Source organism: Variovorax sp. HJSM1_2, from assembly GCF_049316285.1.
In the GTDB taxonomy this organism is placed as follows: Bacteria; Pseudomonadota; Gammaproteobacteria; order Burkholderiales; family Burkholderiaceae_C; genus Rhodoferax_B.
This window is the reverse complement of sequence record NZ_JBMOXA010000026.1, coordinates 1-57,671: the sequence shown is the minus strand read 5'-3', so window position 1 is coordinate 57,671 and position 57,671 is coordinate 1. Positions and strand designations below refer to the sequence as shown.

At 60.6% G+C, this 57,671-nt stretch carries 43 protein-coding genes, 2 tRNA genes and 2 pseudogenes (1 of these 47 running past the window's edge); 26 read left to right on the top strand and 21 right to left on the bottom strand.

Annotated features, from left to right (window positions below; all coding sequences use genetic code 11):
- From ACFQ95_RS21440 to msbA, 4 genes are all read right to left on the bottom strand, one after another.
- A protein-coding gene (locus tag ACFQ95_RS21440) for an O-antigen ligase family protein (RefSeq protein WP_422834297.1) crosses the window boundary here: on the bottom strand, positions 1 to 1,148 show its 5' portion. Its footprint begins 88 nt before the window's first position; the window shows 1,148 of its 1,236 coding nt (coding positions 1-1,148); the start codon lies at positions 1,146 to 1,148; its stop codon lies beyond the left edge, outside the window.
- A gap of 14 nt (positions 1,149 to 1,162) precedes the next feature.
- Positions 1,163 to 1,912, bottom strand: a complete 750-nt coding sequence (locus ACFQ95_RS21435; protein ID WP_422834296.1) for a glycosyltransferase family 25 protein — start codon at positions 1,910 to 1,912, stop codon at positions 1,163 to 1,165.
- Positions 1,905 to 2,948 carry a glycosyltransferase family 9 protein gene (locus ACFQ95_RS21430; protein WP_422834295.1) on the bottom strand — a complete coding sequence of 348 codons (1,044 nt, stop codon included), beginning with the start codon at positions 2,946 to 2,948 and terminating at the stop codon, positions 1,905 to 1,907. Before ACFQ95_RS21430 ends, ACFQ95_RS21435 begins: the two co-directional genes overlap by 8 nt.
- A gap of 119 nt (positions 2,949 to 3,067) precedes the next feature.
- On the bottom strand, positions 3,068 to 4,801 hold the full coding sequence (gene msbA / locus ACFQ95_RS21425) for a lipid A export permease/ATP-binding protein MsbA (protein ID WP_422834294.1): 1,734 nt from the start codon (positions 4,799 to 4,801) through the stop codon (positions 3,068 to 3,070).
- Between the two features lie 418 nt (positions 4,802 to 5,219).
- On the opposite strand from msbA, the gene ACFQ95_RS21420 reads away from it, so the two are divergent.
- From ACFQ95_RS21420 to ACFQ95_RS21395, 6 genes are all read left to right on the top strand, one after another.
- Entirely contained in the window at positions 5,220 to 6,005 is a 786-nt protein-coding gene (locus ACFQ95_RS21420) for a glycosyltransferase family 2 protein (protein ID WP_422834292.1), read from the top strand.
- Between the two features lie 60 nt (positions 6,006 to 6,065).
- Positions 6,066 to 7,358 (top strand): Tol-Pal system beta propeller repeat protein TolB, encoded by a 1,293-nt coding sequence (gene tolB, locus ACFQ95_RS21415; RefSeq protein ID WP_422834291.1) that lies wholly within the window; start codon positions 6,066 to 6,068, stop codon positions 7,356 to 7,358.
- Positions 7,359 to 7,450: 92 nt separating this feature from the next.
- On the top strand, positions 7,451 to 7,981 hold the full coding sequence (pal, locus tag ACFQ95_RS21410) for a peptidoglycan-associated lipoprotein Pal (RefSeq protein ID WP_422834289.1): 531 nt from the start codon (positions 7,451 to 7,453) through the stop codon (positions 7,979 to 7,981).
- Positions 7,978 to 8,784, top strand: a complete 807-nt coding sequence (gene ybgF / locus ACFQ95_RS21405; protein ID WP_422834288.1) for a tol-pal system protein YbgF — start codon at positions 7,978 to 7,980, stop codon at positions 8,782 to 8,784. Before pal ends, ybgF begins: the two co-directional genes overlap by 4 nt.
- A 106-nt stretch (positions 8,785 to 8,890) precedes the next feature.
- Positions 8,891 to 9,703, top strand: a complete 813-nt coding sequence (locus ACFQ95_RS21400; protein WP_422834286.1) for a tRNA threonylcarbamoyladenosine dehydratase — start codon at positions 8,891 to 8,893, stop codon at positions 9,701 to 9,703.
- A 35-nt stretch (positions 9,704 to 9,738) separates the two neighbouring features.
- Positions 9,739 to 9,814 (top strand) — tRNA-Lys (locus ACFQ95_RS21395).
- Positions 9,815 to 9,927: 113 nt separating this feature from the next.
- On the opposite strand, the gene ACFQ95_RS21390 is transcribed toward ACFQ95_RS21395, so the two are convergent.
- The 3 genes from ACFQ95_RS21390 to ACFQ95_RS21380 are packed head-to-tail and all read right to left on the bottom strand — an operon-like array spanning position 9,928 to position 12,148.
- The gene (locus ACFQ95_RS21390) at positions 9,928 to 10,803 is read right to left on the bottom strand and encodes an EamA family transporter (protein WP_422834285.1); all 876 of its coding nucleotides are present in this window, start codon (positions 10,801 to 10,803) and stop codon (positions 9,928 to 9,930) included.
- 16 nt (positions 10,804 to 10,819) lie between these two features.
- Entirely contained in the window at positions 10,820 to 11,377 is a 558-nt protein-coding gene (locus ACFQ95_RS21385; RefSeq protein ID WP_422834283.1) for a phosphonate degradation HD-domain oxygenase, read from the bottom strand.
- A gap of 6 nt (positions 11,378 to 11,383) precedes the next feature.
- On the bottom strand, positions 11,384 to 12,148 hold the full coding sequence (locus tag ACFQ95_RS21380) for a phosphonate utilization associated transcriptional regulator (RefSeq protein WP_422834281.1): 765 nt from the start codon (positions 12,146 to 12,148) through the stop codon (positions 11,384 to 11,386).
- Between the two features lie 155 nt (positions 12,149 to 12,303).
- Here ACFQ95_RS21380 and ACFQ95_RS21375 point away from each other — a divergent pair, with 155 nt between their 5' ends.
- The 6 genes from ACFQ95_RS21375 (at position 12,304) to phnX (ending at position 18,999) form a co-directional block, all read left to right on the top strand.
- The gene (locus tag ACFQ95_RS21375; RefSeq protein WP_422834279.1) at positions 12,304 to 13,335 is read left to right on the top strand and encodes a putative 2-aminoethylphosphonate ABC transporter substrate-binding protein; all 1,032 of its coding nucleotides are present in this window, start codon (positions 12,304 to 12,306) and stop codon (positions 13,333 to 13,335) included.
- A gap of 116 nt (positions 13,336 to 13,451) precedes the next feature.
- Positions 13,452 to 14,552, top strand: coding sequence for a putative 2-aminoethylphosphonate ABC transporter ATP-binding protein (locus ACFQ95_RS21370; RefSeq protein ID WP_422834278.1), 1,101 nt, complete (start codon positions 13,452 to 13,454; stop codon positions 14,550 to 14,552).
- Between the two features lie 2 nt (positions 14,553 to 14,554).
- The gene (locus ACFQ95_RS21365; protein ID WP_422834277.1) at positions 14,555 to 16,270 is read left to right on the top strand and encodes a putative 2-aminoethylphosphonate ABC transporter permease subunit; all 1,716 of its coding nucleotides are present in this window, start codon (positions 14,555 to 14,557) and stop codon (positions 16,268 to 16,270) included.
- 53 nt (positions 16,271 to 16,323) lie between these two features.
- Positions 16,324 to 17,007 carry an HAD family hydrolase gene (locus ACFQ95_RS21360; protein WP_422834275.1) on the top strand — a complete coding sequence of 228 codons (684 nt, stop codon included), beginning with the start codon at positions 16,324 to 16,326 and terminating at the stop codon, positions 17,005 to 17,007.
- A 21-nt stretch (positions 17,008 to 17,028) separates the two neighbouring features.
- Positions 17,029 to 18,165 carry a TIGR03364 family FAD-dependent oxidoreductase gene (locus ACFQ95_RS21355; RefSeq protein ID WP_422834274.1) on the top strand — a complete coding sequence of 379 codons (1,137 nt, stop codon included), beginning with the start codon at positions 17,029 to 17,031 and terminating at the stop codon, positions 18,163 to 18,165.
- A gap of 15 nt (positions 18,166 to 18,180) precedes the next feature.
- Positions 18,181 to 18,999, top strand: a complete 819-nt coding sequence (gene phnX, locus ACFQ95_RS21350) for a phosphonoacetaldehyde hydrolase (RefSeq protein WP_422834272.1) — start codon at positions 18,181 to 18,183, stop codon at positions 18,997 to 18,999.
- A gap of 73 nt (positions 19,000 to 19,072) precedes the next feature.
- Here phnX and fabI read toward each other — a convergent pair whose 3' ends face one another.
- On the bottom strand, positions 19,073 to 19,870 hold the full coding sequence (gene fabI / locus ACFQ95_RS21345; RefSeq protein ID WP_422834270.1) for an enoyl-ACP reductase FabI: 798 nt from the start codon (positions 19,868 to 19,870) through the stop codon (positions 19,073 to 19,075).
- A gap of 98 nt (positions 19,871 to 19,968) precedes the next feature.
- On the opposite strand from fabI, the gene ACFQ95_RS21340 reads away from it, so the two are divergent.
- The 11 genes and pseudogenes from ACFQ95_RS21340 to typA all read left to right on the top strand — a co-directional run bounded on the left by ACFQ95_RS21340 (position 19,969) and on the right by typA (position 34,159).
- Complete coding sequence (locus ACFQ95_RS21340) at positions 19,969 to 21,846, top strand: extracellular solute-binding protein (protein ID WP_422834268.1); 1,878 nt, start codon at positions 19,969 to 19,971, stop codon at positions 21,844 to 21,846.
- Between the two features lie 4 nt (positions 21,847 to 21,850).
- A complete protein-coding gene (locus ACFQ95_RS21335) occupies positions 21,851 to 22,888 on the top strand; it encodes a microcin C ABC transporter permease YejB (RefSeq protein ID WP_422834266.1) in 1,038 nt (345 codons plus the stop codon).
- Positions 22,885 to 24,003 (top strand): ABC transporter permease, encoded by a 1,119-nt coding sequence (locus ACFQ95_RS21330; RefSeq protein ID WP_422834264.1) that lies wholly within the window; start codon positions 22,885 to 22,887, stop codon positions 24,001 to 24,003. The genes ACFQ95_RS21335 and ACFQ95_RS21330 overlap by 4 nt, the downstream gene beginning before the upstream one ends.
- Positions 24,000 to 25,625, top strand: a complete 1,626-nt coding sequence (locus ACFQ95_RS21325; protein ID WP_422834263.1) for an ABC transporter ATP-binding protein — start codon at positions 24,000 to 24,002, stop codon at positions 25,623 to 25,625. The genes ACFQ95_RS21330 and ACFQ95_RS21325 overlap by 4 nt, the downstream gene beginning before the upstream one ends.
- 239 nt (positions 25,626 to 25,864) lie before the next feature.
- Complete coding sequence (rimP, locus tag ACFQ95_RS21320; protein WP_422834261.1) at positions 25,865 to 26,452, top strand: ribosome maturation factor RimP; 588 nt, start codon at positions 25,865 to 25,867, stop codon at positions 26,450 to 26,452.
- Between the two features lie 69 nt (positions 26,453 to 26,521).
- Positions 26,522 to 28,018: a transcription termination factor NusA gene (gene nusA, locus ACFQ95_RS21315; protein WP_422834259.1), complete on the top strand. Its 1,497-nt coding sequence runs from the start codon at positions 26,522 to 26,524 to the stop codon at positions 28,016 to 28,018.
- A 24-nt stretch (positions 28,019 to 28,042) separates the two neighbouring features.
- A pseudogene (locus tag ACFQ95_RS21310) lies at positions 28,043 to 28,349 on the top strand (translation initiation factor IF-2 associated domain-containing protein); the annotation flags it as partial.
- 323 nt (positions 28,350 to 28,672) lie between these two features.
- Positions 28,673 to 30,937 (top strand): annotated as a pseudogene (gene infB / locus ACFQ95_RS21305) (translation initiation factor IF-2); the annotation flags it as partial.
- A gap of 15 nt (positions 30,938 to 30,952) precedes the next feature.
- Positions 30,953 to 31,324 (top strand): 30S ribosome-binding factor RbfA, encoded by a 372-nt coding sequence (gene rbfA / locus ACFQ95_RS21300; RefSeq protein ID WP_422834257.1) that lies wholly within the window; start codon positions 30,953 to 30,955, stop codon positions 31,322 to 31,324.
- Between the two features lie 2 nt (positions 31,325 to 31,326).
- Positions 31,327 to 32,319, top strand: a complete 993-nt coding sequence (gene truB / locus ACFQ95_RS21295; RefSeq protein ID WP_422834255.1) for a tRNA pseudouridine(55) synthase TruB — start codon at positions 31,327 to 31,329, stop codon at positions 32,317 to 32,319.
- Between the two features lie 10 nt (positions 32,320 to 32,329).
- A complete protein-coding gene (gene typA, locus ACFQ95_RS21290; RefSeq protein WP_422834253.1) occupies positions 32,330 to 34,159 on the top strand; it encodes a translational GTPase TypA in 1,830 nt (609 codons plus the stop codon).
- 419 nt (positions 34,160 to 34,578) lie between these two features.
- On the opposite strand, the gene ACFQ95_RS21285 is transcribed toward typA, so the two are convergent.
- From ACFQ95_RS21285 to ACFQ95_RS21270, 4 genes are all read right to left on the bottom strand, one after another.
- A tRNA-Ser gene (locus tag ACFQ95_RS21285) sits at positions 34,579 to 34,669 on the bottom strand.
- A gap of 20 nt (positions 34,670 to 34,689) precedes the next feature.
- Positions 34,690 to 35,067 (bottom strand): DUF2237 family protein, encoded by a 378-nt coding sequence (locus ACFQ95_RS21280; RefSeq protein WP_422834251.1) that lies wholly within the window; start codon positions 35,065 to 35,067, stop codon positions 34,690 to 34,692.
- Positions 35,068 to 35,137: 70 nt separating this feature from the next.
- Positions 35,138 to 36,052: an SPFH domain-containing protein gene (locus ACFQ95_RS21275; protein ID WP_422834249.1), complete on the bottom strand. Its 915-nt coding sequence runs from the start codon at positions 36,050 to 36,052 to the stop codon at positions 35,138 to 35,140.
- A 54-nt stretch (positions 36,053 to 36,106) separates the two neighbouring features.
- The gene (locus ACFQ95_RS21270) at positions 36,107 to 36,538 is read right to left on the bottom strand and encodes an NfeD family protein (RefSeq protein ID WP_422834247.1); all 432 of its coding nucleotides are present in this window, start codon (positions 36,536 to 36,538) and stop codon (positions 36,107 to 36,109) included.
- 136 nt (positions 36,539 to 36,674) lie between these two features.
- On the opposite strand from ACFQ95_RS21270, the gene ACFQ95_RS21265 reads away from it, so the two are divergent.
- Entirely contained in the window at positions 36,675 to 38,948 is a 2,274-nt protein-coding gene (locus ACFQ95_RS21265; RefSeq protein ID WP_422834245.1) for an Orn/Lys/Arg decarboxylase N-terminal domain-containing protein, read from the top strand.
- 344 nt (positions 38,949 to 39,292) lie between these two features.
- Positions 39,293 to 42,778 (top strand): response regulator, encoded by a 3,486-nt coding sequence (locus ACFQ95_RS21260; protein ID WP_422834244.1) that lies wholly within the window; start codon positions 39,293 to 39,295, stop codon positions 42,776 to 42,778.
- Between the two features lie 51 nt (positions 42,779 to 42,829).
- On the opposite strand, the gene ACFQ95_RS21255 is transcribed toward ACFQ95_RS21260, so the two are convergent.
- A complete protein-coding gene (locus ACFQ95_RS21255) occupies positions 42,830 to 43,513 on the bottom strand; it encodes a response regulator transcription factor (protein WP_422834242.1) in 684 nt (227 codons plus the stop codon).
- Between the two features lie 283 nt (positions 43,514 to 43,796).
- Here ACFQ95_RS21255 and ACFQ95_RS21250 point away from each other — a divergent pair, with 283 nt between their 5' ends.
- Positions 43,797 to 45,677 carry a putative bifunctional diguanylate cyclase/phosphodiesterase gene (locus tag ACFQ95_RS21250; protein ID WP_422834241.1) on the top strand — a complete coding sequence of 627 codons (1,881 nt, stop codon included), beginning with the start codon at positions 43,797 to 43,799 and terminating at the stop codon, positions 45,675 to 45,677.
- Positions 45,678 to 45,752: 75 nt separating this feature from the next.
- Here ACFQ95_RS21250 and ACFQ95_RS21245 read toward each other — a convergent pair whose 3' ends face one another.
- From ACFQ95_RS21245 to ACFQ95_RS21210, 8 genes are all read right to left on the bottom strand, one after another.
- A complete protein-coding gene (locus ACFQ95_RS21245) occupies positions 45,753 to 46,760 on the bottom strand; it encodes a Csu type fimbrial protein (protein ID WP_422834239.1) in 1,008 nt (335 codons plus the stop codon).
- Positions 46,757 to 49,177: a fimbria/pilus outer membrane usher protein gene (locus ACFQ95_RS21240; RefSeq protein WP_422834238.1), complete on the bottom strand. Its 2,421-nt coding sequence runs from the start codon at positions 49,175 to 49,177 to the stop codon at positions 46,757 to 46,759. The genes ACFQ95_RS21245 and ACFQ95_RS21240 overlap by 4 nt, the downstream gene beginning before the upstream one ends.
- A 204-nt stretch (positions 49,178 to 49,381) precedes the next feature.
- Positions 49,382 to 50,074, bottom strand: coding sequence for a fimbrial biogenesis chaperone (locus ACFQ95_RS21235; protein WP_422834236.1), 693 nt, complete (start codon positions 50,072 to 50,074; stop codon positions 49,382 to 49,384).
- A gap of 143 nt (positions 50,075 to 50,217) precedes the next feature.
- Positions 50,218 to 50,763 (bottom strand): Csu type fimbrial protein, encoded by a 546-nt coding sequence (locus ACFQ95_RS21230; protein ID WP_422834235.1) that lies wholly within the window; start codon positions 50,761 to 50,763, stop codon positions 50,218 to 50,220.
- 96 nt (positions 50,764 to 50,859) lie between these two features.
- Complete coding sequence (locus ACFQ95_RS21225; protein WP_422834234.1) at positions 50,860 to 51,444, bottom strand: Csu type fimbrial protein; 585 nt, start codon at positions 51,442 to 51,444, stop codon at positions 50,860 to 50,862.
- Positions 51,445 to 51,916: 472 nt separating this feature from the next.
- On the bottom strand, positions 51,917 to 52,798 hold the full coding sequence (locus ACFQ95_RS21220; protein ID WP_422834305.1) for a DNA ligase: 882 nt from the start codon (positions 52,796 to 52,798) through the stop codon (positions 51,917 to 51,919).
- Between the two features lie 205 nt (positions 52,799 to 53,003).
- The gene (locus tag ACFQ95_RS21215; protein ID WP_422834232.1) at positions 53,004 to 55,937 is read right to left on the bottom strand and encodes a putative bifunctional diguanylate cyclase/phosphodiesterase; all 2,934 of its coding nucleotides are present in this window, start codon (positions 55,935 to 55,937) and stop codon (positions 53,004 to 53,006) included.
- Between the two features lie 204 nt (positions 55,938 to 56,141).
- Positions 56,142 to 56,918, bottom strand: coding sequence for a hypothetical protein (locus ACFQ95_RS21210; RefSeq protein WP_422834230.1), 777 nt, complete (start codon positions 56,916 to 56,918; stop codon positions 56,142 to 56,144).
- Positions 56,919 to 57,671 lie beyond the last annotated feature (753 nt).

Here is a 57,671-nt window from a genome sequence, read left to right as displayed (position 1 = left end):
AAAGTCGTGAAATGGGCATTGCCCATGCTGGTCACGCACCAGGTCAAGAGAACACACAGGCCCAGGTAGGTGAATGGCTCACTGGTACGCTGGCGGGCCACGGCGATCAGCAGTCCGATAAAAATGGCGAGGCCCAGCAAGCCCTGTTCAGCCGCAATCTTCATGAATTGGTTGTGCGGGTCTGGCGTCACAAAGCCGGTTAAATCGGTTCGACCGGCAACCTCGTTGGCATAGGCCAGTGCAAACGCGCCCGTGCCGACGCCGAGTATCGGGTGCTTGGGGATCATTTGCAGCGTGGTGCGCCAATACATCACGCGTACGCCCACCGAGGTCACGACGTTTTTGCTGGCGTTGACGTTGTAGAGCTGGGCTTCTTCGACGGCCTGCGTCAGTTTTTTGTTGGCAAGGGGACTGAAGTACAAAACCCCGGCCACCAGGGCAACCGACAAGGCCGCAATGCTGAGGTTTTTGGCGGATGGCTCGCGCATCATCTTGCGGCTGAAATAGACCCCGAACAGAACCAGCAAGGCAAAGTAGCCGCTGCGTCCGGGCGTGAACAAGGTGATGTTCGCAAACAGCAGAATGCTGAACCCGGCGTAGAAGTATTTCTCTGCGTTGCTGCGAAACCAGCGGTGGTAAAGGGCCGTGATGCCGACGAGCACTGCTACGGCGAAAAACAGGCCTTGTGTGGAGTGGTTGCGCACCACCACACCTCGGTCTTCCACCCAGTAAAACAGGTTGGGCAGCGCATAGGCCACGAACGAGTAGGCTACGAAGACCGCAGCCGCACAAAACAGGCTGTAGGCGGCGCGACGCTTGGCCAGGGGACTGTCGGCAAACAGCGATGCGGCCATGGGCAACAAGAGGATGCGGCGCCAGCTATGAAGGTCGCTCAGGATGACGGACCGTGGCGCGATCCCGTATAGCAGTGCCGAGCCTAGTGCCAGCATGAAGGCCAGCACCCACCAGCCTGCAGGTGTTGAAAAAAACCGGAGCACACGTGTACGCAACGCAGGCGTGAAGACAATGACAAGAAAGGTCAAGGCTTCGAAAAGATTGGTGAGTGGCGGCGAGGCGAGCAGCGAAAGCAGCGCCGCGATCATCAACGACTGGGCTAAAACAAGACGTTCTATTTTCAGAAAAGACATGACGGAATTCAGGTTTAGCGGGGTCGATTCAACAGGCGGACGATGAATCCAGGCAGGGTGCGCCTTTGGAAGATTTTCCATTGGTAGCGCACGTTGTTGAAGAAGTTGGAGTGTTGTTGCCGGCGGTTGTCCAGCGTGCTGGTGAAGGAGCCAAATACGCTGCCTTGTTGCACCAGTGCCGTGGTGGTCCAGTACTGATCGGTCCCGCATTGCGCATCCACATGCTTGAGCAAATGGTCGGCAGGCAAATTGGCCTTGTGCAGGGCAATCCAGTCCAATCGCCGCGCGCATGCCACAGCGTCGGTCACGTAGCCGTCAGCGGTGGCGATAGGGTTCTGGAAGACCGGGCCGCGCTCCAGAAAATACTCTTTGGGTACACGCGTGTCGGCCCCGCCCAGGAACAGCAGATAGCCTTGTTTCGGCAGTTTTGGGGCTTGCAGGGCGCGATTCAGCAGATTGGTGAAGTCGCTATGCAGAAAAACGTCGTCCTCGAACACCAAGACGCGTTCAAAACCATTCTCTACACAGTGGCGCCAGGCTTTGATGTGTTTTAACACCAGCGATTGCTGTGGCAGGTTGATCGCGCATGCAGCGGGAAAATAACGCTCCAGATCCTCTTTGCTGAGATCCGGGATGTCGTGCTCGAAGATAAATTCAAAAGGAATGGCATGGCGCGCCATTTCTTGGCGAATATGCTCGATGCGGTCGGTGAACGAGCGCACGGAAAGAACATAGACGGCGTTAACCAATAAAGCGTTAGTCATGGGAGGAGGGGGCAGGCAATAACTGCTGCACCAGTTGCATCACTTGCTGTGGCTTGATGTCGGGCAGGCAGTCGCTCCTGCTCTGGTTGTGGTTCTCGCAGCCGGCTTTTGTGCAAGGCACACAAGGCAGTGTGCTTTGCACCAAGGTCACGTTGAAGACGCGTTGCAGCGCCTTGCGCTTTTGATAACCGCTGGTGGTTTCTTGTCCGCTGTTGGGTGCAAGCGCCCACGGGCCCCAGCGCGCTGGATTCGTGGGGCCAAATAGCGTGATGACTTTGACACCGCAGGCCGCTGCGAGGTGTGTGACCGAAGTGTCCGGTCCGATGTAGAGCGCGACGCGTTTAAACAGCGTGGTCAACTGGTTCCAGTCGAGTTGGCCACTGGTATCCAGAATCTGTGTTGCCGGGCCCGCATCCAGCAGTTGCTGCACACAGGCCTGGTCGTTTGCACTGGCGCTGCCGGTGAGGACCACCTGGTGTCCCATGGCGGTCAGCGCGCCAATGAGCTCACGAAAATGCGCCACGGGCCATTGTTTGTAGCGCCACATGGAGGGTGCGTGGACCACGATGGCCTCAGGCCTCAGGGCCTGCGCCAAGGCGCTGGGAAGCGCCGTTTCCGAGGGCGGCTGCACATGGTGTTCTGCAGATTTGCCCACATACCACGGCTCAAGCAAGGCGAGCTTTTCCTGTACCACGTGGATGCCGCTGTCGTCCCCGTCGCTTTCGATGACGTGGTCCAGCAGGCGTTTCTTCCACCAGTTGCTGGGGTGGTGCCGCGGCAGCAAGCCGCTACGGTAGTGCCGGGTTGCAGCCCAGCCGATCAGGTGAGCGCGGTCGCTTGGTTGGGTGATCAGTACCAGTTCATACTGATTCCAGATGCTTCTCAGTAGTTGGAGGGCGCCGCGCCAGCCTTGCTTGGGGTCGGAGGCCAACAAGCCACGCACATCGGCATTGCCCTTGAGTATGCCCAAGGTTCCCGGGAAACCGATGACATCAATCTGGGCATCAGGCCACCGCTGGCGGGCAGCGCGAATCATCGGTGTTGTCATCAACACGTCGCCGATCTGGCGAGTGGCCACTACCAGGATGTTTTTGAATTGAATATCTCCATCCGCCCCCAAACGGCGGGGGGAAGTCTGTGACTTCGGTCCGGTCATCAGGCAGTCCCAAACTGTAGCAGGTGCAGCTTGGAGTACAGGCCTCCGCGGTCGAGCAGTTCACGGTGCGTGCCGCTCTCGGCGATGCGCCCGCGATCGAGGACAACCACGCGGTCGGCATGCTCAATGGTGGACAAGCGGTGGGCAATGATCAGTGTGGTGCGGCCGGCCATCAAACGTTGCAGCGCTTGCTGCACCAGGCGTTCCGACACGGTATCCAGGGCCGAGGTCGCTTCGTCCAGAATCAGCACCGGCGAATCTTTGTAAAGCGCACGCGCAATCGCCAGGCGTTGGCGTTGCCCGCCGGACAGCGCCGTGGCGTTGTGGCCGGTGACGGTGTCCAAGCCTTGAGGCAGGCCTTGCACCAGGTCTTGCAAATTGGCTGCTTCCACACATTCCAGCAAGCGGGCTTTGTCGACCGGACCGCCCATGGTGATGTTGTAGGCCAGGGTGTCGTTGAACATCACCACATCCTGGCTCACCAGCGCAAATTGGCGGCGCAGCGCATTCAGATTCCAGGTGCTGACATCATGCCCATCCAGGCTCACGCTGCCGCCGGTGGGGGAGACAAAACGTGGCAACAGGTTGGCCAGCGTTGTTTTACCCGAGCCCGACGGCCCGACCAGAGCCACGATCTGCCCGGGTTGAATGCTCAGGCTCACACCGTCCAGCGCAGGGGCCGCATCGGCTTCATACACCACGCTGACGTTGTCAAAGCTGATTTCACCGCGCGCGCGGCCGGGATCGTGGCTGCCCTGGGTCTCGGCGGGTGTACCTTCGATCAGATCAATGCCGCGCTGTACCGCCGCCAGGCCGCGGGCGATGGGACTGGCTGCTTCCGAGAGTTTCTTGATAGGCGAAATCATCATCAAGAGGGCGGAAATGAAGGCGGCAAATCCGCCCACCGTCAAGGCACCGCTGCTGCGGTTTTCCCATAAGGCAATGCAGATCACGGCAGACAGGGCGCCGGCGGCCAGCATATGTGTGAGCGGTGTGATCGCGGCCGAGGCTGCCGCCGATTTGAGCGACAAGCGGCGCAGCATGCCACTCAGGCCGGTAAAACGCTTCATTTGTTCTGCTTCGGCACCGTGCAGTCGCACCACGCGTACCGCCAGAACGTTTTCTTCCACCACGTAGGCCAGGTCGTTGACGGCCGTCTGGGTGCTGCGTGCCAAGCGGTACAGACGCTTGGACAAGGTGCGCATGATGACGGCCACACCGGGCACGATCACGAACACAATGAGGGTGAGCTTCCAGTTCAGGTAGATCAGGTAGCCCAGCAGCGCCACGGCGGTGAGCGCATCTTTCAGCAGCGCGATCAAGGCGTTGGTCAGCATGGTGGCGCCGTTTTGCACCTCGTACACCACGGTGTTCGACAAGGTGGTCGCGTTTTGCTCTTTAAACAAGCCAAAGCGTGCATCCAGCAAGCGACCAAACATGTCGCGACGCATGGCCAGCAAACCGTCCTGGGTGATGCGCGCCAACGCCAGGTCGGCCAGAAAACCGGCTGTGCCGCGCACACCAAAAAGGATCAGTACCGCCAGCGGAACCGCCCACAGAGGGAAACCCCCGCTGTCGAAACCGTTGTCGAGCAACTGCTTCATCAGCGCGGGCAGCATGGGGTCGGTCAACGAGGAGATGACCGTGGCCAACGCGGCCGCGATCCACAGTCCGCGCGATGCCGCGAAATAGGGCAGCAGCCAGCGCAGTGTCTTGGTATCTATGCTCTTCATGTACCCGCCTGAGATGGATGCAAGCTGCTCCAGCGGTGAGATCGACCGAAATCAGCAGGGCAAGCGTTCGGCGCAGGGGGGAGGCGCATAGTGTGGCGTTTCATCATGACGTTATCCAAAAATTATCCCCGATATCACCGCACGTCCATGAGAGGCGTCGGAATGATGAAACAAAGCACGCTGGACGCCGACTGCCCATGGTCATCTGCAACCCAAGAGTGACACTGGACCCTGTTTTAGGGCATAGGTCGCGATCAGTCGCTACAACACATGGTTTGCAGCTTGCCGAGGCAATCCAACGGCCAGGAAAAGCTCGCATTGTCGGCGTTTTCGAGGCCAATTTGGCTTCACCCGAGGGCGTCTCTGTACTGAAGGCGTCTGCTATGCTCGCCGGTTGATCAACCGTGGTGCCTTTTTTGTGAGTTCAATTTCCGTCTACATCATTGCCTATAACGAGGCTGAAAAAGTGGCCGACGCCATTCGTAGTGTCGCTTGGGCCGATGAAGTTGTGGTGGTGGATTCGAACAGCACGGACGGTACCGCCCAGATCGCGGAGTCTTTGGGCGCGCGCGTGGTGCAAGTCACTTTTACGGGATTTGGCGCCTTGCGCAATGACGCCGTCGCGGCCTGCTCGCACGAATGGGTGTTCAGTCTGGATTCCGATGAACGCTGCACCCCCGAGGTCGCGGACGAGGTTCGGGCCTTGGTGCAGAAGGCCGAGCACGACGTCTATTTTGTGCCGCGCCGTAATTACTTTCTTGGCCGAGAAATCAAACATTCCGGCTGGTATCCCAACTACCGGCAGCCGCAGTTGTTCCGCAAGCAAAACCTGCAATACGACCTCAGCCCAGTGCATGAAAGTTATGAGCTGGCGCCGGGCACACGTGTCGGACACCTCCGGCACGCGATCTGGCAGTTGCCTTTCAAAGACCTGGCCGAGGTGGTGGCGAAAATGAACCGCTATTCGTCGCTGGGGGCAACAAAAAAGCGGCAAGCGGGCTCAAGTTATGGGAAAGCCTTCACCCATGGGGTGTGGGCGTTTCTGCGGCATTACCTTTTCAAGCGTGGTTTTCTGGACGGTTGGGCGGGGTTTGTGATCGCGTTTTCCTATTTCGAGGTGACGTTTTACCGTTACGCCAAGGCCGTGGAATTGGCGCATCAGAAGGAGTGGGCCCAGGGTTGGAAAGACGTATTAAATCGTTGAGTTGGAACTAATCTCGTTTTTCTGGAACCCACGCCGCTAAATACAGTCTCAGCACTACTCATGACAACTCAGTTTTCTTTATTTCGTCGTACCTGGCTGGCGGGGCTTGTCTTGTCGGCCGCTGCAGCGCCGGTGTTGGCGCAGTTCCGAGTCGAAGTCAAAGGCGTTGGCCTGACCCAGCTCCCCATTGCCATCGCCCCCTTCAAGGGCGAGGACCAATCTCCGCAGAAAATCGCTGCCATTGTGCAGGCCGATTTAGAGCGCAGTGGTTTGTTCCGTGCGGTTGATGCTGCGGGCGTGGCGCTTGATGAAGCCTCGCGTCCAGACGTTGCCTTGTGGCGCCAGCGTGGTGCCGACTCGCTGGCCGTTGGCAGTGTGATCCGCTTGGCCGATGGCCGCTTTGACGTGCGTTTCCGCTTGTGGAACGTTGTCGGTGGCCAAGATTTGGGCGGTCAGAGTTATACGGTCACAACCGGTGATCTACGCCTTGCAGCGCACCGCATTGCCGACTTCATTTATGAAAAACTGACGGGTGAACGCGGTGTGTTTTCCACCCGCATCACCTACGTCACCAAGGCGGGTTCACGCTTCACGCTGTGGGTGGCAGATGCCGATGGCGAAAACAGCCAAACCGCCTTGGCCAGCCCCGAGCCCATCATTTCTCCGGCCTGGTCGCCGGATGGCCTGCGTATCGCTTATGTGTCGTTTGAATCACGCAAGCCGGTGATTTACGTGCACGAGGTGGCGAGCGGCCGTCGGCGCCTGATTGCCAACTTCCGCGGCTCCAACAGTGCCCCGGCATGGTCGCCCGATGGGCGTTCACTGGCGGTCACCTTGAGCCGCGACGGCGGCTCTCAGCTCTACACCATCGATGCCAACGGCGGTGAGCCGCGCCGATTGATGCAGTCGTCCGGCATCGACACCGAGCCGGCTTATGCGCCCGATGGCCGGACGATTTACTTCGTCAGCGACCGAGGCGGTGCACCGCAAATCTACAAAGTCTCGAGCAGCGGCGGCAACCCGGAACGGGTTTCCTTCAGCGGTGCTTACAATATTTCGCCTACAGTGAGTCCGGATGGCCGTTGGCTGGCCTACGTGTCGCGCGTCAACGGCGGATCTTTCAAGCTCCAGTTGATGGAGCTGGCCACCGGCAACGTCACAGCGTTGACCGATACCTCTGCTGATGAGAGCCCGAGTTTTGCGCCGAATAGCCGTCTGTTGATGTACTCCACTCAGCAGCAAGGACGCGAGGCGCTCATGACCACAACCTTGGATGGAAAGATCAAGGCCCGCTTGGGTGGCCGTACAGGTGATATCCGTGAACCCGATTGGGGCCCGTTTCTCAAGCCTTGATGGCTACCGCTTCTCGTACTTAGTTTCTTAAACAGATAGCCCGCCAGATTTTTGGCTAGCGACTTATTAGTGTTGACCTCAGGAGGTTTTAAATGAAAAAAATTGTATTGGCTCTGTCTATTGCGGCCGCATTGGCCGGTTGCGCGTCTGACGTCAAGTTGGACGACGCCCCTGTCGTCGACAAGAGCACGTCGTCCGCCACCCAAGGCGCCGGCGGCGCGGGTGCGACGCAAAGCGCCGTGACCTCGGTCGACCTGAACGCGCAAAACCAAGGCACCATGGGCCCACCAGCCGGCACACCGCGCATTGTGTACTTCGACTTTGACAGCTACAGCGTGCGTGGCCAAGACCAGGCCACGGTCGAAGCCAATGCCCGCTACCTCAAGGGCAACAGCGCCCGCAAGGCCGTGGTCGAAGGCCACACCGACGAACGCGGCGGTCGCGAATACAACCTGGCGCTGGGCCAAAAGCGCGCCGAAGCTGTGCGCCGTTCGCTGACCTTGTTGGGCGTGGCGGACAGCCAGCTCGAAGCCGTGAGCTTCGGTAAGGAAAAGCCTGCTGCTGTTGGCTCGGATGAAGAGTCCATGGCGAAGAACCGTCGCGCTGAGATCAGCTACCGATGAAACCGGTGACCAGAACATTGGCTGCGTTTCCGGGCCGTCTGTCAGCCCTGGTGCTGGCTGGTTTCTGGTTGCTGGGCGCGCCCAGCGCCCACGCTGGCCTGTTTGACGACGACGAAGCGCGGCGCGCGATTCTCGACATTCGCCAGCGTATAGACGCTGGCCGTGCGGCTACCGACGCTTTGCAGGCCGAAACCCGTCGTTTGGCGGACGACAATGCCCAATTGCGTCGCAGCATGCTCGATCTGCAAAGCCAGATCGACGTGATGCGTGCGGATCTGGCCAAGGCGCGCGGGCAGGATGAACAACTGGCGCGTGATCTGGCCCAGGTTCAGCAGCGGCAGAAGGACATGGCGCAAGGTGTAGACGATCGTCTGCGTAAATTTGAGCCTGCAGCAGTCAAGCTGGATGGGCAAGAGTTCACCGCCGACCCCGCCGAAACCCGTGACTACGAAGCTTCGCTGGCCTTGTTCCGCAAAGGCGACTTTCCGGGGGCGCAAGCTGGTTTCATCACGTTTGTGAAGAACTACCCCAAGAGTGGTTATGGCCCCTCGGCGTTGTTCTGGCTGGGCAATGCCCAGTACGCCACACGGGCCTACAAGGAAGCCATCGCGAATTTCCGTTCGTTGTTGGCGGCAGCGCCTACGCATCCACGTGCGCCCGAGGCCGCTTTGTCGATCGCCAATTGCCAAATGGAGCTGAAAGACACCCGTGCCGCGACCAAGACGCTGGAAGACCTGATCAAGGTCTATCCTGAGTCGGAAGCCGCCGGGGCCGCGAAAAGCCGTTTAAGCAAGCTGAAGTAGACCGCCCTAAAATCAGCACCCCGCAGATGCCTTTGCACAGCTTTCAGTTGTGTGTGGGCTTTGCGGGGTTGTTTTTTGTAGTGCTTGTTTTTCATCTCTTTTCATCATGACCATGCCCCTTGCGCCTGCTGCGCTCGAACCTGATGCCGATCTTGCGCGCCGCTTTGGCGGGCTGGAGCGCCTCTATGGCGTCAACGGTGCGGCGCAGATTCGTGCCGCGCACGTCATGGTGGTGGGCGTTGGTGGTGTCGGTTCCTGGACGGTGGAGGCCCTGGCGCGCAGCGGCGTCGGGCGCCTGACCCTGGTAGATCTGGATAACGTCTCCGAATCGAATATCAACCGGCAGATCCATGCACTCAGCAGCACCGTGGGCAAGGCCAAGGTTGTGGCCATGCAGCAGCGTATTGCCGAGATCAACCCGAGTTGTGTCGTGCACTGCATTGAGGAGTTTGTCGAGCCGGAGAACTGGCTGCAATTGCTCCCCGCAGATGTGGATGGCGTGGTTGACGCATGTGACCAAGTAAAAGCCAAAACCGCCATGGCCGATTGGGCGCGCCGTCAGCGCGCCTGCTTCATCACCGTTGGTGCCGCCGGTGGCAAGAGGTTGGCCCATCTGGTCGACATCGACGACCTTGCTAAAACCACCCACGATCCGCTTTTGGCGCAGTTGCGTTACCGCCTGCGAAAGTTCCATGGCGCGCCAAAGGACGGCAAGCGCATAGGCGTGAACGCCGTGTTCAGTCGCGAGTCTGTGATGGGCCCCGATGAATCTTGTGCGCTGCAGGGTGATGGCAGCTTGAACTGCCATGGTTATGGGTCGGTCGTCAGCGTGACGGCAACCTTTGGTCAATGCGCCGCCGGATGGATTTTGGATCAATTGTCGCAGCCAAAGCAAAAAACCGATAAAAGCACGCTATAATCTGAGGCTTCGCTGCTGTAGGAAACTATGCAGTCGGGACGTTAGCTCAGTTGGTAGAGCAGCGGACTTTTAATCCGTTTGTCGTGGGTTCGACCCCCGCACGTCCCACCAAGTATTTCAAGAAAAGCCCGCTGTTCAAAAGATAGCGGGCTTTTTCTTTGCCTTTACCTCTGGGAGTGTGCTGCTCGCCCAAGGCCCGGGCGTGGCAGCAACGAGCCGGGTTTTCAACCAAACCGCAGCAGCAAAACCCCTCCCAGAAGCACAAGCGTGCCGGTCGCGCGTTGCCAACCGAATTTCTCACGCAGAAAAAACGTGCCTATCAGCGCAGCGAACAGCACCGAGGTTTCGCGTAATGCGGCCACCACGGCGACCGGTGCGTGTGTCATGGCCCAAAGTGCAATACCGTAGCTGCTGACCGATGCCAGTGTGCCGCCCAGTGCCACGGGCCAGCGCCTGGCCATGTAGCGCAGCGCTTCGCCACGGCGCGGGCCGCGCTGCCATAACACCAGGGCCATGTACGGGATGCCGTCCAGCAAAAATAGGGTGGACACATAGGACAAGGCGTTGTTGGAGGCGCGCACGCCGATGCCATCGACCACCGTGTAAAGCGCGATGATGGCGGCATTGCTGAAGGCATAACGCAAGGCCGTGCCGCGCTGCGCCTCGCGCCCCGGCAATGCGCCGCGTGACAGGCCAATCGCCAGCACCCCCATGCAGATGGCGGCGATACCTCCCCAGGCCTGCAGCGACAAACTCTCGCCAATGAAGCTGTGGCTGCCGAGTGCCACCAGCAGTGGAGCGCAACCCCGCATGATGGGGTAGGTGAGTCCCAGGTCGCCATGTTTGTAGGCGCCTGCAAGCGCGATGTAGTAAGCCAGATGGACAACGGTGGTCAGGGCGATGTAGGGCCAGGCGGCGCGGTCGGGCGGCCCTGCGACCAGCAGCACGGGCAGTGCCACAAACACGCCCAGGCTGTGGATTAACGCGGTGTCTAGCTGTTTGTCTTGGCCCGATTTGATGAGTGCGTTCCATCCTGCGTGCAGTAACGCGCCAAAAAGGACGGCGAGGGCAATCGGGCCGGTCAGTTCCAGGGCTTGCACAGGTGGGGCGCTTGCGTTAGAGAAGGCAGCGTTCGGCGCGTTGCAGGTAATGCTGCAGCGTGGGGGTTGGCAAACCGCCAGTCTTCGCCAGGTCGTCCCACAGTCGCAGCGCGACGGCCTCTTCGGCGCCAGCTTGGCTGATGAAGGTGCTGGCTTGGTCTGCAGAAAAGACGCCGCCCTGCAGCCCAAGGCTGCGCTGCGAGTCCGCCGACAGGCTGGCCAAGTAGTCTGGCCGCGTCGCACAAAGATAACGTTTGGCGTCTACGTGCCAACGTACGGCATTGAGCACTCTTTCGGAGAATACGCCGCGCAGAAAGGGCAGGGCAATGTATTGGTGCAAATCGTCTATGCCATGCAGCGTAGGTGTCTCGGGTGCCGTGCCGTTGTGCGCCGCGAGCAAATGGCCGAGGTCATGCAGCAGTGCGGCGGTGACAAGTTCGTCGTCGGCACCGGCCTGCTCGGCCAGCAGTGCGGTTTGCAAGGCGTGCTCCATCTGGGTGACGGGCTCACCGCTGTACTGGCTGCCTCCGTGCTGCCGAAACAAGGTTTCAATGTCCGCAAGGTTCAGGGGCATGGTGGTTTAAGCGTGTAGCGCTTGGAGCAGGGTTTTGGCTGTGTCAGGCCGCGCGGCGGCTTCTGCCTGGCGGCGCTGGTAGTTTTGCAGCGTGCGCTCGCGGCTGTTCATCACGTGTTGGAACATGAGCTGCCCGGCCGCATCGGGGTCGCGTGCGGCAATCGCTTTGACGATCTGCCTGTGCTCGCGTGAGTAGGCTGCCATGGATTCGTTGGTGAGGTTTTGTCGGCGAAACAGCGACAACTCGTTGACCAGCTTGCGGTAGGTCGCGGTGAACTTGGTGTTGTTCGTCAGCTCCAGCAAACGGTCATGAAAGTGCAGGTTCAGCCGGTGGTAGGTCTGGGCGTCGCCGGCTTTGGTGGCTTGCTCCATCTCGTCAACATAGCCGCGCAGTTCTTTGATCTGCGGCGCCGTGATGGTCTCGGCCAGCTTGCGGCCTACGTATTGGTCCATGGCCGCGCGCAGCTCAAAAATCTCCAGTGCTTCTTCAATTGCCACGTCGCGCACAAACACGCCGCGGTTCTTCTCGGTGCGCACCAGGCCTGATTCTTCAAGCATGCGAAAAGCCTCGCGCACCGGCCCGCGCGATACGCCCAGGCGGTCGGCGAGTATGGATTCTGTGAGCTTGGCGCCAGAGGCCAGTTCGCCGCCCAAAATCATGCGTTCAATTTCAGTCTGCACCAAACTTGCGAGCGAATTGCGCTGAAGCAGTGCAATGGTCGAGGGTTGCGCAGGTGCGGAAACCAGGGGAGTTGAAGGCGTCGTGCTCATGGGTAAATGGTAGTGTGCAGATTGAAGATTGTCTACGATTTACAAAATGTGAAAGACAAAGAGTTTGGTGTGGCACCCATTTTGCTTGGGCTGTGTGTCATCAAGATGAAACACGCAGAAGTCACATTTCATTTCTTTTCACAAGGAGTCTTCCCATGAAGTTTTGGAAACCTGTGCTGGCCGGTGCCCTGGGCCTGCTCTGCGCAACCGGTGCGTTCGCGCAGAAAACGCAGTTGACGGTTTACACCGCGCTTGAAACCGACCAGCTCAAGGCCTACCAAGAAGCCTTCAACAAGGTCAACCCGGATATCGAGATCAAATGGGTGCGCGACTCCACGGGTGTGATCACCGCCAAGCTGCTGGCCGAAAAAGCCAACCCGCAGGCGGACGTGATCTGGGGCGTGGCGGCATCCAGCCTGGCTCTGTTTGATGCCAACGGCATGCTGCAGCCCTATGCGCCGCTGAACCTGGACGCGATCATGCCGCAGTACCGCGACAAGAAGAATCCGCCGGCCTGGTTTGGCATGGACGTGTTTGGCGCCGTGGTGTGTTTCAACACCGTGGAAGCGAAGAAACGCAACATCGCCATCCCCACCAGCTGGAAAGATCTGACCAAGCCCGAATTCAAGGGTCAGGTGGTGATGCCAAACCCCGCATCCTCGGGCACGGGTTACTTCGACGTGGCAGCCTGGCTGCAGCTGTGGGGTGATGACAACGGCAAGGGCGGCGGCTGGAAATACATGGACGCGCTGCACGAAAACATCGGCCAATACACACACTCGGGCTCCAAGCCCTGCAACATGGCGGCTTCGGGTGAATACGTGGCCGGCATTTCGTTCGAGTACCGTGGCTACACCAACAAGGCCAAGGGCGCGCCAATCGAGTTGGTGTTCCCCAAGGAAGGCCTGGGTTGGGATCTGGAAGGCTACGCCATCTACAAGGGCACGAAGAAGCTGGATGCCGCCAAGAAACTGGCCGACTGGGCTTCGAGCAAAGACGCCATGCTGCTGTATGGCAAGAACTTCGCCATCACCGCCCAGCCCGGCGTGGCGCCCAAGCTGCCTGGCATTCCAGACGACTATGAAGCACGTCTGATCAAGATGGACTTCACGACCTCGGCCGTGAACCGCGAGCGCACCTTGACCGAGTGGTCCAAGCGCTACGACGCCAAGAGCGAGAAGAAGTAAACATGTTGACGCCGCGCGCCATGAAAAGGCTTTTCAAGGCACGCGGCTTCCTGGCCCCCACGGGCTTGGGAATGCCGCGCGAGAAGCAGTCCCCGCTGCCAAAGGATGAGCAGACCATGCCTGCTGTTGACCAAGACGCCTATCTGCGCCTGAACAGCATACGCAAAAACTTCGGCGCTTTCCAGGCGTTGGACAACATCGCGCTGTCGATTCCGCGCGGCGAGTTTGTCTGTTTTCTCGGGCCCTCAGGCTGCGGCAAGACCACGCTGCTGCGCATCATTGCCGGGCTGGAGACACAAACCTCGGGCCAGATTTTCCAGGACGGGCGCGACATCTCGGTGTTGCCGCCCGCGCAGCGCGACTATGGCATCGTGTTCCAGTCGTACGCGCTGTTCCCCAATTTGACGATTGCCGACAACGTGGGCTACGGCCTGGTGAATCGGCGCGTGCCACGTGCGCAGATCCAGGCGCGCGTGAATGAACTGCTGGCCCTTGTGGGTCTGCCGGGCAGTGGTGCCAAATACCCGGCGCAAATGTCGGGCGGGCAGCAGCAGCGTGTGGCCTTGGCGCGAGCGCTGGCCATGTCGCCAGGCTTGTTGTTGCTGGACGAGCCGCTTTCCGCGCTCGACGCGATTGTGCGTGTGCACCTGCGCAACGAAATCCGCTCGCTGCAACGCCAACTGGGCGTGACCACCATCATGGTGACACACGACCAGGAAGAGGCCTTGTCGGTGGCTGACCGCATCGTGGTGATGAACCACGGCGTGATCGAGCAAGTGGGCACACCCATGCAGGTTTACCGCGAACCCGCCACACCGTTTGTGGCCGAGTTTGTCGGCAAGGTGAACAAGCTGCGAGCCACGGCCGAAGGTGACCGCTGGTTCCGCTGCGGCCAGTTGCGCCTGCAGTGTGCGCCCGAGTCTGGGGCCGATTTCCGCCCTGGGCGTGAAGTCTGTTTGTACCTGCGCCCCGAAGACCGTGTGCTCGATGGCTTGCAAGACACGCACCCCGGCCAGTGCCACGGCAAGGTGCAGCACATCGAATTCATGGGCAGCAACTGCCTGGCGCGTTTGGCCATCGACGAGATTCCGGACCAAACCGTGCAGTTGCAGTTTTCGCTGAACCAGATGGACGAATACGGCATACGTGAAGGCGCCAGCTTGCGCTTTGCGCTGCGTGTTGACCGCATGCGCGTGTTCCCCACGGCCGAGGTGTGAGCATGGCCGCCGCTGCCGTTGTTTTGTCCGCCCCACCGCAGCGCCAGCGCCTGCACTGGAGCGACCGTCTGGCGCATCTGCTGCTGGGCTTGATCCTGCTGTTCCTGGCGCTGGGCCTGGTGTCGCCATTGCTGGCTATTCTGTCGCAAGCCCTGGGTGGCACGGGCGAAAAAAGTGGCTGGGCCAATTTCACCGCTTACCTGGCTTCTCCCGCGCTGCTGCAAAGCCTGTGGAACAGTGTCTGGGTGTCGGTGCTGGTGACGTTGATTGTCATCCCATTGGCCTTCACTTTTGCCTATGCACTCACGCGCAGTTGCATGCCGTTCAAGGGCTTGCTGCGCACCATCACGCTGCTGCCGCTGTTGGCGCCATCGCTGCTGTCGGCGATTTCGCTGATCTACTGGTTTGGCAACCAGGGCGTGGCCAAGGACTTCTGGCTGGCCTTGGGTTTCAGTGGCATTTACGGCGCCTCGGGCATTGTGCTGGCCGAGTGTTTTGCGGTCTTTCCGCATGTGCTGATGGTGCTGGTGACGGCGCTCACGCTGGCCGATGCGCGGCTGTATGAAGCGGCCGATGCGCTGGGCACCAGCACACTGCGCAAATTTGTCACCATCACGCTGCCGGGCGCCAAATACGGCCTGATCTCGGCGGCTCTGGTCAGCCTCACGCTGGTGATGACGGACTTCGGCATTCCCAAAGTGGTGGGCGGCAACTTCAACGTGCTGGCCACCGATGTGTTCAAGCTGGTGATCGGCCAGCAGGACTTTCAGCGTGGCGCCGTGGTGGCCTTGCTGCTGCTCACACCAGCGGTCTTGACCTTCGTCGTCGACTTCTTTGTGCAGCGCAAACAAACCGCCATGCTCAGCGCACGTGCCGTGGCCTTGGTGCCCACGCCCGCGCGTGGTTTTGATCTGGCGATGACGCTGTTTTGCGCCCTGATCTGCGCGCTGATGCTGGCCATGTTTGGCATGGCGGTTTTCGCCTCGTTTGCCAAGCTCTGGCCCTACAACCTCACGCCTAGTTTGTCGCACTACATCGCCGGCCTGGTCGATGCCGAGCTGGATCAGGCCATGGTCAACAGCCTCAAGCTCGCCTTCGGCACGGCCACCATAGGCCCGGTGCTGGTGTTTGTCGGTGCCTATCTGCTGGAGAAAACGCGCGGCCTGGACTGGGCGCGCCCGGTCATCCGTTTGCTGGCCATGTTGCCCATGGCCGTGCCCGGCCTGGTGCTGGGCCTGGGCTACATCTTCTTCTTCAACGCACCGGCCAACCCGCTGAACTTTTTGTACCAGACCGGCGCGCTGCTGGTGTTGTGCACCATCGTGCACTTCTACACCACGGGTCACCTGACCGTGGTGACGGCGCTGAAGGCGATTGATGCGGAGTTCGAGGCCGTGTCGGGTTCGCTGAAGGTGCCGTTCTACACCACCTTCTGGCGCGTGACGGTGCCGATCTGCCTGCCCACGCTGCTGGATGTGTCGCGTTATTTCTTCATCAACGCCATGACCACCATCTCGGCCGTGGTGTTTTTGTATTCGCCCGACACCAAGCTGGCCTCGGTGGCGATTCTGAACTTGGACGAGGCCGGCGACACTGGCCCGGCCGCCGCCATGGCGGTGTTGATTGCGGGCACTTCGCTCATCGTCACCTTGGTCTACTTGGGTGTTGGCAAACTGGTGGAGCGGCGCACCCAGGCGTGGCGCAACCCGTCACGTTAGTCTGCAGCTTCGGCTTTTTTGTTAAAGAATTTTTGATGCAAGAAAAAAGAGATATGGTTCCCGGCCCCACCTTGGCCGTGTTCGACCTGGACAACACCCTGCTGACCGGCGACTCGGAAGTGCTGTGGGGGGCGTTTTTAATCGAGCATGGTGTGCTCGGCCCCGAGTTTGCCGAACGCAACCAGGCCATGGAGCGGCGCTACAACGCCGGTGAGGCCGTGCCCGGTGAGTTCTGCGCTTTTTTTGCCGCCACCTTGGCCGGCAAAACACCGGCCGAATGGCAGCCCTTGCGCAGCATGTTCATGCGCGACGTGATACTGCCGCGCCTGCCGCCATCGGCTTTTGCGCTGATGCGCCAATACCAGGCGCGTGGCGACCTGCTGGTGTTGAGCACCGCCACCAGCCGCTTCCTGGTGGAAGAAACTGCGCAGGTATTGGGCTTTGAACATTTGCTCGCCACCGAGCTGGAGAGTGATGCAGAAGGGCGCTTCACCGGCAAAACCCAGGATGTGCTGAACATGCGCGAGGGCAAGGTCACGCGCCTCAAGAGCTGGCTGACCGAGCGTGGCTGGGCCGCAGCGCCGACCTTGGCCAAGTCCAGCTTTCACAGCGACTCCATCAACGACTTGCCGCTGTTGCTGGCCGTGGGCCAGCCGGTGGTGGTAGACCCGGACAAGCGGCTCGAAGCCGAGGCCAGCACGCGTGGCTGGCCGGTGCTGCGCTTGCCGCGCAATTGAACTTTTTGACATCCCTAAACCATGCAAGACAATATTCAAGGCAGCAATCAATTTGATGTGATCGTGGTCGGCGCCGGCATCGTCGGCCTGGCCCATGCCTACACCGCCGCGCGCCGTGGCCTGAAGGTGTGTGTGCTGGAGCGCGACGCGGCCTGCGTGGGCGCTTCCATCCGCAACTTCGGCTTCATCACCGTCACCGGCCAGGGCGCTGGCGACACCTGGCGGCGTGCGCGCCGTGCCCGCGAAGTGTGGGGCGAGGTGGCGCCGCAAGCCGGCATACCGGTGCTGCACCAAGGCCTGTGGCTGTCGGCCTTCCGCCCCAAGGCTTTGGACGTGCTGCAGGCCTTTATGCAAACGCCCATGGCCGAGGCTTGTGAACTGGTGGATGCGGCCGAAGCCGTGCGCCGCGCACCGTCGCTGCAGTGGGACGGCGCCGCCGGCGGCCTCTACAGCCCGCATGAAATACGTGTGGAGTCACGCACCGCCATTGGCCAGCTCACGCGTTGGCTGGCCGAGGTCCATGGCGTGGTGTTCCGCTTCAGCGAAGCCGTGCTCGAGGTGTCCGCGCCCAAGGTACGCACCGCACGTGGCAGCTACTTTGCGGAGCGCGTGGCGGTTTGCACCAACACCGATTTAAACGGCCTGTTTGCCGAGCGCATCGCCGCACACAACTTGCAGCTCTGCCAGCTCCATATGCTGCGTGTGCGGCCCGAGGCGGGTTTCAAGCTGCCGTCCGCCGTGATGTCCGACCTGAGCCTGGTGCGTTACCACGGCTACAGCAAGCTGCCCGAGGCCGCTGCGCTGCGTGTGCAACTCGATGCGGAAGAAGCCGAGGCCCTGGCCCACGGCATTCACCTGATCGTGGTGCAAAGCGCCGATGGCTCCTTGGTGGTGGGCGACTCCCATCACTACGGCCCGGTGCTGGAGCCTTTTGCCAACCAGCGTGTGGACGACATCATCCTGCGCCACCTGCATGCCACGCTTCGCCTGAAAGAGGCGACCGTGACAGAACGCTGGGTTGGCACCTACCCCTCATCCGCCAGCACCGACTGCTTGATCGACCGGCCCGACGCGGCCACACGCCTGGTGCTGGTGACCAGCGGCACCGGTGCCAGCACGGCCTTTGGCATTGCCGAAGAAGTTTTCTCCGATTGGTAACCAAGCGCTCCAAAAATGACAAGCAATCAACACAACCAACTCAGCGCCGTCGTCTTCGACTGGGCCGGCACCATACTCGACTTTGGCTCCTGCGCGCCCATGGGCGCCTTTGTGCGCCTGTTCGAGAAGTTCGGCATAGACCTGACGATCGCAGAAGCCCGTGGCCCCATGGGCATGGCCAAGTGGGACCACATCCACGCTCTGGGTCAACTGCCGTGTGTCGCCGCGCAATGGGAAAAGCTGCATGGCAAGGCTTTCAGCAAGGCCGACGTGGACCACCTGTATGAGGTCTTCACGCCCATGAACGCGGCCGTGGTGGCCGACTTTGCGGACTTCATCCCCGGCGCCGTGGACATGGTCAACACGCTGCGCGCGCGCGGCCTGAAGATAGGCTCTACCACCGGCTACAACCGGCCCATCATGGACATCGTGTTGCCCATCGCCGAAAAGGGCGGCTACGTGCCCGACAACCTGGTCTGCGCCGGCGACCTGGCCGCCGGCCGGCCGTCGCCGCTGATGATGTACCGCACTTTTGCCGACCTGGGTGTGTGGCCGCCGCACACTGTGGTGAAGGTGGACGACACCGGCGTGGGCATAGAAGAGGGCTTGCACGCCGGCACCTGGACCGTGGGCCTGGCCATCAGCGGCAATGCAGTCGGTTTGAGCTTGGCCGAATGGCAGGCGCTGGACGCCCCGGCCCAGCAGGCCTTGCGCGAGACCGCTACCGCCCAGCTCAAGGCGGCGGGGGCGCACTACGTGATTGATTCGGTGGCCGACCTGCTGCCGGTGTTGGACGACATTGCGGCCAAGCTGCAGAAAGGACAACGCCCGTAAAAACGGGCGTTTCAAAAAGAATAGCTGTTGACGCTTATCTGGCAAGCGTCAGCGGCCAATTTTCCTTAAAAGATCAAGCCTCGGCCGCAGGCTCGGCAATGCCGCCCACGACGTGGCTGAAGCCGCCGTCCACATAGGTGATCTCGGCGGTGATGCCGCTGGCCAGGTCGGACAGCATGAAGGCGGCGGCGTTGCCCACGTCTTCAATCGTCACGTTGCGTCGTATCGGTGAAGTCTCGGCGACCACGCTCAAAATCTTGCCAAAACCCTTGATGCCGCTGGCCGCTAGCGTTTTGATGGGGCCGGCGCTGATGCCGTTAACACGCATGCCCTTGGGGCCCAGCGACTCGGCCAGGTAACGCACGCTGGCTTCGAGCGAGGCCTTGGCCAGGCCCATGGTGTTGTAGTTGGGCACGTGGCGGATGGCGCCCAGGTAGGTCAGCGTCAGCAGGGCTGACTTGGGGTTGAGGTAGGGCAGGGCCGCCTTGGCCATGGCCGGGAAGCTGTAGGCGCTGATGTCGTGTGCGATCTTGAAGCCTTCGCGGCTCAGGCCGTCGAGAAAGTCACCGGCAATGGCTTCGCGCGGCGCGTAGCCAATGCTGTGCACAAAGCCGTCAAACGTCGGCCAGGTCTGGGCCAGGTCGGCAAACAGCTTGGTGATTTGCGCGTCGTCGCCCACATCGCAATCAAAGATCAGCTTGGAGTCGAAGTCGGCAGCGAATTCCGTGATACGGTCTTTGAAACGCTCACCCACGTAGCTGAACGCCAACTCGGCGCCCTGTGCATGGCAGGCTTTGGCAATGCCATAGGCGATGGAGCGGTTGGACAACACGCCGGTGATCAACAATTTTTTGCCGGTGAGAAAACCCATGGTGAGCAATTTCCTAAAGTGCAAGTGCCAATATCATGGATATGACCGGCAAATGAACGGGTGATAAAACAGGTAACGATCTGGTGCAGAATTGTCGCATGCGTTTTTCATGGATTGCAGGGAGTCTGAGCTTATGGTGCTGCGCAGCCGTTCCGGCCTGGGCGGCGCATGGCTATGCGTTGTGGGACGAGCTGAAATACCCCGCCGGTTTCAGCCACTTTGCCTATGCCGACCCGAATGCCCCCAAGGGTGGTGAGATCCGGCTGGTGAGCAATGTGCGCAGCTCCACCTTCGACAAATACAACCCCTTCACCATCAAGGGCAGTGCACCGGCCTATCTGGGCGACATGTTGTTCGACACGCTGCTCACCGGTTCCATGGACGAAAACGGCTCGGGCTACGGCTTGTTGGCCGAAGATGTGTCGGTGCCCGCCGACCGCCTCAGCGCCACCTTTGTGTTGCGCAAGGAGGCCCGCTTCCATGATGGCCGGCCGGTGACGGCCGCCGATGTGCGCTTCACCTACGAGACGCTTGTGGGTCCATACACCTCGCCGGGTTACAAAACCCTGCTGGAAGACGTGGCCGGCATCGATGTGCTGGATGCGCGCACCGTGCGCTTTCGCTTCAAAAAACCCAACCGCGAACTGCCGCTGACCGTGGGTGGCCTGCCCATCTTCAGCCAGCGCTGGGGCATGGTGAACGGCAAGGCCAAGCGTTTTGACGAGGTGGTGATGGATCCGCCTATCAGCAGCGGCCCTTACCGCATTGGCCCGGTGAATTTCGGCAAAGACATCACCTACGTGCGTGACCCCGACTACTGGGCACGCGACCTGAACGTCAAGCGCGGCATGGACAACTTCGACCGCGTGACGGTCAAGATCTACAAGGACAACACCGCCAAGCTGGAAGCGCTGAAGGCTGGCGAGTTCGACCTGATGCGCTTTTTCTCGGCCGGCGACTGGGCGCGGCGTGTCAACGGGCGCAAGTTCGACAGTGGTGAACTGGTCAAGGGTGAGTTCAAGCACCAGTTGCCCACCGGCTTCCAAAGCTACGTGATCAACACCCGACGCGACAAGTTCAAGGACGCAAGAGTGCGTGAGGCCCTGGGCCTGGCATTTGATTTTGAATGGCTCAGCCGCCAGTTGTTTTATGGCGCCTATGAACGTGTCAACGGCTTGTTCGGCAATACCGATTGCCAGGCCAAGGGAAGCCCTACGGCGGAAGAACTGGCGCTGCTGAATCCATTGCGCAAAAACATTCCCGCTGCCGCCTTTGGCCCCATGACCACACCGCCGCGCACCGACGGAGATTCGTCGCTGCGGGCCAATCTGCGCAAAGCCCAGGCCTTGCTGCGCGAAGCCGGTTGGGAGGTGCGCGACGGCGCCTTGCGCAACGCCAAGGGTGAGGCGCTGGTGATCGACTACCTGGACAGCAACGAAGGCGGAGCCCGCGTGGTGGTGCCCTGGGCGCGCAACCTGGAAAAGCTGGGCATCAAGCTGAACTACCGCGCCGTGGACTTTGCGCTGTACCAGCAGCGGCTGAGCAAGTTCGAGTTCGACATCATGACCATCAACTTCCCCGGCACCAACAGCCCGGGGCAAGAGTTCGCCGACATGTTTGGCAGCAAGGCGGCCACGGTGGAGGATTCGGGCAACTACACCGGTGTCCAGAACCCGGCGGTCGATGCACTCATCAACCGCATGGTCAGCGCCAAAAGCAAGGCCGATCTGCTGCCAGCCTGCCGCGCCTTGGACCGGGTGATTGCCCACAGCCATATCCTGATTCCGCAGTATTCACAAAGCACCCACCGCATGGCCTACAACGCCTGGCGCTTGGCATGGCCACTGGAAGTGCCGCCGTATTCGCCGGGCGAGACCTGGGTGATACACACCTGGTGGTCGCGCCAGACCGAAGCGGGCAAGACGCAGGCGGCTGCCGCCGCCAAGCCCGCAGCATCTTCAGCGGAGGCGAAGTAATCCCATGCTGGCCTATGTCCTCAAGCGCCTCGCACTCATGGTGCCCACCTTGCTGGGGGTGCTGTTGATCACCTTTGCGGTGGTGCAGTTTGTGCCTGGCGGACCGGTGGAGCAGTATTTGGCGGAAGCCCGCGCGGGCGCCGGCCACGGCGCGGCCGAAGGTGCGGGCTTCAGCTACCGCGGCGGCCAGGGTGTGGACCCGAAGCGCATAGAACAAATCAAGGCGCTGTATGGCTTTGACAAGCCGGCGCACGAGCGCTTCTTCCAGATGCTGGGCCAGTTTGCGCGTTTTGATCTGGGGCGCAGCTTCTTCCAGAACAAGCCGGTGTCGCAGCTCATCATGGAGAAGCTGCCGGTGTCCATCAGCCTGGGCTTGTGGACGTTTTTCATCAGCTACCTGGTGGCCGTACCGCTAGGGGTGGCCAAGGCGGTGCGCGCCGGTTCACGCTTTGATCTGGTGACCACGCTGCTGGTGCTGGTGGGTTACGCCATTCCCGGCTTTGTGCTGGGGGTCTTGCTGCTGGTGGTGTTTGGCGGGCAACTGCAGTGGTTTCCGCTGCGTGGGCTGGTGTCCAGCAATTGGGCCGAACTGAGCTGGGGCGCCAAGATCATCGACTATCTGTGGCACATCGCGCTGCCCATTACCTCCATGGTGCTGGGCAGTTTTGCCGTCACCGCCATGTTGACGAAAAACGCCTTCCTCGAAGAAATACGCAAACAGTATGTGGTGACGGCGCGTGCCAAGGGTTTGGCCGAGCGCCAGGTGTTGTGGCGCCATGTGTTGCGCAATGCGCTGATCCCCATCGTCACGGGTTTTCCGGCGGCGTTTGTCGGCGCGTTTTTCACCGGCTCGTTGCTGATTGAAACCCTGTTTTCGCTCGACGGCCTGGGCCTGCTGAGCTACGAGAGTGTGATCCGGCGCGACTACCCGGTGGTGCTGGGCACGCTTTATCTGTTCACGCTGATTGGGCTGCTCACCAAGCTCATCAGCGACCTGTGCTACGTATGGGTCGACCCCCGGGTCAAGTTCGACAGCCTATGACAAACCACGCTGTGCCCACGTCCCCGAAATCAATCTCGCCGGGCCGCCGCGCCTGGAACCGTTTTAAACGCAACCGTCTTGGTTATTGGAGCCTGGTGATTTTTGTTGCCATGGTGCTGCTCAGCCTGACGGCCGAATTGGTGTCTAACGACCGGCCGCTGGTGGTCAGGTTCGAGGGCAAGTTTTATTACCCCATCGTGCAGTCGTACTCGGAGAAAACCTTTGGCGGCGACTTTGATACCGAAACCGATTACCTCGACCCCTTTATTCGTGGGCAACTGCAGAAAGATGGCAACTGGGCGGTTTTTGCGCCCAATCCCTACGGCGCCAAAACACTGAATTATTTTGCCAAGGCGCCCAATCCCTCGGGACCTTCCGCCGAGAACTGGCTGGGCACCGACGACCGCGGGCGCGACCTGCTGGCGCAGCTGATTTATGGCTTCAGGGTCAGCGTGTTGTTTGCGTTGGCGTTGACCTTCACCGGCATTGTGCTGGGTGTGGTGAGCGGCGCCATCCAGGGTTACTTTGGCGGGCGTACCGACCTGGTGTTCCAGCGCTTCATGGAAATCTGGGGTTCCATGCCCGAGCTGTACCTGCTGATCATCTTCAGCGCGGTGTTCGAGCCCAGTGTGGCCTTGTTGCTGGTGCTGTTGAGCCTGTTTGGCTGGCTGGGTTTGTCGGACTATGTGCGCGCCGAGTTTCTGCGCAACCGGCAGCTCGACTACGTGCGCTCGGCGCGCGCGCTGGGCCTGAGCAATTGGCAGATCATCGTGCGCCACGTATTGCCCAACAGCATGACGCCGGTGGTCACGTTTCTGCCGTTTCGCATGAGTGCCGCCATCCTGGCGCTGACCTCGCTAGACTTTCTCGGCCTGGGTGTGCCGCCGGGTACACCGTCTCTTGGCGAATTGCTGTCGCAAGGTAAGAACAACATCGACGCCTGGTGGATTTCGCTCTCCACCTTTGTGCTGCTGGTGAGCACACTGCTGCTGCTGACCTTCATGGGCGACGCGCTGCGTGATGCGCTCGATCCGCGCAAGGTGGACGCGCCCGAGCCGGTGCGGCAAAAAGACAAGCCAGCGGCCGCTGCGCTGGCGGCGGAGGGCCGGCCATGAGCCAGAACATGCTGCCAACCGGCCAGCCGCTGCTGGAGGTGCGCGACCTGCGTGTGGGTTTTGCCGGCCGCGAGGTGGTGCACGGTGTGCATTTCCAGGTGCATGCGGGTGAAAAGCTGGCCTTGGTGGGCGAGTCGGGCTCGGGTAAAACCATCACCGCCATGAGCCTGCTGCGCCTGGTGCAGGACGCCGAGGTGTCGGGCCAGGCGCTGTTCCACAGCCGAGATGGCCTGGTCGACCTGTGTGGGCTGAAGGAAGCCGCCTTGCGCGGCATTCGCGGGCAAGACGTGGCGATGATTTTCCAGGAGCCCATGGTGGCGCTGAACCCGGTGTTCCCGGTAGGTGCGCAAATTGCCGAGGTCCTGGAGGAAAAACTGGGTTATACGCGCACCGATGCTGCGCGAGAAGCTATTAAATTGTTAGCTGATACGGGCATTCCCGAGCCCGCTAGGCGGGCCAAGGCGTATCCGCACCAACTCTCCGGCGGGCAGCGCCAACGCGCCATGATCGCCATGGCCCTGGCCTGCAAACCGCGCCTGCTGCTGGCCGATGAGCCGACCACGGCACTCGACGTGAGCCTGCGCGGGCAAGTCCTGCAACTGCTGAGTGACTTGCAACACAGCAACGGCATGGCGGTGCTGCTGATCACCCACGATTTACACCTGGTGCGCAGGTTTGCCGACCGTGTGGCGGTGATGGAAAACGGCCATATTGTCGAAGTCGGGCCGGTGTCGCAGGTGTTTGCACACCCGCAACACGCCTACACCCGCAAGTTGCTCGACAGCCGGCCCGAGCGCGACGTGGTCAGTGCCGTGCACGACCGCCAGGTGGTGCCGGTGATGTCGGCTGAAAGCCTGCGTGTGAGTTATCCGGTGCCGATTCCCGGTGTCGAGGGCTGGTTCAAGAAGGGCTGCTTCGTCGCCGTGAAAGACGCCAATTTCAGCATCCGCCCAGGCCAAACCCTGGGTGTGGTGGGCGAGTCTGGCTCGGGCAAGTCGACCTTGGCGCTGGCCGCGCTGGGGCTGGTGCCGTTTTCTGGTGCTCTGGAAGTGCAGGGCGCGCATTGGAGCCGCAACGCCGCGCACAACAAGGCTTTGCGTGCGGTGGTGCAGGTTGTGTTCCAGGACCCGTTCTCGTCGCTGTCGCCGCGTATGACGGTGGAGGAAATTGTCTCCGAGGGACTGCGCGTGCACGCGCCGCTGCAGGCGCTGAGCGAGCAGCGCCAGGTGGTGCTGGATACGCTGGCCAGCGTGGGCATGAGCGAGGCCCAGTTCCCGGGCTTGCTGCAGCGTTATCCGCACGAGTTTTCGGGTGGCCAGCGGCAGCGGCTGGCGATTGCGCGCGCGCTGGTGGTCAACCCGCAACTGCTGGTGCTGGACGAGCCCACCAGTGCGCTCGACGTCACCATACAGAAGCAGGTGCTGCAACTGCTGCAGCAACTGCAGCGCCAGCGTGGCCTGAGTTATTTGCTGATCACCCACGACGTGGATGTGATCCGCGCCATGGCACATCAGGTGATGGTGATGAAAGACGGCGAAATCGTCGAATACGGGCCGGTGCAGCAACTGCTGGACACGCCACAACACAGCTACACCCGCATGCTGGTGGCCGCGGCGGCCTGATCGGCGCTGGATCCGCCGGTTTATCGTGCTTGGGCCGTGGTGCACCACTGGCCGAATGTGACTTTTTACGATACAATACCGGCTCACGACCAAACGGGCGGGTAACTACCGCCCGTTTTTTTTGGTCGATTGTTTTTTGATGCCTCTGAAAAACCGTCAAAGAGCCGCGTAACTGTGGGTCTGGCGTGGGTTTCAGGCGCAGATTTACCGTATTTAAACCAGACATTCCATACAGACACGTGGCACTGCAAGACATCGTTGAAAAAACGGTAACCGGCTTGGGTTACGACTTGGTAGAGATTGAGCGCTCTGCCGGTGGTTTGCTGCGCATCACGATTGATCTGCCATGGGAGCCGGGTGTAGAGCAGTTCGTCACGGTCGAGGATTGCGAAAAAGTCACCCGCCAGCTGCAGTTTGTGCTGGAAGTCGAGACCGTCGAATACAAGCGCCTGGAGGTCTCATCCCCAGGCATAGACCGGCCGCTGCGCCACGAGCGCGATTTCGAGCGTTTTGAAGGTTCCGAGATCGACCTCACGCTCAAGGCGCCTATCGGTGAGGCAGCAGCCGGCCAGGTCAGCGCCAACCGTAAAAAATTTCGCGGCACGCTTGAGCGCGTTGCTGCAACCGAGGGCCAAGCCGCTGGCTGGCAAATCGTCTGGAGTGATGCGCCACCGGCCAAGCCCGGTGTGCGAGTGAGCAAGAAGCGCGCACCTGCACCCGTGCAGGTGCTGGGTTTCGTACTGGATGAGTTGCGCGAAGCCAGGCTTGCGCCCATCGTCAGTTTCAAGGGCCGCAACGCCAAAGACAAAGGCGTTGCGGAGGGCTGATATCTGCACCTCGGCTTTGTCCGGCGGCGCGGGTTGATTTGTTGATTGAGTATTCAGGAGGTTCGTGAGATGAATCGCGAAATGTTGATGTTGGTCGACGCTATTTCACGTGAAAAGAACGTGGAGCGGGATGTCGTATTTGGCGCTGTTGAAGCGGCCCTGGCTCAAGCCACCAAAAAGCTCTATCCGGGCGATGTGGACATCCGTGTCGTGGTCGACCGCGACAGCGGCAGCTACGACACCTTCCGCCGCTGGCTGGTGGTGCCGGACTCTGCCGGCCTGCAGAATCCTGATGCCGAAGAGCTGGTCTCCGATGTGCGCGAAGACATCGCCGACATCGAAGAGGGTGACTACATCGAGAAGCCGGTCGAGTCCGTGCCCATAGGCCGTATCGGCGCCATGGCCGCCAAACAAGTCATCCTGCAAAAGATCCGCGACGCCGAGCGCGAAATGTTGCTCAACGATTTCATGTCGCGTGGCGACAAGATCTTCGTCGGCACCGTCAAGCGCATGGACAAGGGCGACATCATTGTGGAGAGCGGCCGCGTTGAAGGCCGTCTGCGCCGCAGCGAAATGATCCCCAAGGAAAACCTGCGCACCGGCGACCGCGTGCGCGCCATGATCATGGAAGTGGACCTGACGCTGCGTGGCGCGCCCATCATTCTGTCGCGTAGCGCGCCGGAGTACATGATTGAGCTGTTCCGCCAGGAAGTGCCGGAAATCGAGCAAGGCCTGCTGGAAATCAAAACCTGCGCCCGTGACCCCGGTTCGCGCGCCAAGATCGCCGTGTTGTCGCACGACAAGCGTGTTGACCCCATCGGCACCTGCGTCGGTGTGCGTGGCACACGTGTCAACGGCGTCACCAACGAGCTGGCTGGCGAACGTGTCGACATCGTGCTGTGGAGCGAAGACCCGGCGCAATTCGTGATTGGTGCGCTGGCCCCGGCCAACGTGTCGTCCATCGTGGTGGACGAAGAGCGTCACGCCATGGACGTGGTGGTGGACGAGGAAAACCTCGCCATCGCGATTGGCCGCGGCGGCCAGAACGTGCGTTTGGCCTCCGAACTCACCGGCTGGAAGATCAACATCATGGACGCCGCCGAATCGGCGCAAAAGCAAGCCACCGAAACCGATTCGAGCCGCAAGCTGTTCATGGAAAAGCTGGATGTGGACGAGGAAATCGCCGACATCCTGATCCAGGAAGGTTTCACCAGCCTGGAAGAAGTGGCCTACGTGCCGCTGCAGGAAATGCTCGACATCGAGAGCTTCGACGAAGAAACGGTCAATGAGTTGCGCGCCCGTGCCAAGGATGTGTTGCTGACCATGGAAATCGCCCGCGAAGAGCGTGCTGACGAGGTTTCGCAGGATCTGCGTGACCTCGAAGGGCTGACGGTGGAGCTGATCGCCAAGCTGAATGAAGCTGGTGTGCATAGCCGCGACGACCTGGCCGATCTGGCCGGGGACGAACTTACTGAAATTACCGGCCTGTCCCCCGACGAGGCCACGACTTTGATCATGAAAGCACGCGCACATTGGTTTGCCGATGACGCCGCTTCTCAAGAGTAACGGTCATGAAAGGTCACAACACACATGTCCAATACCACCGTCGCCGAGTTTGCTGCTGAACTCAAAAAATCTCCAGACGTCCTGCTTGAGCAACTCAAGGGCGCAGGCGTGGCCAAGTCCGCGTCTGCCGATACCTTGACCGATGCCGACAAGCAAAAATTACTCAGCTACCTGCAGGCCAGCCATGGAACGGCTTCAGGCGAGCGCAAGAAGATTACTTTGGTGAAGAAGTCGACCACCGAGATCAAACAGGCCGATTCCACGGGCCGTGCACGCACGATCCAGGTGGAAGTGCGCAAGAAGCGCACCTTCATCAAGCGTGAAGACGGCTCTGATGACGTGGGTGGCGAAGGCGCATCCACTGAAGTGCTGGAAGCCCCAAGCGGCCCCACGCCGGAGGAGCTGGAATTGGCTCGTCGCGAGGAAGAAGCGCGCCGCCAGGCCGAGCTGATCCGCCGCCAGGAAGAAGAGTTGGCTGAAAAGCGCCGTCAGCGCGAAGAACAAGAAGCCCAGGAAGCGCGCGAACGTGCGGCTGCCGAAGCTGCGGCCGCTGCTGCTGAAGCCAAGGCTGCCGCCGAATCTGCTCAGGCCGCCAAAGACAAGGCGCAAGCCGTCGCCGCCCCCGAGCCTGTGGTGGCGGTGGTCAAGGACGCCGCGAAAGACGCAGCCAAAGATGCCGCCGCCGCTTTGTCCAAGGCGCGTGCTGCGGAAGACGCTGCGCGTGCCGCCGATCTGGGTGAACGCCGCCGCAAGGCCGAAGCCGAAGCCGCTGCCATCCGCGAAATGATGGCCACACCGAAGAAGGTGTTGGTGGCCAAGAAGCCCGAAGAACCCAAGCCGGCTGCCAAGGCTGTGGCCGATGCGGCCAAGCCTGGCATGAAGGGCACGCTGCACAAGCCAGCCGCCGCACCTGGCGCGCCGGCCAAGCCTGCAGCCCCTGGAGCAGCACCCGCTGCAGGTGCCGCCGGTGCTGGCAAGGAAGTTAAATCCGCCAAGCTGTCGAGCAGCTGGGCCGATCCGGCCAAGAAGAAGCCGCTGCCTACGCGCGGCGACTCCAGTGGCGGCGTAGGCCGTGGCAGCTGGCGTGGTGGCCCGCGTGGCCGCCGTGGCAACGACCGCGACCAACGTGATGAGATGGTGCAGCAAGCACCGGTGGAAGCGCGTGTGATTGAAGTGCACGTGCCCGAAACCATCACCGTGGCCGAATTGGCGCACAAGATGGCGGTCAAGGCCTCCGAGGTCATCAAGCACCTGATCAAGCTGGGCCAGATGGTCACCATCAACCAGCCGCTGGACCAGGACACCGCGATGATTGTCGTGGAAGAAATGGGCCACAAGGCCGTGGTGGCGGCGCTGGACGATCCAGAAGCCTTCACCGACGAAGAAGTGCAACAACAAGAAGCCGAGGCTTTGCCACGTGCGCCAGTCGTGACCGTGATGGGCCACGTCGACCACGGCAAGACCTCGCTGCTGGACTACATCCGTCGTGCCAAGGTCGCCTCGGGCGAAGCCGGTGGTATCACGCAGCACATTGGTGCATACCACGTGCAAACCGAGCGCGGCATGGTGTCTTTCCTGGACACCCCAGGCCACGAGGCGTTTACCGCCATGCGTGCCCGGGGCGCGCAGGCAACCGACATCGTGATCCTGGTGGTGGCTGCAGACGACGGCGTGATGCCGCAAACCAAGGAAGCCATCAAGCACGCGAAAGCCGCTGGTGTGCCTATCGTGGTCGCCGTCAACAAGATCGACAAGCCCGATTCCAACCCCGACCGCGTCAAGCAAGAGTTGGTGGTGGAAGAGGTGGTGCCGGAAGAATACGGTGGTGAATCGCCATTCGTGAACGTGTCGGCCAAGACCGGCCAAGGCATAGACGAACTGCTGGAGCAGGTGTTGCTGCAGGCCGAAGTGCTGGAACTCAAGGCGCCGGTGGATGCCGCCGCCAAGGGTTTGGTGATCGAAGCCAAGCTCGACAAGGGCCGTGGTCCGGTGGCGACGGTGCTGGTGCAGTCCGGTACGCTGAAGGCGGGCGATGTGGTGTTGGCTGGTTCGACCTATGGCCGCGTGCGCGCCATGCTGGACGAAAACGGCCGTGCCACCAAGTCGGCCGGTCCGTCGATTCCGGTGGAAATCCAGGGTCTGACCGAAGTGCCGCAAGCCGGTGATGAGTTCATGGTGCTGAGCGACGAACGCCGCGCCCGTGAAATTGCCACCTACCGTGCCGGCAAGTTCCGCAATACCAAGCTGGCCAAGCAACAAGCCGCCAAGCTGGAAAACATGTTCTCGGACATGGCCGCGGGCGAGGTCAAGACGCTACCCGTCATCATCAAGGCCGACGTGCAAGGTTCGCAAGAAGCGCTGGCCGCTTCCTTGCTCAAGCTGTCGACCGAAGAGGTGCGCGTGCAGATGGTCTACGCCGGTGTCGGCGGGATCAGCGAATCGGATATCAACCTGGCGATTGCCTCCAAGGCCGTGGTCATTGGCTTCAACGTACGTGCCGATGCCGGCGCGCGCAAGACGGCCGAGTCCAACGGTGTGGACATCCACTACTACAACATCATTTACGACGCAGTTGATGAGTTGAAGGCCGCGATGTCGGGCATGCTGGCTCCAGAACAACGCGAAGAAATCATCGGTACGGCCGAGATTCGCACGGTGTTCGTGGCGTCCAAGATTGGTACGGTTGCCGGTTCGTACATCACCTCTGGCCAGGTCACGCGCAACTGCAAGTTCCGCTTGCTGCGCGAAAACGTGGTCATCTACACGGGTGAAGTCGAGTCCGTCAAACGCCTCAAGGACGATGTGCGCGAAGTCAAGGAAGGCTTCGAGTGCGGTATCAAGCTCAAGAACTACAACGACATCAAGGAACTTGATCAGTTGGAATTCTTCGAGATCAAGGAAATCACGCGGACGCTGTAAAGCGGCGACGACACCATGGTGCGCAAGAAATCCGATACCCCTAACCGTAGCCTGAAGGTGGCCGATCAGATCCAGCGTGATCTGACGGAGCTGATCGCGCGTGAACTCAAAGATCCGCGCGTCGGCATGGTCACCATCCAGGCGGTGGAAGTGACGCCGGATTACGCACACGCCAAGGTGTTCTTCAGCTTGCTGGTCGGTGATGCCGAGCTCACGCTGGAGGCGCTGAACCAGGCCGCAGGTTTTCTGCGCAATGGCCTGTTCAAACGTCTGCACATCCATACCGTGCCCACGCTGCACTTCATCTACGACCGCACGACCGAACATGCGGCCGACATGAACGCCTTGATTGCCAAGGCGGTTTCTTCTCGCGCAAAAGAGGACTGAGCATGAATGCGCCTCGCACTCGGGTGCAGCGGCGCCCCGTGCATGGGGTGCTGTTGCTGGACAAGCCTATAGGCCTGTCGAGTAACGACGCCTTGCAAAAGGTGAAGTGGCTGCTGCGCGCCGAAAAGGCCGGGCATACCGGCACACTGGACCCATTGGCGACCGGGGTCTTGCCCCTGTGTTTTGGTGCCGCCACCAAGTTCAGCCAGTTGCATCTGGATGCCGACAAAACCTACCGCGCGATTGCGTGCCTGGGCCAGCGCACCAGTACCGGCGACGCCGAGGGTGATGTCATCGAAACGCGTGCTGTGCATGTCTCGGCCCAAAGCCTGGCACAGCTGCTGCCGCGGTTCACCGGTGCTATCCAGCAGATACCGCCGATGTACAGCGCGTTGAAGAAGGACGGCAAGCCCTTGTATGAACTGGCGCGGGCCGGCTTGGAAGTGGAGCGGCCGGCGCGCGATGTGCGTATTCATACGCTGAAAGCGGTGTTGGTGCAATCTGCATCAGCGGCACCAGCTATTGAATTCGTAGCGAAGTGCAGCAAAGGCACCTATATCCGCACGCTCGGTGAAGACATCGGTGAAGCGCTGGGTTGTGGTGCCCATTTGACGTTTTTACGCCGCGAGGTCACGGGTGACTTTGACCTATCGCAGTGCGTGACCTTGCCCCAGCTCGAGGCCATGAGTGAAGACGAACGCCTGGCGTGTTTGTTGCCGCCCGAGGCCTTGCTCGCACATCACACACGCGTCACGCTGACGCCGCAAGATGCCGGGTATTTTCTCAGTGGCATGCGCCGTCGTGGTGCGTGGCCCGATGCGGCGCAGGTCGCAGTGTTTGGCGCCGACCCCCAAGCTTTGCTGGGGGTGGCCCATATCCAGAGTGGTGAACTGATTGCCGACCGGCTGCTCAGTCCACTTGAAATCGAACAAGTCCTGGCCCAGACGCAGGCGCAGAACCTGCATCAGCCGATTGCAGAAGGTCAACAGTTTTAGGAGTGAACCCGTGAGCAGCGTTAAACAAATTCGAAACATCGCCATCATCGCCCACGTCGACCATGGCAAAACCACCATGGTTGACCAGTTGCTGCGTCAGTCTGGCACCTTTGCCGAACACGAAAAAGTGGTCGACACGGTGATGGACAACAACGCCATTGAAAAAGAGCGTGGCATTACCATCCTGGCCAAGAACTGCGCCGTGAGCTGGGAAGGCACACACATCAACATCGTCGACACCCCCGGCCACGCGGACTTCGGTGGCGAAGTGGAACGCGCGCTGTCCATGGTCGACGGCGTGGTGCTGTTGATCGATGCGCAAGAAGGCCCTATGCCACAAACGCGCTTCGTGACCAAGAAGGCCCTGGCCTTGGGTCTGAAGCCCATCGTGGTGGTCAACAAGGTTGACAAGCCCGGTGCCAATCCCGACAAGGTGGTCAACGCCGCATTCGACCTGTTCGACAAGCTGGGCGCTACCGACGAACAACTCGACTTCCCCGTGGTCTATGCCTCCGGCATCAACGGCTGGTCGTCGTTGGAAGAGGGTGCTCCAGGTGAGCAGTGGGGCCCCGACATGTCGGCCCTGTTCAACACCGTGTTGAAGCACGTGCCTGCGCAAAAGGGTGACCCAGACGCGCCACTGCAACTGCAAATTTCCGCGCTCGACTTCTCGACCTTCGTCGGCCGTATTGGTGTTGGCCGTATCAGCCAAGGCACGATCAAGCCCATGATGGACGTGGTGGTCATGGAAGGCCCGGACGGCAAAACCGTCAAAGGCCGCGTCAACCAAGTGCTGACCTTCCAAGGTCTGGAACGTGTGCAGGCGACCGAAGCCGGCCCTGGCGAAATCGTGTTGATCAACGGTCTGGGCGACATCGGTATTGGCGTGACCATCACCGACCCGCTCAACCCCGTGGCATTGCCTATGCTGAAGGTCGACGAGCCTACGCTGACCATGAACTTCTGCGTCAACACCAGCCCCTTGGCTGGCCGTGAAGGCAAGTTCGTCACCAGCCGCCAGATCTGGGATCGTCTGCAAAAGGAACTGCAGCACAACGTGGCCCTGCGCGTCAACGAAACCGACGAAGAAGGTATCTTTGAAGTCATGGGTCGCGGCGAATTGCACTTGACGATTCTGCTGGAAAACATGCGCCGCGAAGGTTATGAAATGGCTGTGAGCAAGCCACGCGTGGTGATGAAGATGGTTGACGGCGAAAAGCACGAGCCTATCGAACTGGTCACCGCCGACATCGAAGACGCACACCAAGGCGGCGTGATGCAGGCCCTGGGCGAGCGCAAGGGTGAACTGGTGAACATGGAGCCGGACGGCCGTGGCCGTGTTCGCTTGGAATACCGCATTCCGGCACGTGGTCTGATTGGTTTCACCAACGAGTTCTTGAACCTGACGCGTGGTTCCGGCCTCATCAGCAACATCTTCGACAGCTACGAGCCGCACAAGGGCGACATCGGCGGCCGTAAGAACGGTGTGCTGATTTCCATGGACGACGGTGAAATCTTCACCTACGCCCTGGGCAAGCTGGACGACCGCGGTCGTATGTTTGTGCGCGCCAACGACCCCGTGTACGAAGGCATGATCGTGGGTATCCACAGCCGCGACAACGACCTGGTGGTGAACGCCACGCGTACCAAGCAGCTGACCAACTTCCGCGTGTCCGGCAAGGAAGACGCTGTGAAGATCACGCCGCCTATCGACCTCACGCTGGAATACGGTGTCGAGTTCATCGAGGACGACGAGCTGGTTGAAATCACGCCCAAGTCGGTGCGCCTGCGTAAGCGCCACCTGAAAGAAAGCGACCGTAAGCGCGCCAGCCGCGAGTGAGCGCCTGTCTTGTAGCTTGACCCTGCTCGGGCGGGGTCAGGCCAACAAGAGCCAGCCTTTGGTGAGCCTGCGGCATTCATCTGCCGTATTCGTTTGCCATACTCGTTTGCCGTCTCTGGCCCGAAAAATGCCCCGCAACAGCGGGGCATTTTTTTGGGGCAGCAAGATGAGAACCCGGCTCTGCGGCAACTGCTGCCGCCATGTCCAGGCCTGTATGGAGAAGAGGCGCAAGCGCGTCTTTTGCAGAGCGCAGGGGTGAGCCGCTGGACGCCAATGATTGGATGGTCGGCTCAACGGAGGCCGACGCAAGGCGCAATCAATGACAAGCCAGGGCCGGCATGAAAAAAGCCCTAGAGCTTGCGCGCTAGGGCTTTTAAACCATTGCTGGCTGTATTTGCTGGATAAGGCAAATACTGATCTGGCGGAGCAGGCGGGATTCGAACCCGCGGTGGGCTATTAACCCACACACGCTTTCCAGGCGTGCGACTTAAACCACTCATCCACCGCTCCAGAGCCTACGATTATAGCAGTCAAAGTCGCGCATTTCGGGTTGGTGCCGCATGTCGTTCAAGATCTTCAAGCAAAACGAACTCCAGTGCTTTCATATGCGTGGATTCGAGTACCACCAACGGAGCGCAACCCGCCTCCAGAGCTTCCTTCCAGCGCTCTGCGCAAAGGCACCAGCGGTCGCCCGGGCGTAAGCCGGCAAAACGGTAGCTCGGACGCGGGGTCGTCAGGTCGTTGCCACGCAGGGCTGAAAACGCCAGGAATTCAGCCGTGACCTTGACGCAGATGACGTGGGCACCGGTATCTTCGTCGCTGGTGTTGCAGCAGCCATCGCGAAAGAAGCCGGTCAGCGGGTCATACGAGCAAGGGACAAGCTCAGAGCCCAATACGTTGTGATCCATGTGGGTTCCTTGAGAGAACGAACGTGATGTCAGCACACCTGCGGTCAAGCGCCGGGCGGAAGGCAGGGCCTCAACTGGCCTTGCCGGTTTGCAGCATTTTCATCGCAGACGTGACCAGTGCGGAAACTTCCGTCATGTTACTGGGCACGATCAAGGTCGTCGATGCATCGGCGGCTACGCGTCCATAGGCATCTACCGCCTTTTCCGCCACCTTGAGTTGCACCGCCTGCTCGCCGCCCGGTTGGCGAATGGCGTTGGCCACCACCGCAATCGCATGTGCCGTGGCTTCGGCCACGGCCGTGATGGAGGCGGCTTCGCCCTGGGCATTGTTGATCGCCGCCTGCTTTTCACCTTCAGAGCGTGCGATGAAGGCCTCACGCTCGCCGGTGGCGATGTTGATCTGTTCCTGGCGCCGGCCTTCGGAGGCGGCAATCAGGGCGCGTTTCTCGCGCTCAGCGGTAATTTGTGCCTGCATGGCGTGCAGAATTTCCTTGGGTGGGGTCAGGTCCTTGATCTCGTAGCGCAGCACCTTTACACCCCAGTTCAGCGCTGCTTCGTCAATCGCCTGCACCACTTGTGCGTTGATGATGTCGCGCTCTTCAAAGGTCTTGTCGAGTTCCAGCTTACCTATCACGCTGCGCAACGAGGTTTGCGCCAGTTGCGAAATCGCCATGATGTAGTTTGACGAGCCGTAGCTGGCACGCATGGCGTCGGTCACCTGGAAGTAGAGAATGCCGTCGACCTGCAGTTGGGTGTTGTCGCGCGTGATGCAGACCTGGCTCGGGATGTCGAGCGGAATTTCCTTCAGATTGTGCTTGTAGGCCAGTCGGTCGATGAACGGGACGATAAAGTTCAAGCCCGGCGTCAAGGTGCCGTGGTACTTGCCCAGGCGTTCCACCACCCAGGCGTTTTGCTGCGGCACCACCTTGACGGAACGGCTGATAAAAATAATCACAATGACCAATAAAACGACTGCTACTTCCATCTCGACTCCTCCTGATGTATCTGAATTCGCCGGGCTGATCCCGGTGCTGCGACCTTATACCTTGTCCACCAATAACCGGTTGCCGACCACCTCTACTACGCGGTAGGTGCCGACACTGGTCTGGGCGCTGGGGTCGTGCAATGCCACGGTCCACTGGGCACCGCGGTATGAGGTGCTGCCGGTGCCGTCGGCGCGCCAGGTGTCGACGTAGACAGCAGCGCCTATGTCTTGGTTGACGTTGGGGTTGGCGCTTGCAGGCAGGTTTTTGCCGCCGCGGCGCTTGCGCACAAAGTACCAGCTCACGACGCTGCCACCGCCCACGATGCCTGCCACCACTAACTGCGTGGTGAGTCCTGCACCCGCATAAGCGGCAAGTGCCGCCGCTGCAAAGCCCACGGCCAGCATCAGCAGATAAAACGTGCCGGTGACCAGCTCAAGCGCGACGGCAGCCCCGGCAATGAGCCACCAAAGTGTGGTTTGTTGCATGTGTTTCTCCTCTGTTTTGTCTTGAGTAAACCACATTGTGGAGGCGCCTTTTTCCTTCAGCAAAGCATGTTCACAAGAATTCCTTACACTTCGCGCCTGTTTTTGTTTTTATCCCCCCTTTGGCCGGAGGCCGCCCATGAAATTTCGCTTCCCCATCGTCATCATCGACGAGGACTTTCGCTCTGAAAACACGTCGGGTCTGGGTATTCGCGCCCTGGCCCAGGCGATAGAGAGTGAAGGCTTTGAGGTACTGGGCGTGACCAGCTACGGCGACTTGAGCCAGTTTGCGCAGCAGCAAAGCCGCGCCAGCGCTTTTATCCTGTCGATCGACGACGAAGAGTTCTCCCAGGGCCCAGACCTGGACCCGGCGGTGTTGAACCTGCGCCATTTCATCGACGAAGTGCGCCGCAAGAACCTGGACGTGCCGATCTACGTCTACGGCGAGACCAAGACCTCGCGCCACATGCCCAATGACATCCTGCGCGAACTGCATGGTTTCATCCACATGTTTGAAGACACGCCCGAGTTCGTGGCGCGCCACATCATCCGCGAAGCCAAGAGCTACCTGGAAGGTGTGCAGCCGCCATTCTTCAAGGCGCTACTGGACTACGCGGAAGACGGTTCCTATTCCTGGCATTGCCCGGGCCACTCGGGTGGTGTGGCTTTCCTGAAGAGCCCGGTGGGCCAGATGTTTCACCAGTTCTTTGGCGAGAACATGCTGCGTGCCGACGTCTGCAACGCGGTCGAAGAGCTGGGCCAGTTGCTGGACCACACCGGTCCCATCGCCGCCAGCGAGCGCAATGCTGCGCGTATCTTCAACGCTGACCATTGTTTCTTCGTGACCAACGGCACCAGCACCAGCAACAAGATGGTCTGGCACCACACGGTGGCCCCTGGCGACGTGGTGGTGGTCGACCGCAACTGCCACAAGTCCAACCTGCACGCCATCATCATGACCGGCGCCATCCCGGTGTTCCTGAAGCCCACGCGCAACCATTTCGGCATCATCGGACCCATCCCCAAGAGCGAGTTCGAGCCCGAAGCCATCAAGGCAAAGATCCGCGCCAACCCGCTGCTCAAGGGCGTGGATGCCGACAAGGTCAAGCCGCGCATCCTGACGCTGACCCAAAGCACCTACGACGGTGTGCTCTACAACACCGAAACCATCAAGAACATGCTCGATGGCTACGTGGAGAACCTGCACTTCGACGAAGCCTGGCTGCCCCACGCCGCGTTCCACCCGTTTTATGGCAGCTACCACGCCATGGGCAAGAAGCGCATTCGGCCCAAACATGCGGTGGTGTATTCCACGCAGTCCATCCACAAGCTGCTGGCCGGTATCAGCCAGGCCAGCCATGTGTTGATCCAGGACTCGCAAAACGTCAAGCTGGACCGGCACCTGTTCAACGAAGCCTATCTGATGCACACCAGCACCAGCCCGCAGTACAGCATCATCGCCAGCTGCGATGTGGCGGCAGCCATGATGGAGCCGCCCGGCGGCACCGCGCTGGTCGAGGAGAGCATCGTCGAAGCGCTGGACTTCCGCCGCGCCATGCGCAAGGTGGACGAAGAATACGGCGACGACTGGTGGTTCAAGGTCTGGGGACCGGACAAGCTGGTGGAAGAGGGCATTGGCCGCGCCACCGACTGGATCATCAAGGGTGAATCGAAAACCAATGCCAAGGCCAACTGGCACGGCTTTGGCAAGATGGCCGCCGGTTTCAATATGCTGGATCCGATCAAGTCGACCATCGTCACGCCGGGCATGGACCTGAACGGCAAGTTTGCCAAGACCGGCATTCCGGCCAGCATCGTCACCAAGTTCCTGGCCGAGCACGGCGTGGTGGTCGAAAAAACCGGCCTCTACAGTTTCTTCATCATGTTCACCATAGGCATCACCAAGGGCCGCTGGAACAGCATGCTGACGGCGTTGCAGCAGTTCAAGGACGACTACGACAAAAACCAGCCGATGTGGCGCATCCTGCCCGAGTTCTGCCAGCAGAACCCGCGCTACGAGAAGATGGGCCTGGCCGACCTGTGCCAGTACGTGCACAACCTGTACGCCAAGTACGACATCGCGCGCCTGACCACCGACATGTACCTGAGCGACCTCACGCCAGCCATGAAGCCCAGCGACGCCTACGCACAAATCGCCATGCGCAAGACCGAGCGTGTGGAGATCGACAACCTGGAAGGCCGCATCACCGTGGGCCTGGTGACGCCTTACCCACCGGGCATTCCGCTGCTGATTCCGGGCGAGGTGTTCAACAAGAAAATCGTCGACTACCTGAAGTTCTCGCGCGAGTTCAACCGCCAGTGCCCAGGTTTTGGCACCGACATCCACGGGCTGGTGGAAGAAGAAGGCCCGGATGGCGTGAAGCACTATTACGCCGATTGTGTAAAGCCTTAATTTGCTATTTTTTTAATAGCTGTAGGCGCTTTCCTACAAGGGGGTGCGCCTATTTGACGCTTGCAACAAGTTGCAAGTAAAGTCGGGTCAGCGTCGTTGAAACTAGTTGTAAAAATACTTCTTTGAAAACATCAGTCCCGTTGTGGATCTGGTGGGAGCCTGCAAGAAGACGCTAGGCAGCCGAGCCCTGGGTTCGAATGCATTCTTCAACGTCAACCGGTGCGCCGCTTCAATTCATTGCATGGCATCTCCCGTGCCGTGAAGCGAAGCGCTGTCGCCGGCGCGCGCCCAAGGAGCCGACCTGCATGGCGTGGCTGGGCACGTGTCTCATGTAAGGAGACAACATGACGAGTTCGAGCGCAAGTCGGCGAGGTCGTTGGCGCATGTTGGTGCCCATACTCACCTTGTTGGCGGGTGGTTTGATCGTGCTGGCGATGGGTTACCTGCAACGTTCCCAGAGCGCTGCCTACGATGCCAGCGTGGTGAAGGTGCGTGATTTTCGTGTGGCGCGGCTGGACTTCAGTTTGTCTATGCTGCGTCTGGGCTGGCTGGATGCGCCGCAAGACAACGGCCGTGTGGTGGACGAAATCGCCATTCTGCGCAAGTCATTGGCGCGTGTTTCCTCCAGCCTGGAAAGTTTTGGTGGCGACCCCGATGGCATGGCAGCGGCGGTGTCTACCTACAGCAACGAATTTCTGGCCCAACTGCCGGGCCAGAGCGTCAACATTGCCAATCTCAACACCGAGCAACTGGAACAAGCCTATCTGGTGCTGGAAGCGGCGATGAACCGCTTCGATAGCTACAAGGCCAAAGAGGTGCGCGATCTCATGGCCGATCAGCGGCAGCAGTTCGACATCGCCGTGGGGGCCGCCCTGGTGCTGCTGGCGGTGTTGGGGTTCTTTGTGTACCGCGACCAACGGCGGCTCCATCTGGCCGAAAGCAGTGTGCTGGAAAACACCAACCAGCTCAGGCAGATGATAGAAATCCTGCCGCAGCTGGTGTGGAGCAGCGACGCCACCGGGGCCTGTGATTTTCTAAGCTCGCGTTGGGTGGCTTTTTCGGGTGTACCCACCGAGCGTTTGATGGGGGACGGCTGGCTGCAGTTGGTGCATCCCGATGAGCGCGAACAGATGCGTGAGCGCTGGGCGCGCCAGGTTCAGGCTGGTGGCGACTTCATCACCGAATACCGCATGCGCAGGCACGACGGTGTTTACCGCTGGTTCGATGTGCGTGCGGGCATGGTGTTTGATGCCGATGGACGTGCACTCAAGTGGTTTGGCACCTGCGCCGACGTCACTGAACGCAAGGAGCTTGAAGTCGGGCTGACCGAACATCGCGACCAACTCGAGGCGCAGGTCGAGCAGCGCACCGCCGCTTTGGTGTCGGCACTTGAAGAACGCGGCAAGGCACAACACAAGTCGGAAGAGTTGATTGTTCAGCTCAAGGCGGCAGAGGACTTCATGCGGCTCATCGCCGACAGCATTCCCGGGCGCATCGCTTACTGGGGACAGGATCTGCGCTGCCGCTTTGTAAACCGGGGTTATGGTCAATGGTTTGGCCTTGCCGAAGGTGAAATCCTGGGCAAAAGTGTGCAGGAACTGCAGGGCCCGGAATATTTCGAACGTATGCGGCCCCGGGTGATGGGGGCACTGGCCGGAGAAGTGCAAGACTTTGAACGCGAGGAGTTCAACCAGAAGGGCGAGCGGGCCGTCACGCGTGTGCAGTACCTGCCCGACTGGCGCGACGGCAGGGTAGAGGGTTTTATTGTGCTGGCGACCAACATCACCAGCCACAAGCGTGCGGAAGAACAACTGCAGCTCAGCAACGCCCAATTGGCCGAGGCGCGTGACCGGGCCGATTCGGCCAACCGCGCCAAGAGCAACTTCCTGGCGAACATGAGCCACGAAATCCGCACCCCTATGAACGCCATTCTGGGCCTGACCCACATGTTGCGCCGCGACGTGGACGACCCCACCAGCCAGACGCGCCTGACCAAGCTCTCCAGCGTGGCACACCATCTGCTGCAAATCATCAACGACATCCTCGACCTTTCGAAAATCGAGTCTGGCAAGCTGACCTTGGAGAAGGTCGATTTCTCGCTCGATGCCTTGCTCACCCGCACCTGCACCATGGTTCTCGACGTGGCGCGCGAAAAAGGCTTGGAAGTGGTGCTCGACACCGGCCAGTTGCCTGACCGCCTCAATGGCGACCCCACACGGCTGATGCAGGCCTTGCTGAATCTGCTGAGCAATGCCGTGAAATTTACCGAACGCGGCTCGGTACTGTTGCGTGGCGAGTTGTTGGCCAGCAATGCCGAGGGGCTGACGATACGTTTCGAGGTGCGTGACACCGGCATAGGCATCGATCCCGAAGTCTTGCCACGCCTGTTCAACCCGTTTGCGCAAGCCGACGGTTCGAGCACGCGGCGTTATGGCGGTACCGGCCTGGGCCTGACCATCACCCGCCACATCGCCGAGCTCATGGGCGGCTCTGCTGGTGGCGAGAGCCTGCCCAGCCGTGGCAGTCGCTTCTGGATCAGCGTGTGCCTGCAGCCGGCTGCGCGCAGCGAGCCTCTGGGAGTACCTGTGCTTGCAGGATTGCGCAGCCTGGTGGTGGACGACCTGCCCGAGGCGCGTGTGGCGCTGGTGGACATGCTGCGTGCGCTGGGCATGCGTGCCGACGTGGCAGAGAACGGCCAGCAGGCGCTGCGCATGGTGGCCGATGCAGCCGCAGAAGACGATGCTTATGCGGTCGTGTTGATGGACTGGGCCATGCCTGGCATGGATGGGATAGAGGCAGCGCAACATATCCGCGCTGCCGTCCAGCCCACTCCGGCCATGGTGCTGGTGTCTGCACGCAATCAAGAAGAGTTGCAGCACCTCGCGGACCAGGCCGGATTTGGCGCCTTCATGCTCAAACCGGTGACACCGTCGCTGCTGCTCGACTGCATGATGCACCTGCTCAAGAAGGCCGGCCACACACCGCCACTGTTGCGCAGTGTGGAGTCGTTGGAAGCCGCGCTGCGCGACAAACACCGAGGTGCCCATGTTCTGTTGGCCGAAGACAACCCGGTGAACCAGGAGGTCGCCACCGAGCTGCTGCACGCTGCGGGGCTGGTGGTGGACATTGCGGACGACGGCGAGCAGGCGGTGCGCATGGTACGCCGTGGCACCTACGACCTGGTGTTGATGGACGTGCAAATGCCACGCATGGACGGCCTGCAGGCCACCGAGCTGCTGCGTCAGGACCCCAAGTTGGCCGATCTGCCCATCATCGCCATGACCGCCAACGCCTTCAGCGAAGACCGCCAGGCCTGCCTGGATGCGGGAATGAACGACCATCTGGCCAAGCCTGTGGACCCGCGCATCCTGCATGACGCGCTGCTGCGTTGGCTGCCGGTGCGTGCGCGGCTTGCCGCGCCCACGCCGTCTGGGGTATTGGTTTCAGCGCCGCCGGAGCCCATGAGCCCAACCGAGGTGCTGGCCACGATCGACGGACTGGACCTGAGCGTGACCTATGCCCAATGCGCTGGCAAAGCCGAGCTGGCCCTGCGTGTGCTGAAACAGTTCCTGGCCCATTACCGCAATGCAGGCGGGGCGTTGATGGACCATTTGCAGGCCGGTGAGCTGGAGGACACACGGCGCAAGCTGCATTCGCTGCGCGGCGCTTCGGGAGCCGTGGGCGCGGTGTCGATTTTTGAAGCGGTAGAGGCCTTGCAAGCCGCGATCAAGGCCGATGAAGCTATGAGCGTGCTGCTGCCATTGGGTGAAACCTTGCGCGAGCGCCTGGAGCGGCTGATCGATTCGTTGGCGCGGCGGCTCGAGGCCTAGTGGGCTGGCGGCCCCGGGCGCAGATAGCAAAAGAGCTTGAGGGCGCGGCGGTCAGTTGCTGATGCGGTCAAAGCGGTAACCAAAGCCATACACTGGCGACAGCTTCCAGCCCCGGCTGCCGTCTAGCGACAGTTTGCGCCGCAGTCGGCTGACGTGGGTGTCCACGGTGCGCGTGTCGACATCGGCGGAGCGCCCCCATACCTTGTCGAGCAAGTGGTCGCGCGACAGGATTTTGCCTATGCTCTGAAACAGCAGCACGGCCAGATCAAACTCTTTCTGGGTCATGGTCACGGGGGTGCCGCTCACGCTCAAGCGTTCGCGCTGAATGTCGACCTCGTAATCACCAACGCGCAGAATCTCCAACGCATTCGGCCGGGAGCGGCGCAGTGCGGAATTGACGCGGGCCAGCAACTCCAGGGGTTTGGGCGGTTTGACGATGTAGTCGTCTGCACCGGCCTTGAGTGCGTCCACCACGGTCTGCTCTTCTTCTTCGGCTGTGACCACCACCACCGGCAAGTGCCAGCCCACATTGGCGCGCACCCACTCGATGACCTCGCCGCCAGTGCCGTCGGGCAAATTCCAGTCCACCAGCAACAGATCGAAGGTTTCACGCTGAATGCCATCGCGAAAGGTTTCTGCGAAACCAAAGCCCCGTGCTGTGTGCTGGCCGTCCTCCAGTAGCGCCAAAAGCAGTTCGCATTGGGAGGGGTCGTCTTCGAGTACGCCAATGTGCATATCGTCTCCTTGTGAAAGAGATGCTTGCGGAGAAGGCCGGGCTCTACGCACCATTCTAGTGTTGGGTGTTAAAAAAAATGTAAGAAAGCAGCCTATTCAGAGGGAAATCAGCAAAACGATCAGCATACATATTGTTGATGACGCAAAGTGGGAGCTGAAAACGACAACGCATTTCATGTGTGAACGCACGATTGGTGTAGGGGTTTGACGTCACAGTCTGATCACAGTTGATGCGAGGACCGGTGATTCAATAGCCCCATCGAGCCAACAACAGGAGCACAAAATGCAGATCGAATCCAAGCCCTCAGGCAGCGAGTGCATGCGTTTTGGCCTGCGTGGCCAGCGCGACCTGGGGGCGGCGGCGCGTCCGGGAGCCGATCTGTTCGCCATGACCTGGCTGGACCGCGTGACACAGCATGCCTCAGAGCAGGATTCGGTCTTTGGCCATGTGGACACGGTGGCGCTGCCCCAGGATTTGGCGGAGTTCGATCGTCGTCAGGCGGAATTGGTCTATGCGCACAGCACCGAAGCCATCATGATCACCGATGGGCAAAACCGTATCGTGGCGGTCAACCCGGCTTTCTGCCGGATGACCGGTTATGCTGCCAGCGATGTGCTGGGCATGGAGCCCAGCATGTTGCACTCACCGCACCATAGCCCATCGTTCTACCGCGAGATGCGTCGCCAACTGGAGGCCGATGGCCAGTGGGAAGGTGAAGTCTGGAGCCGCCGCAAAAGTGGCGAGTCGTTTCCCTGCTGGTTCAGCATGGCATGTGTGCGTGACGCAGCCAGTGTGGTGCAACGCCGTGTGAGCCTGTTCTCCGACCAGAGCACGCGCAAGGCCTCCGAAGCGCTGATCTGGCGCCAAGCCAACTTCGACGGTCTGACCCAGTTGCCCAATCGCAACATGCTTTGCGACCGCCTGGCACAGGAATGCAAGAAGGTCGATGCCAAGGAATGCTCGGTTGCGGTTTTGGCCGTGCATCTGGACCATCTGGAAAACATCAAAGAGGGTTACCCGCAGCCCTGGGTGGAGCGCCTGGTGCGCGAAGCCGCGCAACGTCTGGTGCGCAGTGTGCGTTCTACCGATACCGTCGCCCGCGTGGCCGACGATTGTTTTGTGGTGTTGCTGACCGGCACCGATGGCGCAGCCCGCGCCAGCCAGGCGGCACAAAACATCTTGCACCGCCTGGCACAACCACTCGAAAACGACGCTTCCATGGTGGCCATGTCCGGCAGCATAGGCATCACCATTTACCCCGGCGATGCCGGCTCGGGCGATGAGCTGTTGCAAAACGCCCAGCAAGCCATGTACTCGGCCTGCCATCGGGGCGGGAACCAATTCGATTTCTTCACCCCGGCACTGCAGCGCGCCGCCCAGCAACGCGCCAATACCGTCAGGGAACTGCGTACCGCTGTGGCCGAAAAGCAGTTCTGCCTGCAATTCCAACCCTTGGTGGCCTTGGACACGGGGCGTATCGTCAAGGCGGAAGCCCTGGTGCGCTGGAACCACCCCGAGCGCGGCATGGTGGGGCCAGGCGAGTTCATCACCCTGGCCGAAGAACACCACCTGATCCATGACATCGGCGACTGGGTGTTCAAGGAGGCTGCTGCCTGGACACACAAGTGGCGTGCTGAGCTGGCACCTGGCTTGCAGGTCAGTGTGAACAAGTCGCCACTGCAGTTCTCCCGCACGCACAACCACGCCGCAGACTGGATCGCACACCTGTGCAAGCTGGGCTTGCCCGGTGAGGCGATTGCGCTGGAGATCACCGAAGGCCTGCTGCTCAACTCCACGTCCGCCATCGACGACTGCCTGCGCAGCTACCGCGACGCCGGCATCCAGGTGGCGATAGACGACTTCGGCACAGGTTACTCTTCGCTGTCCTACCTCAAGCGGTTCTCCTTGGATATCCTGAAGATCGACCGTTCGTTCGTCAGCAACCTCGCACCCGATTCCAGCGATCTGGCCTTGTGCCAGGCCATGGTGGCCATGGCGCACGCCCTGGGTTTGAAGGTGGTGGCGGAAGGCATTGAAACCGCGCAACAGCGCGATCTATTGGCCGCCATGGGTTGCGACTACGGTCAAGGTTATTTGTTCAGCAAGCCCCTGTCGCCTGAACAGTTTGAACAAGCCTTGGCGCGCAACGCCTGCGTTGTTTGAGCGTACGCCACGCGTACCGCGCATCAGCCCTGCATGGGCACACTGCGCAACCCTAAGCCTTGGCCGTGAATCCGGTCAAAAACTCACATCCACCATGACGTTGTCGGTGTACGAGCCCGCGGCCGGCGTCGTTTGGCTTTGGTAGATCCGTGCGGTGTAGGGAATGGTTTGCACCGTGGTGCCGTCCGCTGCCGCTGGGCCGCTGGCGCGTGCCGTGGTCAGCGGCCCCCAGACCGTGCTGTCAGCCTTGAAGATGTCGTAGGCCAGGCGGTTGGTGCCGTTGGCCATATTGCGTTGGCCGCTGGCTGGAAACCCTCCTGTGTTCAAGCCTACGGTGTAGGTCAGATTTTTGGTGCAACGCAATGACAGGCTTTGCGACACTGTGGGAAAGCCGCTGACCAGCGGTGCGCTGCCAAAATTGATAGTGGGCGCGGTGATGATGCAGTCGTTGGTCACGACCAGTGTGATGGGTAGATTCTGCGTCACGCTGCCGTTGTAGAGCACGCCCAGGCACAGACCGCCCACATTCACCAGTCCTTCGCAGATATTGGCGTAAGTCCAGGTCAGTTGCAGGGTATCGGTGTAGGTGCCCGCAGGAATGTTGGCGCCCGGCGTTGTCGAGATATAGATGGGCACCTGGCCGCCACCGCCTGAATTGAGCAGCGTGAGCAAACTGTTGCCGTTGACGTTGACCACCACCAGGCCGTTGGTGTATGGCGTGCTCATGCCTGGGTTGCTGTAGATTTGATAGGGAATGCTGTCACTGCCATTCTTCAAGGTCAGCCCCGTCACCGAGGCCTGCAGCGTGCCCTTGATCGACGGCGTGCCTGCCAGCACGGACAACACGACGCCGCTGCAGGTGTAGGAGAAGTTTCCGGAACCGGTGACTGCGGCACCGCTTTGCACGCGAAAAGAGGTCACCGTGCCGAGCGTGCCGCCAGTGTTCGCCATGGTGCAGGCCCAGGCCCCCTGCAGGCACCAGGGCGCTGCCAGGCAGAACAGCCAGGAGCGCAGGCGCGGACGGGGTAGAGCAGGCGGCATGTGCGCCTTGCTTTGCGCAAGTAGGCAGACGTGAGTCTTCATGGCGATGCGATTCCTGCAGGGGGGGATGGGAGGGGCGAAAGCGCCAATGCGGGTAGCTCCGGTTGTGGTGCGCCCAGCGTAGCCGGATCCGCCAGCGGTGTTGTCACGGAGCTGGGCCGGTGTAAGGCCTGCTGCAAAACCTCGGACTTGCAGGTCAACGGTCCTATGCGCAGGACCTCATGGCTGTCCACGTCGAGCGTGAAGACCACGCGGCATTGCCGGTTGCCGGGACTGCGCACCAGCAGTTCGTTCTGTGTAGACAGCCCTTCGAGATAGACCAGTCCATCCCAGCCCACGACGGTGTTCTGGCCGCTTTGCACGTGTTGTACCGACGATCCCATGGGCATGGGCTGACCCAGGGGGTCGACCAGCGTGATACGTGCGGCGAGGGTTTTCTGGATCAGGAAGCTGGCCAAGGCGCCACTGCCGGAGCGCACCGCCAGGCGCTGCTGTGACTGCGGAACTTGCATGTAGTCCGGCAGATCCAGTGCGTCGATTTCAATGCGTGCGGGATAGTAGCCGGGCACGCCTGGCACCAGGATGTGGCCATTGCGGTTGGTGCGGCCTATCAGTTGGTTCTCGTAGCGTACCGGTACATCGGCCACGCCGTTGGTCGATACCAGCATGAACGCATCGTTGATGCGGTTTGCCGCGAACAGGCCGCCGTCCATCCAGACCACCGACCCCATGGCGCCCAGCCAACTGGACGAGGTCTTTCCGTGCGCATAGACGCCACCTTGCACCTGGGTGTAGTTGGTGCGCCAGGTACCGCTGGCTTGGCGGTAGTTGCTGGTGTTGCCGTTGTTGGCGTAGGCCAGGTTCCAGCCCAAGCCACCGTCGCTTGGCGTGGTGCGGCTGTAGTTCACCTGGGATCCGGTGTTTTTGCCGTCGTTCAGCGCGCCCAGGCTCAACATATTGCGTTCGTCCAGTGCAAAGGTCAGTTGCAATTGCACCGCGAGATCACCCCCGCCCAGGGCTTTGTTGGCGCTGATCGAGAGGAAGATGTTGCTCCCCAGCGACTTGTTGTATGACAGGCTCACCAGTTTCGTGCGCTGCTGGTCGGCGGCCGTCACGTCGAAATAGGCCGCCGAAAAAGCGCCCGCCTCGCCCAGGGAAAGACTGGCGTTGGCCTGTGTGCTGCGCCGCGCGAGATGCAGGCCGGCGGTGTCGTAGTTGGTCAAGTCGCTGTAGCCATGGCTGCGCATGGTCTGCTGTACACCCACGCCATAGCTGCGTCCGTTGTATTGGTAGCCGTAGTTGACTTGCTGCCCGCCGCTGCCGCGTACTTCGCTCTGGCTCAAGGCCGCATTGACCACACCAAACGAGCCCAGTCCCACGCCGCCACCAACACCGCCCACAAGCAAGGAAGGCGCCACCTCGGCCCGTGTCTCCAGCGTGAAGCCGTCACTCAGCCCTATGCGATAAGCAGCGGAGGCTGCAGCCGGGCCGTAGGAGAAGTTGCGGGTGCCATAGTGGCGGCGCAGCGCTCCCAGAGAGAAGCTGTAATCGGTGAGATCTTTGCGCAGCAGGGTATTGGCGACGTAAAACGGCACCGTGGTCACGACCTGCCGGCCCAAAGCGTCGGTGGTCACCATGGACGCTTCGCCCGCACCATTGATATAGGGCATGGTGTTCAGGGCAAATGGCCCCGGTTGCACGTTTTCGCTGCCGGCTTTGTAGCCGTTGATGAAAAGATCCACCGCCGAGGGTACAGCCGCTTGTCCGCGAAACTGCGGTAGCGGATAGGTGATGAGATCGGGCCGCACCGTGAAATTGCGCGCGAACTGTACGCCACCCAGGCGCACGGCGCTGCCCCACGCCAGTGGCGCGGCGATCAGATCGCCGAGGCTGTAGCTGCGAATGTCATCCGTATTCGAGTTGGTCCAGCGGGTGTCGTAGCGTATGTAGCCGCGTTCTTGCAAGGTGTCGCGGTAAACACCGGTGTTGGAGACCGTGCCCCAGGTGCCAAAGACACGTTGCTCCGACAGCAGCGAGGCGTTGGCGCTGGCTTGATCGGGTTTGCTGACGTACAAGTCATAGTTCAACAGCGCGCCGTTGCTGGCGCTGGCCGCGAATGCTTGCATGGCGGTTTCGTCGCCGAGTTCCTGCGTGGGCAGCCATTCGGGTGGCACGCTGATTTTCAGGCGCTGGCCTATGCTGTCGTACTGCACTTGCACACCGGCGATCAGATCAACGGCGGTGCGCCCATCCGGGCCCGGTTCGGCGTGCACGTGCAGCGCGCGCAGGGTTTCGGTCTGCACCCAGTAGTGGCCGTTGCGGAATTGCACCGGCACCACTTTGCCACTGCTTTGTTCGTTCACCACCAGCTCCAGATACAGCATGACTTGTGCAGGCGCGTTGCGGCTGGGAGGGGGCGGCAGCGGCTGCGCCGCAACCGGGCTGCCGGAGAGCGCCATACACAGCACCGCGCCCCAGGGTAGAGGCCGCTCGAATGCCCAGCGATGCGGGGGCTGCTGGGGTAGGACGAAAAGGGCGTGTGGGCTGCGTAGCGTGGCATCTGGGGCGGTCCCGAGGAGGTCGCGCACGGGCGGTCTGGCACGTGTGGTGTGGGGCGTCGGTGGCGGGGTAGCGGTTGGCACTCGGCAGCGCTTTTGTCAGGCTTACTGCGGGGTGAGTTGCGTGGCGGTCTGTGCGCCATTGACCCGGGCTTCGGGTTTGAGTCCTGGCGGCGGCGGTCCCGCGAGTGGCCAGCGCATTTCGGAGCCCGCCAGCACGTAGCCCAGCAGGCCGGCATTGATCACCTGAGCTTGAGGCCCGCCGCTCCATTGCACACTGGTCAAGCGTGCGTGCATATTGCCGCTGTTGCGAATCACCAGGTAGTGGTTTTCGCCTTCACGGACCGTACGCCAGCGCAGGTCGACCTGGCCTGTTTGGGTGGGGTTGCCTTGCGCTACCTTGGTGACCAGACCTTTGCCGTTGATGAACAGCGGCACGGAATAGCGGATTTGCAGTTTGACGCCAATCGTGGCGCTGGGGCTGCTACCCGGCGTGCCGTCCGAAGGCGGGTCTACCTCTGGCAGCTCATCGACCAGCACCCGGTAGGCTTGTTCTTCACCGGCGGCAACCGGGCCGGTGTTCATCAGCCGCACCAGTTGGCGTTGGCCAGCCGGTATGGTGGCCAACGGTGGGCTGGCCAATACCTGTTCCTGGTTTTCGTAGTTTTCGGCTGTGCCGGACTGGCTCCAGCGAAACACCCGAATCTGCAGCGACACATTTTCTGCGCCCCGGTTCTCCAGCCACATGGCGGCTGCGCGCTGGCCGTCTTCTATGACCGGATCCACCGGCCAGATCATGACGGAACTGGCGGCTTGCGCCGTCTGAAGCCAACATCCGGCAATGGCAAGCCACAGCCAGGAGCAAAACCAAAAACCGAGTCGTCTGTGCCATCTGCCCTGCATATGCAAAACTCCTTCGGATCACGGGTTGAGGTGAAGGTTTACCAGGTCAACACCACCTGCACGGTATCGCTGTAAACGCCTGCTGGCAGGCCGCTGCCCGGGGGCGTGGCCACGCCGTAGACCGGTAGATTCATCGCCGTGCCACTGCTGCTGGCCGCGACACCGGTGCCTGGTTGGTAAGGGGTGGCCAGTGTGGCCGAGGTGTAGAGGTTGTAGGGCAGGTAGTAGCCGCCCATCTTCAAGCGCCGTTGCGAGCCCACGGCATTCAAGCCGGCATCGATCACGACGGTGACACTGGCGCCCGGGGTGCATTGGATCTGGGCCAGTTGCCCGCCACTCGCGGTCAGCGAAGCCGGGACTGCGGCCGAGGACACGGCCGAATGGGTGCCGAAGTTGATCATGCCAAAGGCGATGCCTGAGGTTTGGGTGACATTGCCCACCACAAGACAGCCGGGAACCACCGCCGCGTTCACGGCAAAGGTGGCCGTGGTCGGTATCGGCGTGGTCGCGTGGGCCGTCAGCGTGCCTGCGCACGCCGCCAGCGCGCTCAATCCCGTCAAAAAGGGCAGACGCGAAATGCGCATGCTGTCTCCTCTGAGTGCCGTGACCGGACTACTTTGCCACAATTCGCAACATAAGCAAACCAAACGCATTCAATCTCGGTCGAAGAGGTGTTGGATTTACCAGGCCAGGGTCACCTGCAGTGTGTCCACATAGGTGCCGGAGGTCATACCGTTGGTGCTGGTCTTGTTGATGCGGCCATAGACCGGCAGGGTCACGGCCGCACCGGTGCCCGGCAACGTCACGCCCAAGGCCGTGGCGTTGGCGGGGTAGGCGGTGGTCAAGGCGGCATCGCTGTACACCTCGTACGGCAGGTAGCTCGAGCCCAGCTTCATGGCGCGTGAGCCCGTGCCTACGCTGCCGCCCTGGCCGGCGTTGTTGCCACCGCTGACCGACACGGTGAGTGCGGTCACATCCGGCGAACAAACGATTTGTGTGGCACCTGCACCGCCCACACCGCCGGTGGCGTTGGCCGTCAACACACCGGTGAAGGTGCTGGGCTGGGAACCGAAGTCCAGCGTACCCAGGTTCACACCGCTGCTGCCGGCATTCGATGCACCGCTGATGTAGCAACCGGCTTGCAGCACCATTTGCGCGTTCAGCTGGCCGGCCATGTTGCCAGCGGCCTGGGCGCCGAATGAAGCCATGCCCAGACTCAAAGCAATGGCAGTGGCGGCGGTCGAAATCTTGGTCGTTGTCTTCATGCTCTTCTCTCCATGCGTCGTACGGCATTGGCCGTCGGACTTTGCGGTAACGCTTGAAAGAGTGGGTGCGTCAGGGCAAAGCTTTTGGGGGGCCGAGGCAGATCTGTCATCTGCTCCGGGCGGACGAACCACGTTGGGCTCGATGGCTTGAATTGTGGTTTCGGGGGGCCAAAAGATCGTGACGCAAACGTGAACTCCGGCGCGCTCTACAGCCCCTGCGCGCAGGCATTCGAGGGGCTTTTGTGGCGCGCAGGAACTGGTTTGAGGAAGGCCTGGAATCAAGCCCCGTGGGATGGCGTCATGGTGCCGCTGGCTGCTGAAACCGCACGCTGGTCAGCAGCCCAGCTGCCCAGCTGCCCAGCAGCCCAGCAGCCCAGCAGCCCAGCAGCCCAGCAGCCCAGCAGCCCAGCAGCCCAGCAGCCCAGCAGCCCAGCAGCCCAGCTGCGCAGCGCGCAGTTGTTCGACGGCCGATTCAGTTGGCCGCTGACAGGTCGTCACGCACGCGCAAGAAGCTCGCAAACCGGGGCAGGCCGCTGGGGTTGATGTCGCGGTAGCGGTAGCTGATCCAACTGCCGACCGGAGGAGGGTTCAGGCGTTCTGCGTCGTTGAATCCCGTGCCCAGCTTGAAGCGTCGTCCTTCTGGTGTTTCAACCCACAAAGCGCCCATCAAACCCAGCGCCTTGCCTTGACCCGCGACATGGGCCAGCACTTTGGCGTCCGCATCCAGGTGCAACTTGAGTTTGACCAGGTCATCGCTGCGCACGCCTCGATAGCTGGATCTGCCGAGGTGCAGCATCAGGCCCTCACCACCGGCTTGAACCGTTTGCAGCAGCAGTTGCTTCAGCGCTTGCGGGTTGGCGAGCTTCTGCTGCACCACGGACTGCACCCATGGTTGGTTCAGCAGATGGATGGCTTGCTGCAGTGCTGGAATACGCTCGTCAAACGTGCCGGGATGGGCTGGCAGGTCAAACACCATGAAGCGTATGTGTTGCCAAGCGGCATCGTCGGGCCTGCGTTGCCGCGTGGTTGATACCGCTTCAGAAAATCTGCGGTGCCCGGCCCACAGCTCGCCATCCAGGGGCGTTGTGGGCCAAGCTGCGGTGAACCATGTGGGCGCATGCACGGTTTCGCCGTTGCGCGTGCGCAAGCTCTTGCCATCCCAGTAACCGCGCACACCATCGTATTTTTCACTGACCCAGTAGTCGCTGAGCGGCAAGCCGTTGTGATAAACGTTGGCCAGCATCAACTCTGGTGCTGCGGCTTTTTTGACCGGCGCGGCAGGTGTGGCCGCTGCGGGCTTGGCCAGCACCAACCCGCTGCCCAAACCTGACCATAGCAGCCTTCTGCGCGTCATACATGCAATCGCCGGCGCCACCAGGGAAGGAATATTCTTGTCTCGATGCGGCATGTCCGGCTCCTGGTGAATGCGGTCGCGCATTCTAGGAAGCGTGGCTCTCGCCGCGACAGGACATATTTCTCAGAGCATGCGGCGCTTGTTGCGCAGGCCGCAGTCTGGCTTACGGAGAGCCCGAAAGCCGGTACAAAGCCGCAGCTTTGACTCAGTGCATATTGCGTGGGCGGTTGGCGTCGAACAACGAAACCTGCAGCAGTTCGTCGTCGGCTTTGCCCAGGCGTTCGGTGATGCGGCGCAAGGCTTCGTCCTCGATGAAGCTGGCCGACGACTGGGCCTCCAGCATCTGCTCGGGGATGCGTGGCCGGGCCACGGCAAATCCTTGCACATAGTCGACGCCGATTTCGGCCAGGGTCTGCACCGTGGCATTGTCTTCGGCCCACTCGGCAATCGTCTTCATGCCCAGGTTGCGCGCCAGGCTCACGATGGCTTCCACGATGGCGATGTTGGCCGGGTGTTTGTTCATGTTGACGATGAAGCTGCCGTCAATCTTCAACAGGTCGGCCGACAACACTTTCAGGTACGAGAACGAGGTGTAACCCGCACCGAAGTCGTCGAGCGCCACCTTGGCGCCGTAGCTGCGAATTTTGTCGATGAAACGACGGGTGTTCTCCAGGTCATGCAAGGCCACAGATTCGGTGATCTCCAGGCACAGTCGGCCGGTGATGTGGATGTTTTGCGCGAGCATGGCAAACACATCCTGCATGAAGGTTTCGTCGTTGAGCGAGGCGCCGCTGAGGTTCACACAAATGAAGCGGGTCGACTGCAGTTTGCTGGCGTTCGAATTGAGCCAGGCCAGGGTCGTCGACAGCACCCAGCGGTCTATCACGCCCATGTGGCCGCTGGCCTCGCCTGCGGAGATCACGCGGTCAGTCGGGATGCGTTGGCCGTTGGTGTCGCGCATGCGCAGCAGCACTTCAAAATTCAGCGAGTCATGCGGCGCGTTGAGCGACATGATGGGCTGCATCTCCAGGAACAAGCCCTCTGTGGCGGAGTTGGTGGAGAAACGCTCCACCAGAGCCAGCTCGGCTTCATGCTGGCGGAAGGCTTCGGCGTTTTTCTCATACACCACCAAGCCGTTATGTCCCCCACCGGCCTTGGCCTGGCGGCAGGCACGGTCTGCGGCCGAGACCGCGTCTTTGATCTGCACACCGGCATCGACATCGATCAAGCCCACCGATGCCCGCACCGTGAACGCCTTGTCTTTGATCCTGTAAGGTGTGGCCCTTATACACGCCACCACACCTTGGCAAATCACCGATGCCAGCGGGATGCGCGTGTCGGGCAGGACGATGATGAACTCGTCGCCGCCAACACGGCCGATCTGCATGCCGCCGGACAACATGTCCGAAATGCGCTTGCAGACCTGCTGCAGCACTTCGTCCCCTGCGGCATGGCCATACAAATCGTTGATCAGCTTGAAGCGGTCCAGGTCCAGGTAGGCGAGGGCGAGTGGCCGGTTGCCGCTGATTTGCTGCATGGCATGGGTCAGCACCTTCTCAATGCCGCGCCGGTTCAGCACTTTGGTCAACGCGTCATTGTTGGCCATGAATTGCAGGTCTTCCGTGGCCCGTGATTTCTCTGTCACGTCTTGCAAAGACCCCTCGATCTTGTCGCGCGCCAAAGTGGCCTTGACCAGGTAACGCCGCACCGCAGCGTTGTCACCCTGTGGCAGGCCCTTGAGCTCAAGTTCGCCGTCCGAGCGCTGGTGCACCATGCTGAGCAGTTGCATCCACGCGCCTTCGCTGAAGTGGCGCTGCCAGGCGCGGCTGCCGGGCTTCAGCACATCGTCGGCCAACATGCGGCGCAGCGCCGGATTGGCGCTGACAAAGTTGCCATAGGTGTCCAGCGTGAACAAGCCTATAGGCATGGCCTCATAGGTATGGGCCAACTCGGCCTGCACGGCCATTCTTTCCACGTGCTCCTGGCGCATTTGCTCGGCAATGGCGAGCGAAGCCAACAGGCTGGACGACAGCGCCGCCGTGACGCTATTGACTGTGCCTATCAGCGCCTGCAGACCCAGGGCCGCCGACACCACCTCATACACACTGGCAAACAAGGTGATCACGATGGAGCTGCCATACCACATGGCGACGCGAGAACGCGTTTTCAACAGTATGCGTACCAGCAGATACACCAGCAAACCAGTGCTGATGCCGGTGGCGACCCAGATCACCGGAAGAAACTGACCGTAGGGGATCAGCAGCGAGGCCACCACCAGGGGTAGGCAGGTCCACTGCGCCACACGCATTGCACCGCTGTTGCCGACCTGTTCCAGGTCGTCGGCAAACAAGGTCTTGAACAGGGTAATGGTGACGGTGTAGTACAGCGCCATGGTCAGCGCCCGGCCCGCCCACAGAATATCTTGCGGCACGGTGTGGCCCAGCCATTCGCCATCCCAGCCTGCGGACAGGGCCGCGACCCGCAGGTTCAGCAGCAGCCAGGTGGCAAACAACAAATAGGTGGCGGTGCGGTTGATCAGGGCCGTGACCAGCACAAACAACGCCAGCACCACCAGGCCGCCGGTCAGCAAACCCTCGTTGTGCGTGAACTCCTGGGCTGAAACCTGCAGCTCCGATGCCGGCCATTGGATGGCCGTCAAGCGGGCTGGCCCGACAGAATGGACCCGGCACAACAGCGGCTGCAAGGCTTCGGCTGCGCCCAGGCTGATTGCAAAACCTGATTTGACGGAGCGGATGGCGCCGAGTGCCGAGTTTTGCTGACCACGGCCTAGCGGTTCAAGGCTCACCGCGTTCCAGCAAGCGACATCCACGGCGTGGCGCGAGGGCAGTTCGATCACCGATGGTTCGGTATCGTTGCCTTTCAGGGGCTCGATCAGCAGCCAGAACCCGGCCTCCGATCGTTTGGTATCAATAAAAGACTGTTGTGGCTGAGCTTCGATGCCGCGCGCTGCTTGGGCCGTGCTCAGTGGCCCGTCGAGTTCATGGAGGGCGCGAAACTTCAGTGCAACACTGCTGTCCGCAGCCGAGCGTGGCGCCCAGGCCGTGATGGCGATGAGGGAAAGCAGTCCAATGGCGATCGGCAAGGCATAAGCCGACAAAGCAAAAAGCAGCGACTCCATGGCTGCGCTACGCGCAGACCACCACCCGGCGCGTAGACCCATACGCCTAGACATTGTTACTATATTCACCCATATGTGAAATATAGTATCTTAAAGATACAAATTCAGTAAGGAGGGCGACTATGGCCTTGCAATATTTTTGTAAAGCTGATCGCTTTTTAATCGCTGCATTTCATATTCATCTTGCCTTTTTGTCTAAAAAACTCACATCACGTGTGCGACCGGGGGGCTTGAAAAGTGCCCGGTCTGCAGGTTGAAGCGAGGTTCAGCGCGAACGCCAGACAAATCTATGTCTACATGATGCGTTCTGAAGATAAATTCGCGCAAAGGATGCTGGGCTTGCTCCCAGCGCGCCTCGGCCGTGCCGACCTCGAACGACATGATGCGATGTGGCATATTGCCAACATGTGGCAGCGGTATATAGCCCATTCCAGGGTAGACGTCGCTAAACAGCAGGCTGTCGTACATGCGGTCTACCGGGGCTCGGCCGGATACAACCATCCATTCCACACCGATCTTCTGGCAATACAGAAAGAAGGCTTTAAACAAAACGGTTTTGACCAGGCGTCCCACGCGGTCGTTGGTAATGCCCAAGCGTGTAGCCTCGGCCAAAGTGCGACCTTGCAGCCAATCGGGCAGGGTTAGCGACTTTTCCAGGCACAAAGGAGCGTATTCATTGGTTTGGATGCGCATGGTGCCCAGCGGGGACCCATCCAGTTTCGATTCGGCCAGCAAAACCACAAAGCCATCTTCAAAATCAACCGACTCAGGGGCGCGCAATGTGTCGGCAAATGTGGGGACGTGACGCGCATAGGCAGAGTGGCGAATCTGCACCGCCTTGGCCAAATCTTGGCTATCACGCACCAAACGCACGGTAAATGGCAGGTGTTCCTCCAACATGTGCGAGGAGGCATGCGAACCATATGCAAAGTGGGGTTGACCCACGGTGATCGAAGGAGATGCAGACGAAGCATTAAACATTGATCAATCCCAGCAGTTGAAGGTAGTGGTTGTTTGCCCAAATCAGTTTTCATGATGCGGCAAATGGTGTAACGGACTGTATTTAGTTACGAAAAATCACTAAAGTCAGAATGCTGCTGAAAACGGCGTCAGAATTTCCCTTACAAGCGAGTAAGGCAAGTGGATGTGTGTCAATGGCTTGAATGGCTTCTGTAGATAGCTATCAATTTTGAATTAATCGCCAAATGTGCACCTTAAATGTGCGGTATCTGTAGCGCCTATATGGTGCATTGATGGTTCGTTGAGGTAGATTGGTTTTGTCTGAAAAATTTCATTTGTGGAAACAATTAATGGCCTAGCTCTTGTTGCTTGTAGTCTTTTAGACGGGACTTTTGAGCTCTATTGATCAAATTTGGAATCCAGGTTGACGCAACCAGACTTTCAACTGTTTTTCTGGATTTTTGGGGCTTTTAAGGCGCAAAAAGCCCGGTCAAAATATTCTTTGAAATATTGGTAGAGATTGTTTCTGAATATTTTTTGATTAACTTGAATGTGTCTTTTGCCGGTTTTTAATCAACGTGGCTTTGTAATTGAATTTTTAATTGGATGATTTCTTGAGGCCGAATATCTGGTGTGTTTGGCTATTAAGAAAACCAAGGCTGCCGCAAAGCCAAGTTGGTGCATCACCAGCCAAGATGTAACAGTCGTTCACGGCCGCCGATCTGTCAGATTGCGCAGCGCAAGGGCCGAATGCGGCTGCTGAGCCGCTTAAAC

Coding starts and splice junctions, on each gene's coding strand:
- ACFQ95_RS21375 (WP_422834279.1), top strand. CDS start 12,304: ATGAAGTTTTGGAAACCTGTGCTGGCCGGTGCCCTGGGCCTGCTCTGC.
- ACFQ95_RS21215 (WP_422834232.1), bottom strand. CDS start 55,937: ATGGAGTCGCTGCTTTTTGCTTTGTCGGCTTATGCCTTGCCGATCGCC.
- ACFQ95_RS21325 (WP_422834263.1), top strand. CDS start 24,000: ATGAGCCAGAACATGCTGCCAACCGGCCAGCCGCTGCTGGAGGTGCGC.
- ACFQ95_RS21385 (WP_422834283.1), bottom strand. CDS start 11,377: ATGCCCCTGAACCTTGCGGACATTGAAACCTTGTTTCGGCAGCACGGA.
- ACFQ95_RS21250 (WP_422834241.1), top strand. CDS start 43,797: ATGCAGATCGAATCCAAGCCCTCAGGCAGCGAGTGCATGCGTTTTGGC.
- ACFQ95_RS21340 (WP_422834268.1), top strand. CDS start 19,969: ATGCGTTTTTCATGGATTGCAGGGAGTCTGAGCTTATGGTGCTGCGCA.
- ACFQ95_RS21235 (WP_422834236.1), bottom strand. CDS start 50,074: ATGATCTGGCCGGTGGATCCGGTCATAGAAGACGGCCAGCGCGCAGCC.
- ACFQ95_RS21380 (WP_422834281.1), bottom strand. CDS start 12,148: ATGAGCACGACGCCTTCAACTCCCCTGGTTTCCGCACCTGCGCAACCC.
- ACFQ95_RS21280 (WP_422834251.1), bottom strand. CDS start 35,067: ATGGATCACAACGTATTGGGCTCTGAGCTTGTCCCTTGCTCGTATGAC.
- ACFQ95_RS21240 (WP_422834238.1), bottom strand. CDS start 49,177: ATGGCGCTCTCCGGCAGCCCGGTTGCGGCGCAGCCGCTGCCGCCCCCT.
- phnX (WP_422834272.1), top strand. CDS start 18,181: ATGACAAGCAATCAACACAACCAACTCAGCGCCGTCGTCTTCGACTGG.
- ACFQ95_RS21265 (WP_422834245.1), top strand. CDS start 36,675: ATGAAATTTCGCTTCCCCATCGTCATCATCGACGAGGACTTTCGCTCT.
- ACFQ95_RS21225 (WP_422834234.1), bottom strand. CDS start 51,444: ATGAAGACAACGACCAAGATTTCGACCGCCGCCACTGCCATTGCTTTG.
- msbA (WP_422834294.1), bottom strand. CDS start 4,801: ATGAAGAGCATAGATACCAAGACACTGCGCTGGCTGCTGCCCTATTTC.
- ACFQ95_RS21360 (WP_422834275.1), top strand. CDS start 16,324: ATGGTTCCCGGCCCCACCTTGGCCGTGTTCGACCTGGACAACACCCTG.
- ACFQ95_RS21400 (WP_422834286.1), top strand. CDS start 8,891: ATGACCATGCCCCTTGCGCCTGCTGCGCTCGAACCTGATGCCGATCTT.
- ACFQ95_RS21370 (WP_422834278.1), top strand. CDS start 13,452: ATGCCTGCTGTTGACCAAGACGCCTATCTGCGCCTGAACAGCATACGC.
- ACFQ95_RS21255 (WP_422834242.1), bottom strand. CDS start 43,513: ATGCACATTGGCGTACTCGAAGACGACCCCTCCCAATGCGAACTGCTT.
- rbfA (WP_422834257.1), top strand. CDS start 30,953: ATGGTGCGCAAGAAATCCGATACCCCTAACCGTAGCCTGAAGGTGGCC.
- ACFQ95_RS21220 (WP_422834305.1), bottom strand. CDS start 52,798: ATGACGCGCAGAAGGCTGCTATGGTCAGGTTTGGGCAGCGGGTTGGTG.
- ACFQ95_RS21355 (WP_422834274.1), top strand. CDS start 17,029: ATGCAAGACAATATTCAAGGCAGCAATCAATTTGATGTGATCGTGGTC.
- ACFQ95_RS21245 (WP_422834239.1), bottom strand. CDS start 46,760: ATGAAGACTCACGTCTGCCTACTTGCGCAAAGCAAGGCGCACATGCCG.
- ACFQ95_RS21210 (WP_422834230.1), bottom strand. CDS start 56,918: ATGTTTAATGCTTCGTCTGCATCTCCTTCGATCACCGTGGGTCAACCC.
- ACFQ95_RS21365 (WP_422834277.1), top strand. CDS start 14,555: ATGGCCGCCGCTGCCGTTGTTTTGTCCGCCCCACCGCAGCGCCAGCGC.
- ybgF (WP_422834288.1), top strand. CDS start 7,978: ATGAAACCGGTGACCAGAACATTGGCTGCGTTTCCGGGCCGTCTGTCA.
- nusA (WP_422834259.1), top strand. CDS start 26,522: ATGAATCGCGAAATGTTGATGTTGGTCGACGCTATTTCACGTGAAAAG.
- tolB (WP_422834291.1), top strand. CDS start 6,066: ATGACAACTCAGTTTTCTTTATTTCGTCGTACCTGGCTGGCGGGGCTT.
- ACFQ95_RS21435 (WP_422834296.1), bottom strand. CDS start 1,912: ATGACTAACGCTTTATTGGTTAACGCCGTCTATGTTCTTTCCGTGCGC.
- ACFQ95_RS21335 (WP_422834266.1), top strand. CDS start 21,851: ATGCTGGCCTATGTCCTCAAGCGCCTCGCACTCATGGTGCCCACCTTG.
- ACFQ95_RS21275 (WP_422834249.1), bottom strand. CDS start 36,052: ATGGAAGTAGCAGTCGTTTTATTGGTCATTGTGATTATTTTTATCAGC.
- ACFQ95_RS21260 (WP_422834244.1), top strand. CDS start 39,293: ATGACGAGTTCGAGCGCAAGTCGGCGAGGTCGTTGGCGCATGTTGGTG.
- truB (WP_422834255.1), top strand. CDS start 31,327: ATGAATGCGCCTCGCACTCGGGTGCAGCGGCGCCCCGTGCATGGGGTG.
- ACFQ95_RS21230 (WP_422834235.1), bottom strand. CDS start 50,763: ATGCGCATTTCGCGTCTGCCCTTTTTGACGGGATTGAGCGCGCTGGCG.
- pal (WP_422834289.1), top strand. CDS start 7,451: ATGAAAAAAATTGTATTGGCTCTGTCTATTGCGGCCGCATTGGCCGGT.
- ACFQ95_RS21430 (WP_422834295.1), bottom strand. CDS start 2,948: ATGATTCGCGCTGCCCGCCAGCGGTGGCCTGATGCCCAGATTGATGTC.
- ACFQ95_RS21330 (WP_422834264.1), top strand. CDS start 22,885: ATGACAAACCACGCTGTGCCCACGTCCCCGAAATCAATCTCGCCGGGC.
- ACFQ95_RS21270 (WP_422834247.1), bottom strand. CDS start 36,538: ATGCAACAAACCACACTTTGGTGGCTCATTGCCGGGGCTGCCGTCGCG.
- fabI (WP_422834270.1), bottom strand. CDS start 19,870: ATGGGTTTTCTCACCGGCAAAAAATTGTTGATCACCGGCGTGTTGTCC.